Source organism: Nostoc sp. FACHB-110 (assembly GCF_014697425.1).
GTDB lineage: Bacteria > Cyanobacteriota > Cyanobacteriia > Cyanobacteriales > Nostocaceae > Nostoc_B.
The window spans coordinates 1-46833 of the sequence record NZ_JACJRU010000053.1; the positions used below are offsets into that span (position 1 = coordinate 1).

38 protein-coding genes are annotated in these 46833 nt (G+C 40.6%); 23 read left to right on the plus strand and 15 right to left on the minus strand.

All coding sequences use genetic code 11. The features are described 5' to 3' along the window. A partial coding sequence (locus H6G69_RS29840; protein WP_190692736.1) for a hypothetical protein occupies nucleotides 1–1374 on the minus strand: 1374 nt, incomplete at its 3' end. A gap of 259 nt (nucleotides 1375–1633) precedes the next feature. Next, complete coding sequence (locus H6G69_RS29845; RefSeq protein WP_190692737.1) at nucleotides 1634–1897, minus strand: hypothetical protein; 264 nt, start codon at nucleotides 1895–1897, stop codon at nucleotides 1634–1636. A 234-nt stretch (nucleotides 1898–2131) separates the two neighbouring features. Here H6G69_RS29845 and H6G69_RS29850 point away from each other — a divergent pair, with 234 nt between their 5' ends. From H6G69_RS29850 to H6G69_RS29920, 14 genes are all read left to right on the plus strand, one after another. After that, nucleotides 2132–2710, plus strand: a complete 579-nt coding sequence (locus H6G69_RS29850; protein ID WP_190692738.1) for a hypothetical protein — start codon at nucleotides 2132–2134, stop codon at nucleotides 2708–2710. 60 nt (nucleotides 2711–2770) lie between these two features. Then, the gene (locus tag H6G69_RS33680; RefSeq protein WP_206757654.1) at nucleotides 2771–3097 is read left to right on the plus strand and encodes a hypothetical protein; all 327 of its coding nucleotides are present in this window, start codon (nucleotides 2771–2773) and stop codon (nucleotides 3095–3097) included. Between the two features lie 102 nt (nucleotides 3098–3199). Then, on the plus strand, nucleotides 3200–3742 hold the full coding sequence (locus H6G69_RS33600; protein WP_199336343.1) for a hypothetical protein: 543 nt from the start codon (nucleotides 3200–3202) through the stop codon (nucleotides 3740–3742). A 119-nt stretch (nucleotides 3743–3861) separates the two neighbouring features. Beyond that, nucleotides 3862–4038 (plus strand): hypothetical protein, encoded by a 177-nt coding sequence (locus H6G69_RS29870; RefSeq protein WP_190692744.1) that lies wholly within the window; start codon nucleotides 3862–3864, stop codon nucleotides 4036–4038. Between the two features lie 167 nt (nucleotides 4039–4205). Then, nucleotides 4206–4643 (plus strand): hypothetical protein, encoded by a 438-nt coding sequence (locus H6G69_RS29875; protein ID WP_242072237.1) that lies wholly within the window; start codon nucleotides 4206–4208, stop codon nucleotides 4641–4643. Nucleotides 4644–4693: 50 nt separating this feature from the next. Continuing rightward, the gene (locus H6G69_RS29880; protein ID WP_190692746.1) at nucleotides 4694–5029 is read left to right on the plus strand and encodes a hypothetical protein; all 336 of its coding nucleotides are present in this window, start codon (nucleotides 4694–4696) and stop codon (nucleotides 5027–5029) included. A 31-nt stretch (nucleotides 5030–5060) separates the two neighbouring features. Next, nucleotides 5061–5450, plus strand: a complete 390-nt coding sequence (locus H6G69_RS29885) for a hypothetical protein (RefSeq protein ID WP_199336340.1) — start codon at nucleotides 5061–5063, stop codon at nucleotides 5448–5450. A gap of 46 nt (nucleotides 5451–5496) precedes the next feature. Then, on the plus strand, nucleotides 5497–6582 hold the full coding sequence (locus H6G69_RS29890) for an RNA-guided endonuclease TnpB family protein (RefSeq protein ID WP_190692747.1): 1086 nt from the start codon (nucleotides 5497–5499) through the stop codon (nucleotides 6580–6582). Between the two features lie 329 nt (nucleotides 6583–6911). Further along, nucleotides 6912–7262 carry a hypothetical protein gene (locus H6G69_RS34215; RefSeq protein ID WP_242072238.1) on the plus strand — a complete coding sequence of 117 codons (351 nt, stop codon included), beginning with the start codon at nucleotides 6912–6914 and terminating at the stop codon, nucleotides 7260–7262. A 360-nt stretch (nucleotides 7263–7622) separates the two neighbouring features. Continuing rightward, a complete protein-coding gene (locus H6G69_RS29900; protein WP_190692749.1) occupies nucleotides 7623–11831 on the plus strand; it encodes a DEAD/DEAH box helicase in 4209 nt (1402 codons plus the stop codon). Nucleotides 11832–11962: 131 nt separating this feature from the next. Further along, complete coding sequence (locus H6G69_RS29905) at nucleotides 11963–13165, plus strand: AIPR family protein (protein ID WP_190692751.1); 1203 nt, start codon at nucleotides 11963–11965, stop codon at nucleotides 13163–13165. A gap of 287 nt (nucleotides 13166–13452) precedes the next feature. Beyond that, complete coding sequence (locus tag H6G69_RS29910; protein WP_190692752.1) at nucleotides 13453–13743, plus strand: hypothetical protein; 291 nt, start codon at nucleotides 13453–13455, stop codon at nucleotides 13741–13743. 324 nt (nucleotides 13744–14067) lie between these two features. Next, a complete protein-coding gene (locus H6G69_RS29915; RefSeq protein ID WP_190692753.1) occupies nucleotides 14068–15933 on the plus strand; it encodes a DEAD/DEAH box helicase in 1866 nt (621 codons plus the stop codon). A gap of 66 nt (nucleotides 15934–15999) precedes the next feature. Continuing rightward, nucleotides 16000–16758 carry an MGMT family protein gene (locus H6G69_RS29920; RefSeq protein ID WP_190692755.1) on the plus strand — a complete coding sequence of 253 codons (759 nt, stop codon included), beginning with the start codon at nucleotides 16000–16002 and terminating at the stop codon, nucleotides 16756–16758. A 137-nt stretch (nucleotides 16759–16895) separates the two neighbouring features. Here H6G69_RS29920 and H6G69_RS29925 read toward each other — a convergent pair whose 3' ends face one another. Next, the gene (locus H6G69_RS29925) at nucleotides 16896–17276 is read right to left on the minus strand and encodes a hypothetical protein (protein WP_190692758.1); all 381 of its coding nucleotides are present in this window, start codon (nucleotides 17274–17276) and stop codon (nucleotides 16896–16898) included. A 175-nt stretch (nucleotides 17277–17451) separates the two neighbouring features. Here H6G69_RS29925 and H6G69_RS29930 point away from each other — a divergent pair, with 175 nt between their 5' ends. Continuing rightward, entirely contained in the window at nucleotides 17452–18504 is a 1053-nt protein-coding gene (locus H6G69_RS29930) for a J domain-containing protein (RefSeq protein ID WP_190692760.1), read from the plus strand. Nucleotides 18505–18583: 79 nt separating this feature from the next. Here the strand turns inward: H6G69_RS29930 and H6G69_RS29935 are convergent, their stop codons facing one another. After that, nucleotides 18584–19954: a hypothetical protein gene (locus tag H6G69_RS29935; protein WP_190692762.1), complete on the minus strand. Its 1371-nt coding sequence runs from the start codon at nucleotides 19952–19954 to the stop codon at nucleotides 18584–18586. A gap of 409 nt (nucleotides 19955–20363) precedes the next feature. On the opposite strand from H6G69_RS29935, the gene H6G69_RS29940 reads away from it, so the two are divergent. After that, nucleotides 20364–21785 carry a WGR domain-containing protein gene (locus H6G69_RS29940; RefSeq protein WP_190692764.1) on the plus strand — a complete coding sequence of 474 codons (1422 nt, stop codon included), beginning with the start codon at nucleotides 20364–20366 and terminating at the stop codon, nucleotides 21783–21785. Nucleotides 21786–22755: 970 nt separating this feature from the next. Next, nucleotides 22756–24765: a patatin-like phospholipase family protein gene (locus H6G69_RS29945; RefSeq protein ID WP_190692765.1), complete on the plus strand. Its 2010-nt coding sequence runs from the start codon at nucleotides 22756–22758 to the stop codon at nucleotides 24763–24765. A 367-nt stretch (nucleotides 24766–25132) separates the two neighbouring features. Here H6G69_RS29945 and H6G69_RS29950 read toward each other — a convergent pair whose 3' ends face one another. The 9 genes from H6G69_RS29950 to H6G69_RS29990 form a co-directional block, all read right to left on the minus strand. Beyond that, entirely contained in the window at nucleotides 25133–25768 is a 636-nt protein-coding gene (locus H6G69_RS29950) for a hypothetical protein (protein WP_190692767.1), read from the minus strand. A gap of 134 nt (nucleotides 25769–25902) precedes the next feature. Continuing rightward, nucleotides 25903–27390, minus strand: a complete 1488-nt coding sequence (locus H6G69_RS29955) for a hypothetical protein (protein ID WP_190692769.1) — start codon at nucleotides 27388–27390, stop codon at nucleotides 25903–25905. Between the two features lie 52 nt (nucleotides 27391–27442). After that, complete coding sequence (locus H6G69_RS29960; protein WP_199336341.1) at nucleotides 27443–27832, minus strand: hypothetical protein; 390 nt, start codon at nucleotides 27830–27832, stop codon at nucleotides 27443–27445. A gap of 84 nt (nucleotides 27833–27916) precedes the next feature. Beyond that, on the minus strand, nucleotides 27917–28672 hold the full coding sequence (locus H6G69_RS29965) for a hypothetical protein (protein WP_190692771.1): 756 nt from the start codon (nucleotides 28670–28672) through the stop codon (nucleotides 27917–27919). Between the two features lie 121 nt (nucleotides 28673–28793). After that, nucleotides 28794–29357: a hypothetical protein gene (locus tag H6G69_RS29970; protein ID WP_190692795.1), complete on the minus strand. Its 564-nt coding sequence runs from the start codon at nucleotides 29355–29357 to the stop codon at nucleotides 28794–28796. Between the two features lie 45 nt (nucleotides 29358–29402). Then, a complete protein-coding gene (locus tag H6G69_RS29975) occupies nucleotides 29403–29711 on the minus strand; it encodes a hypothetical protein (RefSeq protein WP_190692772.1) in 309 nt (102 codons plus the stop codon). Nucleotides 29712–29800: 89 nt separating this feature from the next. Beyond that, nucleotides 29801–30379, minus strand: a complete 579-nt coding sequence (locus H6G69_RS29980; protein ID WP_190692773.1) for a hypothetical protein — start codon at nucleotides 30377–30379, stop codon at nucleotides 29801–29803. A gap of 105 nt (nucleotides 30380–30484) precedes the next feature. Then, nucleotides 30485–30802 carry a hypothetical protein gene (locus H6G69_RS29985; RefSeq protein WP_190692775.1) on the minus strand — a complete coding sequence of 106 codons (318 nt, stop codon included), beginning with the start codon at nucleotides 30800–30802 and terminating at the stop codon, nucleotides 30485–30487. A gap of 55 nt (nucleotides 30803–30857) precedes the next feature. Further along, nucleotides 30858–31025: a hypothetical protein gene (locus H6G69_RS29990; RefSeq protein ID WP_190692777.1), complete on the minus strand. Its 168-nt coding sequence runs from the start codon at nucleotides 31023–31025 to the stop codon at nucleotides 30858–30860. A gap of 36 nt (nucleotides 31026–31061) precedes the next feature. On the opposite strand from H6G69_RS29990, the gene H6G69_RS29995 reads away from it, so the two are divergent. The 5 genes from H6G69_RS29995 (at nucleotide 31062) to H6G69_RS30015 (ending at nucleotide 43952) form a co-directional block, all read left to right on the plus strand. Then, nucleotides 31062–32744 (plus strand): hypothetical protein, encoded by a 1683-nt coding sequence (locus H6G69_RS29995; RefSeq protein WP_190692779.1) that lies wholly within the window; start codon nucleotides 31062–31064, stop codon nucleotides 32742–32744. Nucleotides 32745–32779: 35 nt separating this feature from the next. Then, the gene (locus H6G69_RS30000; protein WP_190692781.1) at nucleotides 32780–33613 is read left to right on the plus strand and encodes a hypothetical protein; all 834 of its coding nucleotides are present in this window, start codon (nucleotides 32780–32782) and stop codon (nucleotides 33611–33613) included. Nucleotides 33614–33628: 15 nt separating this feature from the next. Continuing rightward, nucleotides 33629–34690, plus strand: a complete 1062-nt coding sequence (locus H6G69_RS34220) for an ArsR family transcriptional regulator (protein ID WP_242072239.1) — start codon at nucleotides 33629–33631, stop codon at nucleotides 34688–34690. Between the two features lie 732 nt (nucleotides 34691–35422). Further along, nucleotides 35423–43162 carry a CHAT domain-containing protein gene (locus tag H6G69_RS30010; protein ID WP_190692782.1) on the plus strand — a complete coding sequence of 2580 codons (7740 nt, stop codon included), beginning with the start codon at nucleotides 35423–35425 and terminating at the stop codon, nucleotides 43160–43162. Nucleotides 43163–43259: 97 nt separating this feature from the next. Next, nucleotides 43260–43952: a response regulator transcription factor gene (locus tag H6G69_RS30015; RefSeq protein WP_190692784.1), complete on the plus strand. Its 693-nt coding sequence runs from the start codon at nucleotides 43260–43262 to the stop codon at nucleotides 43950–43952. 112 nt (nucleotides 43953–44064) lie between these two features. On the opposite strand, the gene H6G69_RS34890 is transcribed toward H6G69_RS30015, so the two are convergent. Next, entirely contained in the window at nucleotides 44065–44130 is a 66-nt protein-coding gene (locus tag H6G69_RS34890) for an H-X9-DG-CTERM domain-containing protein (protein WP_397327035.1), read from the minus strand. A gap of 718 nt (nucleotides 44131–44848) precedes the next feature. Here H6G69_RS34890 and H6G69_RS34895 point away from each other — a divergent pair. After that, nucleotides 44849–45916 carry a DUF4157 domain-containing protein gene (locus H6G69_RS34895; protein WP_397327037.1) on the plus strand — a complete coding sequence of 356 codons (1068 nt, stop codon included), beginning with the start codon at nucleotides 44849–44851 and terminating at the stop codon, nucleotides 45914–45916. Here H6G69_RS34895 and H6G69_RS30025 read toward each other — a convergent pair. Further along, a complete protein-coding gene (locus H6G69_RS30025) occupies nucleotides 45811–46668 on the minus strand; it encodes a reverse transcriptase/maturase family protein (protein WP_190692786.1) in 858 nt (285 codons plus the stop codon). The genes H6G69_RS34895 and H6G69_RS30025 overlap by 106 nt on opposite strands. Nucleotides 46669–46833 lie beyond the last annotated feature (165 nt).

Sequence of the window (46833 nt, forward strand, 5' to 3'; positions counted from 1 at the left end):
CACCGCCCGAATGTCACTAACTGCCTGGGGAATAAGTTGCAGTTGTTCGGCTCGATATGCGATCGCAGACGGCGTTGGTTCACTGCCCAGAATTAACGCCGCAGCTTGCAGGGCTTGGGTGTTGTTCATAGCACTGGCCAGATTACCTAATGCTATACCCATGAGCCGTAAGCACTCCTGAGCATTTTCTTTTGGTGGTTCTTGCGCCAGCGATCGCAGGTCAATAAACTCAGGGGTAAAGGGTAAGGGGGAAGGGTGAAAGGTATTTTCTTGCTCCTTTAACCTTTCCCCTTTAACCCTTTCCCTTCTGTTGGCAGGGCGTTCTTCTATAGCGTTTTCTAACTCCTGAATGCGTCGTTGTAATCGCTGGTTCTCAAGCTCTAACTGCCTCAAGCCTTCCAACTCGAAAAGCCGATGCTGTAAGTGGATGTTTTCTTCTTTCTGCTGCTGAAACAGGTTTTGTAAAGCGGTCAGTTGGTCTTGTACTTGCTGCTGTGCTTCGGCTGTGGCCTCCGTTCGCAAACCAATCCTCAAGTCTTGCTCCAGGCGTTCCAATTCCTGCTGGTGCTGTTGCTTCAGTTGGGCGATCGCTTCGGCGTATTCTTTGGGGTAAGTTCGCTCAGGGGTAAATGACTCAATTACGTCATTACTTAAAGAGGTCAAATCCGCATTGTTTACCAGTTCTCTATCACCATCAGCAAAAGTGACAATCTGCTGCCAGTTGTTCGGTGCGTCTGCTTCTATGGTTCCTTCTTCACCAAAACGGGGGTGCGCTGGTGAGATAACTTTGACTGTGTTAGTTTTAGGAACCACTGGTTCCTGAGTTTGGTGAACTATTGGTTCCTGAATTTGAGGAACCAATGGTTCCTGAGCAATAGTTTTTTGGCGGGGTAGCCGAGGAACCACCCTGTTAGCAGCTGCGGCAAAGTCTGATTCGCTGGGGGAAGGGTTTTGCTGGAGTGCGATCGCAACAGCTTGCTTTAACTTGTCTGGTTCCTTGACTAGCCGCAGCAGTGAACGGGCTTGACGCTCGTTTTTGATGTGTTCCCCCAATTCGTCAGCTGTGTCCCTAACTTTCTTAGCCCCTAAGAGTTGGTTAATTCTGCGGTATCCACCCCAGGCTGATAGTTCTTTTTGGCAGTATTCCTCAAAACTTTTATAGCCAGCTTCACGATAAAGCTGATTGTCACGCATCTGTAATATCTCTTCAACAGCTTGCCATTCAAAGCGGTCAATGGCAGTGAACGTTTCTTTGATGCTGGTGTTGAGAATGCTGTAGTTGGGTGCTGATGTTTTTGTGTCAACGTCTTGGTCAAGAACAAGATTGTCCTGTGTGCATAGGATAGAAGGATTTGATATTGTTTGATTAACCATAAACTTGGGAGTTTGTGGAACTACCCTCAGCGCGTGCCTGGAAAACAATCGCTGGGGGTTTTAATTTGTCAACATGATTGCTTTGAGTCTAGCACTAGGCTAGCCATTTTTACCAATCAGGCTAGACATTTATAAACACCCTTTAAAAGCTTCGCCCCCTAGGGTTGGTTAGGGGGCGAGTTTGTTGCTAGATTAATCAGATTTTTGGCGCTGGCTAGCATAGTTTCTAGCTGACTTTTGAGTTGTTGATTTTCTGCGGCTAGCCCGCCCTTAATTTTCCCAGTTCTGCTTTGATCTCCTCTATTTCTTGCTGTTGGCTTTCTATCAGTTGTCTAATATCTACGACATTAGTTTCATTTTCTTGTCTACCAAGTCGGCTTCTAATGTAACTTTCTATGTCTTCAGTCATGCTTGTACCTTCTTTTTCAAGCATTTCCTTGTAATCAGAGTACAAAGTCTCATCAAGCCTGACATTCAGTTGTGCGCCACGCTTCCTAGAAGGAGGCTTTCTTTCATCTGCCATCTTTGCTTTTTTGAATTTAAATAACTAACTACACTATAAAACACCGTCTAGCCACTGGCTATAACTTCTCCTAATGTCTCAAGCCTATGTAGATCAGTTAATTGGCTAGATAATGTCTTGACAGTGGCTAGCCATAATTATATACTAGAGTCATCGCTTAAAAACAAAAGACGACCGCCCCAGCCTACGAAACTTGTGCGATCGCCTTTTATCCCTAAAACGGTGAACTCTATTATGAACTATTTCCCATATACACAGCAAGCACCCAAAAGCTTTAGCTGCAACACAATAGACGAGCAAACCGCAGCACAGGCAGAGTTTTACAACCACCTCGAAGCCCAAGCTCAGACCATAGCCCCAACTACAGATCCGCTTACATCCCGTGACCGCCGCATCATTGCCGAGATTATAGAAGTAGACCCCGAATCGATCCGCACCATCTGGATAGAAGCCGGAATCACTGTATGGGTGCAATTAGTTGACAATGGACGACTACCCTTCGAGCGCAACTGGTTTTATACAAGAGTGCAAGAAGTTAAAGCAACCCTACCCGAAACCCCAAGAGAACGCAACGACCGCCTCAGCGAAGAACTTGAAACAGCTTGTCAGAAATACGGCTTAACTCATGGAGAAATAGACTGGCTCTCGTTTAGCACAACCTTATACTTCAACAACCGACGAGTAGGCTTTGTGGGATACAACCGCGCGGATCAATGGTACAGCAGACAAAGGCCATTGGGTCAGAGCCGTACAACTGACAGTATTGATGAGGCGATCGCACTGTTGGGAATTAGCCAACCAGTAGCGGCGTAGTACAGACAGTAAAAAAAGCGATCGCATCCTTCAACAGCGATCGCTCTCTCACCACGATGAATGCAAAATACAGCAAATATGTCTTTACTTCAAGATCCCGACTGGGGCGATTGCTGCGAACCAATACTTTTATCCCCAACACACCCAAACGCAGAGTTAATTGAAATCCCTGGTTATACGCTGGTCTACTGTTCCGGTGCTTGCCCCAAAATCTACCGCGTTTACAAAGGTGAATCAATGCTTGGGTTGGTTTTCCAGCACATCAGTTATTGGTCAAACGAAGTAGATGAGCAACAGTACACCCAGCCATTAAACGCAGCAGTGGCACTCGATGATTCTCTCTTGGCTGCAAGTATGACCAATGCAACGCCCGATATTGCAGCGTAAATCAGGGAAAGGGTTAAAGGGGAAAGGTTAAAGGATAGTTCTTTATTCCCTTCCCCCTTGCCCTTTCCCCCTTCCCCAATCATTCATTCACTAACTAAAACAATGGAACCTACGGTATCGATTCCTCCGGTTTGGCAATCCCCACTTTTTGGCTTTGGACAACGCACAGAACGCGGTCAAATCATCGGCATGAAGTATTACGCCGAAGATACGTATTTAGCTGAAGAATATGGTGCAGGTTGGCGTTACATTCTGCTACCAAACAAAAACACTGAAGATGATGAAACACGGATTGAGGATGACATAAAACTGCTTTCGCCACAGGAGTTAAAAACAGTTTTAGAGACAGAAATTAACAGCTACTTGCGCCAAGTTGAATCACTCAAACACGAATTAAACGCAGTTGGTGTCAGTGTTGTGTTAACTGAATCCACTGATGAAAAACTCACCCAGCCGCCTTATCCATCTCTGCAAGATTTAGTTGATGCTGGGAAGTTCATCCTCAAAGAAATTGTCAAACACCCCGATTATCTAACACTTGGATATCAACCAGATTTAACGATTGGCGATGCTGAGACTGCGCTTTCTTATCTGGAATTGGAACTTGAACCAAACCAAAGTCCTGCATTAGATATTGCTGACTAAAAATAACTACCTGAATGATATGGCCGTTCATTCAGGTAGTAGGGAGATTCTGTTGCGCCGTCATCAACATTACAACAAACACAACCACACTCTCAGTATTCATCAACACATACACGAATATGGAAACTCTGAAAATCAACAATAGCGTTTTCTTAATTCCTCCCAGCCAACCCAAGCTGCAAGCCAACTGTGCCAAGGAGTACGGGCAATTTCTTCTCGATTGTCCTCCCAAGTTAACGATTCTGGAAGCACAGCAAGGAGGATACCTCAAAGGTAACAAGGCTGATTTTGCGTAGACGCTTTGCGGCTTGTCTTTGACATCGCAATCTCACGCCCTGACCGCCCGATAACCATTAACGAGAACTTCACCAACGAGCCATTCACCGAACTGTGGGTGATTCCCGTTACTGGTGGACTCAAAGACCAATTCAAAGGGCCAGCGTCCATGCTGCTTTCTTTCCTGATGCACCGCCGCAGCAAGGATTCGTTTGCTGGACTGTACAACCATTTCGCGCATCGTGCATTCCAGCAATGGTGCGAACAGGGGATGCCAGGAAATCCAACGGAGTTCTGCTACGGTGCGATCGCTTCGGTGTTACGAAACTATATCTTTGCTGCTGAGTTCCAAAAAGTTGACGGGGCAAAGGGTACGTATTGGTTTATTCAATGGTCGTACCGCAATCCGCAGTCTGATTTTGAGAAGGATGCTCTGGAAGCAGCTGAAATGATTCGCTCTGGTGCAGAATCGGGGGCGACATTGGGCTGGGTTACAAACGAAACTTACGAAAGATGGGCGTTGAATGCAGAGATTAGACCTGCACTGCCAGCAGTCTCGGAGGCAGAAGCGAGGGCATCGTTACAGCCGCAGAATCAGGTGGTTGTGCCGAGTAGGAAACGTTAATTAAACAACAATAACGGCGGTTCAATGATGAATCGCCAACTCAAATAATTATGAAACAACTAACAGGATTTACCCCTATCGCTGCACTACCTGAATCAACTGCGGCTTCTGCTAAACAACAATTACTAGAAACAATTGATTGGTTACAGGCTGAGGGTGCAGCAAGTGAAACTAATCTCAACCTTTTAATAGCAATTGTTCAATCAATTCTTTGGTCAGAAGAATCGTACACCAGATTTTTGCAGTGCGGTTTTGATACTGCAATTGAGTTGTTTGATATCAGTTCTCAGAATTGGGATTTTGAAGAAGCAATGTTATCACGCCACAATCCTAGAAATTGGTACGAATACAAGCAATTAAGGCAAACACGGGCAGTAGAAGCATAAGCAATCAGTATTAAATATTAGGGATTTAATTATGAGTATCAAATGGACAGAACCAGAGTTAGCAACTCTCTATGAAATGGCAGAAACACACATAGTAAAGCAAATAGCCTTTCGCCTCAAAAGACGAGGTTTTCATCGTACAGAATTAGCCATTGCTAATAAACTTAATGCTTTGGGTTACTCTATCCGCCCCACTTTGGATAACTATAGTTGTCGTGAAATTGCCAAAAACCTTTCTCTAGATACTGGCACGATTATTTATTGGATAAAGCAAGGGTGGTTGAAAGCGAAAAAACGTTCTGCTAGTTGTTATCAAGTCAAAAGTCGAGATTTAAAACGCTTTTTCAATAACCCTCCTAAGTCAATGCAGAAGCGAATAGCACGAATAGATCCGCAGGTGGTCAGGTATTTAGTTGGTTAATTAACTTCGCAAATAGTATAACTCGGTAGTTATGGAGGTTGGATAAATGCTGCTAGGTTTTAAAACTGAATTGAAATTTAATAACAAGCAGCGTACAGCGTTTTTAAAACATTGCGGAGTGGCTAGGCACGCTTGGAATTGGGGGTTATCTTTAACTAAACAAATATTAGATCATAACAAAGCTAACCCGACAGACAAAATTAAGTTTCCTAGTGCTTTTGATTTGCATAAATGGTTAGTAGCATTAGTAAAACCTGAATGTTCTTGGTATTACGAATGCTCTAACTCTCCTCCGCAACAAGCATTGACAGCATTAAGAATCGCTTGGGATAGATTTTTTAAGAAAGTATCTGGAGTACCTCAGTTTAAAAAGAAGGGTCAGCATGATAGTTTTACTTTGTATGGAGTTATAAAGATTTTAGGAAATAACAAAATTCGAGTTCCCCGAATTGGTGTACTCCAAACCTATGAATGCTTACCACAGATTCAACCTAAATCAGTAACAATTAACCGTCAAGCAGACAGATGGTTTATTAGTTTCAAATTGGAAGTAGCGCAACAAATATCGACTTCAGATAGCATTGTTGGTGTAGATTTAGGAATAAAAAATTTAGCTACTTTATCAACAGGAGAAGTAATTCAGGGAGCAAAATCTTATAAAAAATATCAAGCTAAATTAAGTAGACTACAGTGGTTGAATCGTCGAAAAGTGAAAGGTTCATCTAACTGGAAAAAAGTGGTAATTAAGATTGCTAGGCTGCATAGAAAGATAGCTAATATTCGCAAAGATACGCTCCATAAATTAACTACATTGTTAGCCAAGAACCACGGTACTGTAGTAATTGAGAATTTAAATGTATCTGGAATGTTAGCTAACCGTAGACTAGCCAAAGCAGTTTCAGATATGGGTTTCTATGAATTTCGTAGACAGCTTACATACAAGTGTAAATTATATGGTTCACAACTTGTAGTAGTTGATAGATGGTATCCCAGTTCCAAAACTTGTTCTCAGTGTCGAACTAAAAAAGACGTTCTCTTGTTAAGCGAAAGAGAGTTTAAATGTGACAATTGTGGATTCACTATTGACCGCGATTTAAACGCCGCAATCAATTTGACTAAAGCTGTCAGTTAGGCAGTATTAGCCTGTGGATTGGTTGAAGCCGACTTCTCCAATATGAAGCAGGAAGTAAACGTCAAACTCTATTTAGTACAAGTTATCTTTTATAGAAAGGTCACTTAGAAATAGGTTTGAGTAAGTTTTATATAACGGAAACTCGCTTACCTGTCAAGGATTTGGAATCGTCTACTTGGCGGACTGTTTCGGCTGATACGTTTGTTGCGGCGTGGTCAAAGGAAGTGGACGCGCTACCCTCCTTTACCACTGATTACCTGCACTTGGTCACTGGCATACTGCTGCCCATTTGGAAAATCCTGCCGCAGCACAGTAGTCGAGTTTTCAGGTTGCAAACCAGCGATGGCGCGAAAGTGCTTGGTCGGGTGGTGAATGCTCAAGATATCCAAACCGTGCGTGAACAACTCGGACTGAGAAATCAGATGCTTTCTCCAGCAGAGCTTGTGAGGTTGGTACTGGACGAAAGTTATACACAACAACTCCCTGGTGGCGTAACTTTGCGACGTTCTTTCATTGCTGGTGAGCCTCGTATAGAACTAGTCGATGCCCTCTCGTTGGCTGACCGACTTGTGGCTGTGGGTTGTTTTACCGAGATCATCAACTGGCGCAAGCGGGTGTTTGTGCCAACGGGCTTGAGCGCTGCTGCTGTTCTGACGGCGGTGATTGGGATTTTGGGGTAATCAGAGCAAAGCGATGTGGTTTTTACCCGTCGCTTTGTTTTTTCTAAAATTTTGGTTTGCAGTTGCACTTTTTGTAAATCTTGTTATTAGCTGGATTTTTCCGCTTCGGGCAACGCCGTGTTGCTCAAGTTTATCTAGAGACTTTGTTTCGTCATCATTAGCTCAAAACATCTGGAATTTAGTTTGATTGAACGTACCATAACGTCACAAGTTCCTTTAAAATAGGTTCACTAGCTGCTTAAGATTGTTCAATTAATCATTAACCCAAAAGCAAACAAGCAAACATTTATATCCAAGATAGTTTGGAGTTAAATTGTCTAATTAGTATTTTTAATATATCAGAAGTGTCTTTTGCCATTGATGACTAATATTGCGTCTAAATCCATAAAACTACAAGCACAACTCACTGAAAAATACTTCGAGTTACACCCTTGTATACAAAAGATTATTCAGTTGTTCTCAGTAATTTATGCACCGATAGATAAAAATTCATTTGTGAGTTGTATTAGTAAAACGGGTGCTTTAGATGAAAATAATAAACCTTGGAGTACTAAAACCATTAGTCCCCAAATTGATAAATTGTTAAAAGTAGGTTTGCTAGTGCAGTCAGGCAGACAAAATCCTGAATGTCATCCTTTACTCACAGAAATTGCTACTCGTCATGCAGTAAAAACCGGACAGTTTGAAATTCTTGTCACAGTAGTAGAAGAAAAGTTACCTATACGGACTCATTGGAACAAAAAAGCTCGGATATTCCGCAGCTTACGCGAGTGTATTCGGGAAATCCGTATAGGTTTTTATCGCCAAGATCCTAATTTTATTAATCAGCAAATTGAAGATTACGAGAAATATGCTGATAGCGAAGAAAAAATAGTCATCCAAAATATCTTCTTTCAGATATGCAATAACCCATTTGATGCCGATTGGTTTAACACTTTACCACAAGGATTATATGAAAATGGGATATCTAGTATCCTCCTCAACTCAGCCTTAAAATTGTCTGTGTCTGAAGATGCGTTTACGTTGCTGGAAGAAGAATGTTCTACATCTGGGAAACATTGTTCAGATTATCTGCATTTGATTTTGACAGAACAAATGTTGCTTCGGGGTTGTACCCAAGAAGCACAAGAATGTCTGGAGCGGGTATCGGATGAATATCAACATAACGCTGCTGTCTTTTGGGGATGGTTAAGTTTTCTTGGAGGGGAAAACGAACAAGCGATTAAATATTATACAGATGCCCTGAAAAAACTGAGAAAAGCGACAGGCAAACGCCAAATATACTTTAATACGATGGGAGGCTTATTTTTTATCCTGGCACTGTTAAAAGATGGTTCAGTGCAGAGCCTCCAGCAAGCAGAAGATTACACCAGTGCGATGTCCCGCCAATCAGATCATTGGCTGAGGTTTATTTATGGCAGACTGAAAATGGTACTGCAAGTCCATCAAGGTGATCTTACTCAAAAACAATTAGTCCTTAGCTCTCACATTTCTTCAGTGGAAGAAGAAAACAGCTTACAAACATTGTTTTGCTCACTCTGCCTTTACTGGATGGATGCCGACGCTGCAAAAAAACGTTTACCTAATTTATTAGAGCCATTATATCGGAGAGCGCTTACTTCAGGGCATCATTGGTTGGCAATGGAAACCGCAGAACTCCTATCCCGACTCAAACCTAGTAGTAACTATCAAAAACAGGCAGAGGCACTGCGAGAAGATAGCGGTATCCAAACTATTATCGACTTAATTCGACCCCAAGAAGCTTGGGAAATGTGCCTCAATGCCCTAACCAATCTCCAGAAAGAACCACAACTGCCAGGAAAACCAGAGTCCGAATTACGTTTAGCATGGTTCATTACCTTCTATCCCAGTAGATGTGTGTTGCAACCAAAAGAACAGAAAGTAAATGCCAAAGGAGAATGGAGTAAAGGTCGCCCCATCGCCCTCAAGCGTCTGAACAGTGGATTAGCTGAGTTTGATTACATTACCCCCCAAGATATGCGGGTATGTAGTTGTATTGAGGTATATAGCGAAGGCTATTACGGCAAAGTTGATTATAACTTCAGTGAAAAAGCCATCTGTGCGTTAATTGGACACCCGTTGGTTTTTTGGGAAGATAGTCCTAATGTTCGTGTCGAAATTGTCAAGGGAGAACCAGAACTTTTAGTTAAAAAAGAGAAACTTGGTCGTCTCACCTTGGAATTTTCTCCTAAAATCATCGAATCGCAGAGTATTCTGCATATTAAAGAAACGCCAACCCGCATCAAAGTTATTGAAATCACTGCCCAACACAGACGTATTGCAGAAATTATTGGTAAAGATAATCAGTTAAATGTACCAGCAAGTGCCGAAAAACAAGTTTTAGCTGCCATTAATGCTATCTCTGGCATTGTCACCGTGCATTCGGACATTGGTGGTGGCGCAGAAGGAGCAGAAGTTGTCCCCGCCCAGACATTACCTCATATTCACCTTTTGCCTGCCAATGTCGGCTTAAAAGTTACCATGTTGTCGCGCCCATTTGCCCAAGGTGGCCCCTACTATCGTCCTGGTACAGGTGGTGAAACTGTGATTGCCGAGATTGATGGTAAACGTCTACAAACCAGACGAAATCTGTTACAAGAGAAACAACTTGCCGCAAACGCCGTAGAAGCCTGCGCCACTTTGGCTCGAAATGAAGAACAAGATGGTGAATGGACAATAGAAGACCCAGAGGACTGTTTAGAATTGCTGCTAGAACTGCAAGCTTTGGGAAGTAATGTCGTCATAGAATGGCCGCAAGGAGAAAAACTGCGTGTTAGCCACAATGCCGACTTCAAAGACTTTAATTTATCGATTCAACGTCAGCAAGACTGGTTTGCCGCCACTGGGGAATTGAAATTGAATAACGATCTAGTGCTGGATATGCAGCAACTACTAGAACTATTAGAGAAAACCCCCAGTCGTTTTATTCCGCTTGGGGATGGTCAATTTCTGGCTTTAACTCAAGCTTTTCGCAAACGCCTGGATGAATTGCGGATGTTTTCGGAAAAACATGGTACTGGGATGCGTTTTCATCCCTTGGCTACATTAGGATTAGAAGATTTTGTTGATGAAGTCGGTAAGGTAAAGGCAGATAAACACTGGAAAGAACATATCGAACGTCTCAAGGAAGTACAAAACCTCCAACCAGAACTCCCATCTACGTTTCAAGCCCAATTGCGTGACTATCAAATGGAAGGTTTTTGTTGGTTGGCGCGTCTGGCACATTGGGGTGTGGGAGCTTGCTTGGCAGACCAAATGGGATTGGGAAAGACCGTGCAGGCATTGGCTGTCATCCTCAGAAATGCACATCAGGGGCCAACCCTAATTATTGCCCCAACTTCTGTGTGCATGAATTGGGTGAGTGAAGCGCAAAAGTTTGCCCCAACTCTGAATATCATTCAATTCTCTGGTGCTAACCGCCAAAAGTTGTTAGATGAATTACAACCTTTGGATATGTTGATATGCAGCTATGGTTTATTGCAACAAGAAGAAGTAGCTCAAATGCTTGCTCAAGTGCAATGGCAAACAATTGTCCTGGATGAAGCCCAGGCGATCAAAAATATGAACACTAAACGTTCTCAGGCTGCCATGAATTTGAAATCTAATTTTAAATTGCTGACTACTGGGACTCCGATTGAAAATCATCTTGGTGAATTGTGGAATTTGTTCCGTTTTATTAATCCTGGGTTATTAGGTTCTTTTGAAAGTTTCAATCAACGCTTTGCTACCCCCATTGAAAAATATCAGGATAAACTTGCGCGTAATAAACTCAAAAAACTGATTCAACCATTCTTGTTAAGACGCACCAAAAATCAGGTATTAGAAGAATTGCCTTCCCGAACTGAAATTCTGCTTCATGTGGAGTTGAGTACTGAAGAAAAGGCGTTTTATGAAGCTTTGCGTCGTCAAGCTATATCTAAATTGACCCAAAGTAATGCGGATGCTCCCCAGAAACATTTGCAAGTTTTAGCAGAAATTATGAAACTGCGCCGCGCTTGCTGTAATCCCAGCCTCGTTATGCCTGAAACTGGCTTATCTAGTTCTAAGTTGCAACTTTTTGGTGAGGTGCTGGACGAACTTCTAGAAAATCGCCATAAGGCTTTGGTGTTTAGTCAGTTTGTTGATCATTTGCACATCATCCGCGATTTTCTGGAGAAGCAAGGTATTAAATATCAATACTTAGATGGCAGTACCCCAATGGCAGAACGGAAAAGATGTGTAGATGCGTTTCAAGCTGGGGATGGTGATGTGTTTCTCATTAGTCTCAAAGCTGGGGGTACTGGACTCAATCTTACTGCCGCTGATTATGTTATTCATACAGACCCCTGGTGGAATCCAGCAGTGGAAGATCAAGCTTCCGACCGCGCCCACCGCATTGGGCAACAACGCCCAGTCACAATTTATCGCTTGGTGGCTAAGGATACTATTGAAGACAAGATTGTGGAACTGCATCACCATAAGCGGGATTTAGCGGATAGTCTCTTGGAGGGTTCTGACATGAGTGGCAAGATATCAACAGAGGCATTGTTAGAGTTGATTCATAGTTAGTCTCACAAGCAAAGGCTTTTGTCACGGCTTTTGTCACCCTTTAAAAGTTTTGAACTTAATCCGCGTGTCATTTGCTCCTAAATGCGCGTATCCTTTTTTAATATCAGCTGCACTCCTGGGCAAATAAAACTATGCCAAAAAATTGGGCTTTGAAGGTAGACCAGTTTTTCAATGCAAACCCCCACTGCATTATCGCTACCGTTCACGTTGACAGCTTCCCTGCCGACCTGCCGCTAGAACCCAATATTCGGGAACCCAACCGCAAAAGCTCAACATACAGACAAATCTTCGACTCCTTAACCACTGAGCCGGAAAAGTTCTTCTCCAGGCATAGCGGCATCGTGCTGTGTGCCAACAAGGTCAAACCCAACAGCAAAAAGACACAGCTAGAACTAGAAATACTTGAGGGCAGTGAGGGCGGTAGCGATGGCATTATCAATGGGGGGCATACGGTTTTAGCCTTCCAGCAGGCGAGAGAATACAAGTACGATCTAAGTGAAGCCAGGGTCAAAGTCACAATTCACATTGGGCTAAGTGAGGATGATGCAAAAGACATTGCCCTAGCATCAAACACATCTGCCCCGGTGGATGCGCGGTCTAAAGTTAACGCCAGAGGGGATTATAAATTCCTGAAACAGTTTTTAGCCCAACTGGAGCGAGAAGAAAAAACTAAATTCCGCATTGCTTACTACCAAAACCAAAGCGGTGCGCCCAAAAGCCCCCAGTGCAACGTCAACCATCTCATTAAGTTGATGAATTGCCTGGACAGGAACAAATACAACCCAGACAGCAAGAGCAGAACCAAACACCCACCTGTCAGCAATACACCGTCATTGAGTGAAGCTGAAAGGCAACGGCTGTCGAAATTGTTGCCACTACTGCCCAAGGGTTTATGGATTGAGCAACGACTATTTCAGATTATTGAAGAACACATAACCAAGCCCAGACGGAAGGGAGTAGTTGACCTCGCTTCAATCGACCCGCGCAAGAATACGCTGCTGCCGGATAGCAAATATTCGTTCGGCTTTTCTGCACCTGCTGATATTGCCATGCCAATTGTTGCAGCTTATCGGGTGTTTTTGGATGAGAGCTACAACTGGATCATTCCTTTTGATGAGTTTGCTGAAGATTTTCTACAACACCTGTGGAATAACTATTACAAGAAATACTTGGTGTCGGAGAAACTCGCTGGTAATACAGTTGGCAGTAAAATCTGCCGTAATCCTGTGATTTGGGATAACCTTTACCTTTCAGCCCAGAGTTATCTGAATCAGCAGTTGATTAAGATGGTGGGGTCGAACAGCAAGCGCGAAGAGTTGAAGCTGGTGAATTAGTTAATAAAATTACTCAGGAGCTATAAAGCCTACACTGTAAGCCATATACAATTTTTATTGAGGTGATTTGTTTCTAGTTAAAATTATTATGCCTGATACACCAAGCAACCGACTAGACTGGATTGAGGCAATCTTAGACGGGGTAGCAACTCAACAACAGTTAAATACTCAGTCCAGCACCTTGGCTACGTGAGTCTTGAAGCAGGTGAGTGCCTCTGATAGCAATCTTATCCCAACATGATATTGGCAGAGAGAATTGATATGGAATTGTCTGAGTGGGTGCAGTTATGAATATTGAAGGTATTATTGTTCTTAAAGAGAGGAAAAAGCTCTACAAAGATACAGGACTACCATTCTCGGAAATCCTGATTAAAGTAAGTGAAGTGTTACCTGAGATAGAAAGTTGGTATGAGCAGAAAAAACAAGACTATCCAGACTGTTACCAATCATATCAAAAAAATCAATGGCGATTTAGATACACAAAAGCACTAGATAAACTTCAGCTTAAGCCTGGAGATAAAGTCTTGATCCAGTTTAAGTCAGTTCTAGTAGTTCACCAACCCAAAATTGCAGTGTAGGTCGAGCAGAGGGAGCGGGGGTGGCTCTTGTGGCAGGGGGAGAAAATTCTTCCCTCCCCTGCCCCCCAGCTTCCCCTGCCCCCCCTGCCCGCCACCATGCAAAGTTTCCTTGGTGGACTACTAGGTACATCAAGAGGATGTCCTTTAATCAGTGGCAAACTATTAAAAATCGTAAGCCAAGAAGAAATTTATCTTGACGATGCCTTCAGCCTATGAATTTTGATGTGAAATGAGCGATCGCATTTCTAACTAACCTCCTAAAGTAAATATGGGTAGAATGTGTAAACCAGCACGTTCATCCAAAACTGTAGCAATTAGCGAAGAATGTTCAGTCTGCGCGATTACCAACAAGATTTAGTTTCTAAAACTTTTGCTGCTTGGAATGGTGGAATTAGAAAGGTACTACTGCAACTAAGCACTGGTGGTGGTAAGACAATTATCTTTGCCGCCGTAGCATCTAAGATGACTGCTCAAAGTGAAGGTGTTTTGGTTGTTGCTCACAGAGAAGAGTTAATTCTCCAAGCCGCAGAGAAACTAGCGGCGGTGACAAAATTACCACCCGGAATCATTAAAGCTGGTTACAAACCTACTGATTCTTTAGTTCAAGTAGCTAGTATCCAAACTCTTTCACGACGAGAAACTTACCCGAAGGCGCAGCTTGTCATCATTGATGAAGCTCATCATTCTAGTGCAAATAGTTACCGTAAATTATTAGATGCTTACCCACAAGCACTGATTTTAGGGCTAACTGCCACACCCAGACGCGAAGACGGCTATGGATTGCGAGATGTTTTTGACCACCTGATTAGCTCGATTTCCACCAAGGAATTAATTGCTTTAGGCCACTTAACAGATTACAAATTGATTGCTGGCTTTAAATATTCTCGACATAAAGTTCCGCAAAAACGCGACTTTACGCGTAAAGAATTAGAAGAAGTTGCTTCTGACTACAAGCCATCTGAGGTATTGAAGCAGTGGCAGAATTTTTGCGCCCATCAAAAGACAGTAATTTTTGCCGTCAACGTCAAGCACTCTCAAGATATTACACAAGCTTTCTGTGCTAATGGAATCGCTTGTGAGCATCTTGATGGCGAAACGAGCAACATTGAACGTAAGGAAATTTTAGATAGATTTCGTAGCGGTCAAACACAGGTTATCAGTAATTGTGCAATTTTAACTGAAGGGTTTGACTGCCCTGACTCTAGTGTCGCCGTGATTGCGCGACCAACCAGCAGTGTTACTCTCTGGTTGCAAATGATTGGCCGAGTCTTGCGTCCTGCACCGGGAAAAGAATATGCCACTATCTTAGACATGACTGATAACTGGTATCGGCTAGGTCGTCCGTGTGACCACCGAAAATGGAGTCTTGACCCAGTATCTTGTGACCCTGATACCCAAGGTACGAGGTGTTGCCCTCACTGCCATCATGTCTTCAAGCCAATGTCTGCCCTGATTCGCACAAAAGAATACTTTAATTGTCAAAAAGCCGAGTTTGTCATCCAGTATGAAGCAGATTGCCCCAATTGCAGTAAATCTTTTAAATGGGTCTTAGAAGAATCCTCGGCTACAGGAAATGATGGCGAAGTGGTAATTGTTGCTGACTCTGATATTGAGTTTAAAGAAGTTCCACCCGAAGTGCGCCCATCTTTATTAACCCCAGTTATTGAGGCTAAAAAGCGTAAGTTTAGAAATCAAGAAAGAAAACTAATTTTTTATAGTGCCACAATTAGAAGCTGGTTTTTAAATTGCCAAGAAATCAATTTAACCGAGCTAATTTATGCTATTGAATTGCTTGATTGCCCACCACAAACGTTTGAATCGAGCATAGAATCTTTAGTTTATAAAATTCGCAATGCTCAAGAATGGACAGACGTAGCAAACATCATGTCTAGTCGTCCCGATAATGTAAAACAAGTTATTTGGAGTAGATTATCTAATCAGGAGAAAAACAGATTTAAAACAATGAAAGTCAACTATGAAAAGGAAATGAATGAAATTCAGGAATGGTTGACAGAAGAAAACTTAGTATTAATAGCAGAGTATTTATCAGCCTGTCAAGATGTTGAGATGATTTCTTCTTTATGCCAAATCTATAAAAAACCAGTTATTCAAGCAGCCCTTGACCGGATATCCGACGATAAACGTTACCAAATTAATCAATGGATTACACAGTTATATAAAGCTAGTTAAACAAGAGTTTAGATTCAACAAGTCACAAGTTTTACAAGCTATTGAAAATTAATTCAAACATAATTTATGTCTGTTGACACAGGTTCTATCTTAAATCTTTTCGTTAAACAGCAACATAGAGCAGCAATGAAAGAAGTTAAGGAATTCAGCTTAATAAAAGGTCATGGTATTGAAGAGGACATTAATGCTAACCCAATTAGTCCTAGGCAAATATTAGTTGTTAGATACGAAGATATTTCCGAATTGGGAATTCCACCTGGAGAACTACGAGAGAATATTGTCATAGCCGGAATACAACCTGAAAACTTCGCTCCTGGTTCTCTCATAAGTTTTGATAATGGGGCTGCTATTCGTTTAACTTTCCATTGTGAGCCATGCAAACGGATAGTTCATTTAGTTGGTTCTTTAAAAATTCTTCAGGCTAAAAGAGGCATTTTAGGTGTAGTTATCAATTCAGGTAAAATTAATGTTAGAAATAATGTTCACATTGAAACTGATAAATTTCCAGCATTATCTGAAAGTCCTTATGAACGATTTCTCGACTTTATCCTTAAAGTACCAGCAGGTAAAGTAGTCACTTACCAACAAATAATTCAAGGTATTGGGGTAGATAACAGCTACCTTAGAGCTATTCCTATTTATCTGAAAAAGACATCCGCCGATGATTATCCAATTCACCGCATTTTAGACTCTAAAGGCTATTTAATAAAGTATGTTGATAACCAGTTACATAAATTAGAGTCAGAAGGAATAAAGATTTTAACTAATTCTAATTTATCCAACAGTGAAAATGGCTTTTTTGTAGATTATCTCAAATACTCATAAATTAACCTTTAGTAATAATTTATGATACATCTATCAAAATAGATATCATTCACAGAAGTTGACTTAATCACTTAATAATAGTTTGATTATCGTCTAAATATTTTATTATATATTATTCAATAATAATTGAAATTAATTTATTCAAAAACTGCGGCTCTTTCAATAATAAACCACTCATGATAAAGAATGGCCAAGAAAAAGTCTTCCCCTTTAATGCGATCGCACACTGCCATAAATCCTGAAAAGAACGGATCATCGTCATACGTGGTATCAGATAAAAAGAGCGTTGCAGAATTCTGGTCTACACTCCAAATACAACGCAATATACTGATGTTCGGGTGATGTGATTTATCTACAGGTAATAATACAAAACATCCTTCTACTTCAATAAACTCTGGCTCAGAATATCTGAAAACCAATTCCCAATCTTCTGGGCCTTCATGTTTTTCTATAATTCTGTCCCATCTAACAGACTTAATTTTTTCTCTAGTCTCGGCTGATAAATCCGTAATCTTCATTCTTTTGACTACACTAAATATTGGCTAATAATTACTGAATAGTTGTTCGTCTGGCAATTTATTCTAATACTATATTGCTGAAATTTTAATTATTACTAGTAGACTTTCATGTATCATCATTTAGGTATCTTAATAATTTTATCTTCCTTTTAGCTGAAAAAATTATAAAACTTCTATGCCTCGACGAACTGCTAAATCTTCAACTGAGTCTACTGCTGCAACCGGACTGGCTCTTTCCGAATTACATTTGCGCTTGGAGTATTTAGAAAAACAACACCAATCTATTCTCAAGCAGATTAAAAGGAAGCGGACTGAACTAAATAACTTTGTCGAAAGGACGCGTTCTTTAGCTACAGAGGTAGTACATCGAACTACTAATAGCTTCCAAAAAATGGCTCAACTCGACCAAGAAATTCATGATTTGTTTGAAACTATTTTTACTACAAGAAAATTTGGTAAACAAACTCTTAAGAAGATACAAGCAGTTTATCATCAACTACAGTTTGCTGGAGTCATCAGTGTAAAACCTGATACAAGCCAATTACGGGCAGAGCCAAACGATGAGTTTGCCCCAAATGAAGAAGATTTCTCCACTCAATCTCCCGAAAATTTTCATCAAAATCAACAGTGGCAAGCACAAGAAACTACTTCATTTGGGGCTGGAGCTAGAACCGAGACACAACAGAAAATTCGCTCCACATTTTTGCGATTAGCTGAAATTTTTCACCCTGATAAAGCACCTGATAGCAAAACACAAAAATATCATACCGAAATCATGCAGGAGATAAATATTGCTTACCAAGAAGGAGATTTAGCACGGCTGCTAGAAATTGAATCTCGCCAGCAAGTTGGGGAAAAGATTAACCCTAATAGTGAAAATGATTTAACTCGAAAATGTCGCCATCTAGAACAGCAAAATCAAATTCTTCAAGCTCAATATGAGAATTTGAAACGAGAACTCCGTCAAGCCAAAAATACCCCCGAAGGAGCAATGGTTTCTAGCTCTCGCAAAGCTGCAAAACAAGGTATTGATGCTGTAGCCGGGATGGTTGAAGCCATTGAATCTCAAATTGGGGCTGTTTCTCAAATTCGAGATTTTGTCAAAGATTTTCAACAGCAGAAACTGACTATTCAAGAATTTCTTGCTGGGCCAGTTTCTCTGTATTCCTCTGAGGAAGAATTACTGCAAGATATTCTCGAACAGATGTTATCAGAATTAACTCGATAAGAACCTTTTAGTTAACAACCACCTTGTACAACTTGGCTTTATCAATTGCGATCTTGCAGTTGCGAATTGCGAATTGTTGTTAGTCCGGCAGCAATTTAGCATCCCAAATATACAGTCCTTTTTCTTGAGGTACTCTAGAGAATCTGCCTGTACGAAAACCCCGTGACAATTCATTGAGTACTGCTGATCTCACTTTGGGTAATTGCTCAGAAGAAAGTTCTCCATATAGTTTGTTGATTATTTCATTTGCATCAAACACTTTTCTTTTATTCTTTTCTAGTAACAAACTAATCGCATCAATCAAAAACTTACCTTCAAATTCTCCTTTCATCGGTATGGCATTAGTTTTCGCCTGTGGATTTGGTTTTTGGGATTTTGTTTGACTGGGCTTTGTCGAATCATCAGGGCTGATATAGGCTTGTGCTTGCGGTGAGGATTTTTCGGTTGGAGTTTGACTTGGTACAGAAGAACTAAGCGTGCTGATATCTGCTTGCGCCTGAGTCTGGGGTTTTTCGTTTTTTGTTTGGCTTTTCTTAGAAGAACTGCCTTTATTTTTGGAGTTGAGTAATTTCAAATCTACAGTGTAGTAACCGGGTTTACCAGGAACCAGCGACCACTTCAGGCTTTCTTTGCCATAAGTCAGCGTTGATTGAACTCGACCTTTGACTACTTTCCATGCCTTTGGCTCTAATTCCCCATACAGTGAGCGCACAATAAAATCTATATGGCAGACATTACCTTTGTGTTCTTGTAACAACTTCTCTACCGCTTCAGTGCGATTGAGCGACCCGTAATCACTCAGCATCGGAATCTCTTTTCCAAATAATGATTTATCTGGTGAAGCGAGTGCTTGTTCTTTGCTGCTGGACTTGGTAACTAGGGGTTTGTCTTCTTCAAGGGTTGACTCATTAATGATGGGTTGGGCTAATTCGCTTCCGACTTCTGGTGTTTTACCTGTGCCGTCTTTAATGTCGCTTTCTTGGGTAGCAATAACATCTTCGGTTGTGGCGTTTGGTTCTTTAACATTCGCCGCTTCATCAGAAGAAGTTTCATCCGGCGAAACATCGAGGCGACCACTACCATTTGACAAGTTTTCTTCTGCCAGAGTTACTTGATTGGTGGAAAATATACTTTCTGCTTTTATATTATTTACTTTTGGCAGTTCAGTATTATTTGCTACTACTTCCGGCTCAGTTTTTGCGGTTGATGCAAGAGTGCCATTAGTGGTTTCTTGATCCGGTGAAGTTCTAATTTCTTCCGTTATCTGCACAGAGCCATTACTGTTTGTTGACTCTTGCAAACCCCAGTTCAATAACAGTGCTTCTACATGAGTTAAGTTGTCTAATGCTTCTCGATATAGTTTTCCGTACTTTTCTACTAGTGGCGCGTAATGATTTCTGATTTCTAATAGTGTTGAGATAAATTTTTCTGGGGGCGGCTTTATTTGCATCTAGGTATTTATCGAGTTTTAATCAGAGTGTTAAGCCTATCACGGGCGTATTTGTTGCCAGTTTGTTATTGATGCGATTGATATTTGCACACTGATCTCTTGTATAACTTGAGCGCATCTAGAATATTTAACTCACAATTGAAAACGCGTGATAGTTCTTTACTGTTCTAGCTTATCTTTTTTGCCTTCGCTCTATCTACTATCTTGCTGGCTCTACAAAGCAATTTTGGGTTGGTACACTACTAGAATTTGCTGCTGGCATAAAAGCAAAGTTATCGACACACAACCTTGGTAGTAGTTAAAACCGATTAAGGATGATCAAGGTAATATTAAACCTCAGAATAAAATTGCTGTTTTCTTGTCCTTGATCCTCCTGACTCCTTAAATTTACTCCTCAGCAGGAAAGATCATGACCAAAGAAACGACATACTTAGAATTATCCGAAGCTAGCGGAAGTTCCCACAAGTTTTATGAGGTTATCGTTGAAGATACCCAAGTCAGCATCCGCTTCGGTCGCATCGGTGATGCAGGACAGACCCAGACCAAAACTTACCCGACACCAGATAAAGCAAAAGCTGAAGCTGCGAAAAAAATTAACGAAAAACTCAAAAAAGGCTATGAACCTGCTGTTATCGGTGTGCGTCAAAAGCGTCCTGTCACCCGCCGCGAAGTTACCAGTACCGCTTCGACAGCCAAAAAAGCCCCAATTTTGTGGAAATTTGCTTCTAATTCAGCCGCATTTGGGATTTTTGTTGATGCTAACCGTTGCTGGGTAGGAAATCAAGCAGGTCAAGTTTTTGCGGTGAACCATGAAGGTAAAGTGAGTAACCAATTTAAGTTACCGGATGGTGTCAAATGTTTAGTTGCTGATGATATCTGGATTTATGCTGGCTGTGATGATGGTAATGTCTACGACTTGACTGGCAAGTTACCCCGCGTCGCCTACAACATTGATGAGAATGTCGATATTTTTTGGCTAGATATTAAAGATGGCTTACTGGGAGTTTCTGATGCCAACGGCGGTGTAACAACCATAGATCATAATGATGAATCACAATGGACGCGGTTGAGTCAAGGTAGTTCTGGCTGGATGGTACGCTGTGATGAAGTTGGTATTTATCATGGTCATAGCGGAGGCGTGACGATGTACGATAACCAAGCAGGACGAATGGTTTGGCATCAAAAAACTGGCGGTAGTGTGCTATTCGGTTGGCAAGAAAAAACAGCAGTTTACGCAGGGACGAGCGACACGAAAGTTTACAGTTTTAGTAAGAAAGGTGAGCCGCTTTCTATATATAAATGTGACGCAGGAGTTTATTCTTGCGCTACTGCACAAGATGGCAAATACGTGTTTTCTGGTGACAATAATTCTTCTATTTACTGCTTTAATCAAGCTGGGGAACGTTTGTGGAAGTTGGGGACTGGTTGCGGTTCGGCTTTATCGATGCAATTTTTCGACGAGCGCATTTATATTGTGACTACAGATGGTGCTTTAGCTTGTATCGATGCCAGTGAAAGTGCGATCGCATCTGCTCAAGCAGGTACAATTCCCGAAGCTACTGTCATTAAAGCACCAAAAACCGAGGGAGCCACACCTTCAGAAGTTATCGAAACCACAACTAATACTACTGCTGGTGTAATTGTTGAGTGTTTTCCAGACGGTAGTAAATTGAGAGTGAGAGTTATTTCCCCAGGCTACAATCCCAAATGGAACGTACAGTTTCCGCAAGATATTCGTAAAGCCGGCGATCGCTATCTCGTCCAAGAAGTAAGAGAATCAGCTAGAGGTGGCTTTTACCGTGCTTATGGCGATATCAAAAAATTGATTTAAAATCCTAGACGCGCTCAGTCGTGTCTACCAAACTTACACTATATATATTGAAGATAATAAACGAGAAATAATCATTAGCGACACACCAATTCGTAATTGGAGTAGAAATTAGTCTTCGACTTTATAAGAGTCGGGCTTGCCCAACTGAATCATGCTGAAATGCTGTCGTAACAATCTTTTGTGTCATAGCCACCATATTAGAAAGCTTGTACTTTGCACCTTTGATATGGTGTTACTAGTATAACTAAGTGCGTTAGCTTTTGTAACAATATTCAACATTTCTGATAAAAATTGTATAAGACGTCCAAAATTAATTGACAAGCATCTATCTTAGGATATAAATGTTATGGAAATCAAAAATAGGGATAATAAATGGTAAAAATTATGTTGTTAGTTAGCAATCTCTTTAATTGCTATTTAGCTTACTAAAACATTATTTTGTGTTTGTAAAGCATAGTGCAAATTACAAGACAAAAGTTCACAAGTTTAGTAATTAGGAAAGTCAAGATGTCAAACAAATAAAAAGGCATTTTGAATATGAATTAGATTTTCAAATATTTATTGATTCAAAACAAAGCTTTCTCATTTTTACATATACGGGAATTTTTGTAGCAGCCAGCAAGATTATCTTTATCTTTGCTGCGACACATGGATTGGCAAAAACCCAAATGATATTGAGAATGTATTCCAATGGGTGATGCTAAAAGCTTTGGAAAAGGCACAAAAATATGTGAGGAAAATTGTTAATCTTCAGGCTTGATTGACGAGGTTGACTCATGATTTTAGGTGGATATTCATCAGTAGAATTAGTAAATTATAGAACATAAAAAATTAATTTACTGATAAAAATTAAAGGCTGCTTTTATTTTAAAATAAGCCAATATTGCCGTGAAAATAAATAAATAAAAAAGAATGAATTTGCCTGATAAATAACTTACTGATGAACAGTAAATATTAAGGATATCTGGTGATGATAAAAATATCTAAATTGTCTAGTCCTTCGGCAATTGAATATCAGGATAAACTTTACTGCTTTTACCAGAAGGAGGGTAGTAATGGAGAGCTTTGGTACAAAGTCTTTGATGGGAGTAAGTGGGAGAAGGACGAGCGGGTAGATATTATCGGAATGTCATGTAGTCCTTCAGTGGTAGTATTTAAAGGAAAGCTCTACTGTTTTAATCAAGGCAGAGGCAATAACGGAGAGCTTTGGTACAGTGTCTTTGATGGGAGTAAGTGGCAGCAAGATAAGCAAGTAAACGGTGTAGGGATGTCATGTAGTCCTTCACTAGTAGTATTTAAAGAAAAGCTCTACTGTTTCCATCAAGGCAGAGGCAATAACGGAGAACTTTGGTTCAGCATCTTTGATGGGAGTAAATGGCAGCAGGACAAGCATATAGAAACTGTAGGGATGTCGTTTAGTCCTTCAGTGGTAGTATTTAAAGAAAAGCTCTACTGTTTCCATCAAGGCAAAGGCAATAACGGAGAACTTTGGTTCAGCGTCTTGGATGGGAGTAAATGGCAGCAGGATAAGCATATAGAAACTGTAGGGATGTCATGTAGTCCTTCACTAGTAGTATTTAAAGAAAAGCTCTACTGTTTTCATCAAGGTAAAGGCAATAACAGACAGCTTCGATACAGTGTATTTAATGGAAGCAAGTGGGAATCAACGAATCTCAAGGTAAATAATGTCGGGATGTCGTCTAGTCCTTCAGCAATAGTGTTTAAAGATCATCTCTGCTGTTTCCATAAGGGAATAGGCGATGACGAAAAACTTTGGTTCAGCGTCTATGATCACGGTAAATGGATATTAGACGAGAAGGCTGTTTTCGGGATATCGTTCAGATTCCGCCAGAAAAATCCTCGACCCCAGGATACCAAAGCTTATCCAATACGGATTTTATCAATTGATGGCGGTGGTATTCGGGGTATTATTCCGTTAAAAGTTCTAGAGTATATCGAAAAGGAAACACGAAAACCAATTTGTGAACTATTCAATTATATTGGTGGCACTTCAACGGGTGGCATAATTGCGCTGGGATTAAACACCATTAAACCAAAAGAACCTAAAGAGACAATAGAAAAAGTTTACAAAGCCGAAGAATTGATGAAGTTTTATACGGAAGATGCTAATAAAATCTTTCAGCTTAATCCTGTTCCAATATTAGCGCAATTGGAAAATTTACCTTTTGTAAACTTTGTGGCAACAGGTTTTAAAGGACTTTTTGTATCCAAATACACTTCTGAAGGCATTGAAAACTATCTTAAAGATAAATTTGGTGAAAAGAGATTGTTAGATTTACCAACAGTACGAGATTGCGATGTAACAGTATACAGCTACGATCTCCCAGAAAATCAGCCATTCTATTTCAACAATCGTGATTACCAAAATGGTCGCTATTTTGTTTGGCAAGCAGCGAGGGCAACATCGGCAGCACCAACTTTTTTCCCAGCTTTTGAGTTAAAAAACGGCGAGGACAGTTCATTATTATTAATTGATGGGGGAGTTTATATTAATAATCCAGCATTAAATCTTCTCCTCAAAGCCAGAAAAGAGCTTCCACATATCAAGAAAAAGAATCAATTGTTAGTTTCCCTTGGCACTGGTCAATTTAGCCAACCTAAAAATGATTTAGAAGGCAAAGGGCAATTAAACTGGGCAGGAAATATTTTTGATGTTACATCAATGGGAACTTCTGCTGAAATCGAAAACCAAATAAGGGATTTGCTAGAATACGTAGACCCTAAAATAAATCATGATGAAAAAGACTATCAGACGCGATATTACCGTTTTCAACAGCGGTTTAAAGAAGACATACCTATGGATGGGATTTCCTATGAGCAAATTAAACGTATCGAAGAACTAGGAGAAGAACTTGTGGAAGACAACCAAGAGCAACTTAATGAGTTGTGCGAGATTTTAGTTGAACCTATCGAAATAACTCCAGATTCTATTAAGGAAGGAGTAGATTACGATAACTGAAATCTGTCAACTCAGATATTCACTGGTAGTCTGCTAAGACAACGAGCGCATTGTGGAGTATAGAGGGTCAAAACAATTCAAAATTCCAAATTATCAATTCAAAATTACAATCAGTGGGGGCTTGAAACCCGCCACCTAGAAGCACCACTGATTTGAAAAATCAGTGGGGGCTTGTACCCAGAATTAATCAATTAACATTAAGCAGAATCGAAAGCTTGCGCTAAAAACTTGCTGTGTCTGTGATGCGGCTTAGATTTCAGCGTTAGCGAATTATTACGGAGATTTGTGAAAAAACAGAAACGTATAATTACACTTGTACACAATTAGACTTAGCGATTACGCTCAACGAAGAAAGGCTTGCGCTATCTCACCTCTGCATTCCTGCTGTCTGTTTTTGACTTCTCTCTAAAAGTTCATCAAGTTTACTACTGGCAGCTTCAAAATCCCTTAACACCTCTGGCGTTAAATTATTAACTTGCACCTGCTGTGATTGCACACGCAGAATTTCATCACCGTTTTTGTGTGCGATCGCCAAGTCTTTGGTCTGAGAGTTCAACACCAAATTGTAAATTTTACCTTGGACACGAGTAGTACCATCTTCTTCACACTGACCCAAGTTTGATGCTAATTTCTGAGAAATTTGGGCAACTCTGCTTCTAGTGTCTTGTTCCATTGCAGCTTTGGCTTTGTCTGATATTTGACCATTCGCCTTAAACTCGTTGGCGATTTCGACAATGCGATTTTTGTATTCTTCGGGTTTACCCAGGTTGTTAGCCGCAATGTACCACGAGCGCAGGTGGTCGATGGTTACGGTTTGAGATTCTTGGTTAGGGAAAGCTAAGTTTTGCTGCTGCGGCTGTGGCGTTTGGGGTAATGCCGTAACCTTTGGTGTGCTAACGATTGGCTGTGGTGGTTTCAAATGCTTTGGTCTATCTGGCAGACTACGCACTTTCTCTTGATACTGTTGTTGGGATTCAATAACTTCTCCAAACTTCAGGGTCATCGTTGCCAATACTGACTCAGGGATAGAAGAATTCACTAAATTAAAAACCGCCAACCGCTTCTAAAAGTTTGGACAAAGTTACCCACAAGTGGATAATTTAGACAAACCCAACTACGCGGTATAAGTTTGCTCAACTAGAAGTGCGTTGCGCGCTTGCTCTGGCCAAATTTCTCCGACCATCGCTTGACCACTAGTTCCCAGTTAGAGATACTGAAATAATCATGACGAAATGATATTTCAGCACAAGACTTAAGAATGTTATTCAGTTGATTCCACAGGCTCCATACGTGCTTTCCATCCTTCACGGAGAGATAGGCGGTTATGGAGCCGGGAATATTTTCAGTCAATCGCATCCCCCGACGGGCAATAGCTAGAGCCGCAGCACAGTCCGAAGGCAATCCATACTGCCGGGCATACTTTACCATACCAATGAGACTGGTATAGGCTGGATTGACTTTCATCAAGTAAATGCCACGATTGCTAGAAATACTGTCTAGTAATTTATAAAAACGACTATACGCCCAACCAGAAAGCATCCGGGCGTACTTTTTCCCAAGTTCTCTTAGTTGCTCTTTCTTGGCAGAAAAGTCTAATTTTTCACAAACAATCGGGCAAGCAAATGTTGTAGCTAATTGCGCCAATTGTAAGCAAGCTTCAACAATCTGCGCGTCTTGTTTGCCTGATGGTAGTCCTATCTGTAGCGGGATTTGACCATGAGATTTGAGATTACCATCTTTATCAATGTATGCCCAACCAATGGAGCCAGGATTGAGATCAATCCCAATGCAGCCATAAGCAGAATGCCGGGAAACTCGATTGACTGGTACTGGTGTAAATTGTACTGCCGCGTTCCATTTGTTGTGCTTGCGAAAGAAATGCCATGTTTTAGCTCCATCCTTGGGCAATCTGTTGATATTACGCTCAAAGTTGCCTAACTTAGTTATGACTTGTTTACCGAACCGTGATTCTAGACAAGCAGGGACACGGAATTTGATGGTATTACCGTCCCATTGGCAAACTTGATTACCAAAGCTTTCATCTTTGGAACCAACTACAAATATTTGATTTTTAGGAATAACAGTTTGAATGGGGGCTGTCTTTAAGTGTTCAATTTGTTGAGATAATTTGTAAGCCCGACGTTTTTTATGGTGAATCTGAAAGCGTAAGTTATTCCAATTAGTGTTACGAAATTTTAGAGAACAAGCTAGTGGAAAGCGGCATCCTGTTTTAGAATTATGCCAGTTCTTTTTAGCGTAGAACTTAGCCGACTCAGATAATTTCTTCTCTGATTTTGTAATCCAGGAATTGAGCGATTTTAGTTTACCTTCCAGTGTTTTAATGTGGAGCTTACGACTTTCTTTAGAAGCATTAACAGCACCTTCAGTAAATCTGATTACACCCGTAGCGTGTCGCCTTGATATGCCATAAGTCTTCTGTAAATGAGTGTTCCACTTTGATTTATTAAATGAGCGAGTAGATAAAAGATGATTAGCTGTTTCACACGCTGCTTTATGGAATACCGAGCTATAAGCAGTCAAGAACATCTCAAACTTTGTAAGTCCTAAACTATTCAATTCTTCTCTTGGAGTCGGCAATCCTTTAACATACGTGAGAAATGGCATCTATTTCACCTCGTCAATTATCTTTAGAAACCCTTATTTTTACTACGAAAAGCTACCCCACTAAATACCGAACAACCTGCGGATCTATCGCTGCAATTCGATGCTTAATTGGCTGTGGAGGATGTTTAAAAAACTGTTTTAAATCTCGGCTTTTGACTTGATAACGATTAGCACAACGCTTTTTGGCTTTCAACCAACCTTGCCTCACCCAATTAATAACTGTGCTTGGAGGCACACAAAGGTTGTTGGCAATTTCACGACAACTGTAATTATCAAGAACTGGGCGTGTAGAGTAACCTGAAGAATATAATTTATTCTTAACTGCTGATACTGTGCGATGATAACCGCGTCTTTTGAGCCGAAAAGCTATTTGTTTTGGAGTGTACATCTCGGCCATTTCGTCGAGGGTTGCTAATTCATTGTCATCCCATTTAATACCCATAATTTAATCTCCAAATTTTCAGCTAAATAAGCTTGATATTTTGGTACGGCAACTCAATCATGAATCGCCGTTATTACTTGTTAATTACCGTCTCTTACTCGGTACAACTACCTGATTCTGCGGCTGTAACGATGTCCGTGCTTCCGCTTCCGAAACTGCTGGCAGTGCAGGTCTAAACTCTGCATTTAAAGCCCATCTTTCGTAAGTCTCGTTAGTCACCCAGCCCAATGTCGCCCCAGACTCCGCACCGCTACGAATCATCTCGGCAGCTTCCAGTGCGTCCTTCTCAAAATCAGACTGCGGATTGCGATACGACCACTGAATGAACCAATACGTACCCAGCGCACCTTCCACCTTCTGGAACTCGGCACAGAAAATGTAGTTTTTGAGGACAGAAGCGATTGCCGCATAACAATACTCTTTCGGATCTCCCGGCATCCCTTCCTCGCACCACTGCTGGAAAGCACGATGCGCGAAATGGTTGTACAGTCCAGCGAAACTGTCTTTACTGCGGCGGTGCATCAAAAATGAAAGCAGCATGGATGCTGGCCCTTTAAACTGAGTTTTGAGTTCACCAGCAACAGGAATCACCCACAGTTCGGTGAATGGCTCGTTGGTGAAGTTTTCGTTAATGGTCATTGGGCGATCAGGGCGTGAGATTGCGATTGCAAAATCAGCCTTGTTTCCCTTGAGGTATCCACCCTGCTGTGCTTCTAAAATTGTTAGCTTTGGTGGACAATCGAGAAGAAACTGTCCATATTCCTTGGCACAGTTGGCTTGCAGCTTGGGTTGGCTGGGAGGAATTAAGAAAACGCTGTTGTTGATTTTTAGAGTTTCCATATTCGTGTTTGTGTTGATGAATACTGAGAGTGTGGTTGTATTTGTTGTAATGTGGTGTCTTCACCGTCGCGTGCTTTCTCCTAAACCGCCTGGAGTGACTTTCAGGCGATTATTTTTTGGATTAGTCAGCAATATCTAATGCAGGACTTTGATTCGGTTCGAGTTCTAATTCCAGATAAGAAAGCGCAGTTTCAGCATCACCAATAGTTAAATCGGGCTGATAATTTAGTGCTAAATATTCAGGATGTTTGGCAATCACTTTGAGGATAAATTTTCCAGCATCAACTAAACCATGCAGAGATGGTAATGGTGGTTCCTGGGGCTGTTGGGTAGTTTCTTCAACCGTATAGTTTGTTGCTACAACACTTACACCAACTGCGTTTAATTCGTGCTTCAGCATTTGAATTTGGCGTAAACAGGTATTAATTTCTGTCTCTAAAGCTGTTTTTAATTCCTGTGGAGAAAGCAGTTTTATGTCATCCTCAATCCGTGTTTCATCGTCTTCTGTATTCTTATTTGGCAGCAAAATGTAACGCCACCCCGCACCGTACTCGTCAGCTAAGTATGTGTCCTCGGCGTAATACTTGAGTCCGATTATTTGACCGCGTTCTGTACGTTGTCCAAAGCCAAATCGAGGGTATTGCCAAACTGGAGGAATCGATACTGTTGATACTGTTGGTTCCATTGTTTTAGTTAGTGAAAGGTTATTTGTTGAGATTGAAAAACTGAGTTAAGCTGCAATGTTGTTAGTTGCTTTAGCCATACTTGCAACGAGGAGAAAATTATCGAGTGCTACTGCTGCGTTTAAAGGTTTGGCGTACTGGTTTGCATCTACTTCATTTGTCCAATACGTGATGTGTTGAAACACCAAACCCAGCATTGATTCACCTTTGTAGACACGGTAGATTTTGGGGCAAACTCCATTACAGTAAACCAGCGTGTAGCCTGGAATTTCGACTAACTCTGCGTTTGGGTGTGTTGGTGACAGAAGTATCGGTTCGCAGCAATCACCCCAGTCAGGATCTTGAACGAATGACATAGTTGCTGTACCTTGTAGCGTAGTTCAGTCATTTATTGTGGTGGCTGGGCGATTGCTGTTAGTTGCAATCGCCTTTTCTACTTGCGGTACTATGCGGCTACAGGTTGGCTAATTCCCAACAGTGCGATCGCTGCATCAATATCGATAGCTGTGCGACTGCCCCCCAATGGCCTTTGTCTGCTGTACCATTGATCCGCACGGTTGTATCCTACAAACCCCACTCGTCGGTTGTTGAAATAAAGGGTAGTGCTAAACGAGAGCCAGTCAATCTCTCCGTGAGTTAAGCCGTATCTGTGGCAAGCTGCTTCAAGTTCGTCGCTGAGGCGGTCGTTGCGTTCTCTTGGGGTTTCTCTTAGTGTTGCTTTAACTTCTGCAACTCTTTTGGCGAACCAGTTGCGCTCGAAGGGTAGCCTTCCTCCGTCTACTAATTGCACCCATACCGTAATTCCGGCTTCAAGCCAGATCGTGCGGATTGATTCTGGCTCTACTTCGATAATCTCGGCAATGATGCGGCGGTCATGGGATGTAAGCGGATCTGTAGCTTGAGTTGTTTCTTTGGCTTGTGCTTCGAGGTGGTTGTAAAATTCTGCCTGTGCTAAATCTTTCTCATCTATGGTGTTGCAATTAAAGCTTTTAGGTGCTTGCTGCGAATATGCGAATTGGTTCATAATAGAGTTCACCTTTTTAGGGACATAAGGCGATCGCTGTTTTCTCAGGACGGGCGGTCGTCTTTTGTTTTGCTAACTCTATTGTCTACTGATACCAGACAAATGTCAAGGGGTAATAGACACAATTGTGACTGCTGTACTAAAAAATTCTTCGATGCTACTACCTAAAACTTTGAGAAGAACAGAAATTTTAGGAAAAGATACCGTAGAAGCTGAATTATCATACCTTTCAGGGTCTTCAAGCATATGAATGTATTGATGAGAAATCCGTTCACCAAGAAGGGCAGTTTTCTCAGAGATTGAACGAACAGAGTTATTTCCACGCAATGTTTTCAGGCGTTCACCTAGTTCCTTGTCCCAATAAATAGAAGCAACGTATCTTGTATCCAACATAATGATTTTTTGTCTACCAGCACTTGCCATAATCTAACAGATTTTATATTCTATAGGTACTAGACAACAAAAGCGACCGCCTCCACTAATCTTTATCGAAGCGATCGCCCTTATTGTTTACATTGCCAGGCGCGTCAAAGATTTTTAAATCATGATGCGTAATTTTATGATGCCATACAACCGCTAGTAACAGTAGACAAACAATCTTGGTAAATAAGAGTGCTGGCAAGCGTTTTGACGATTTTGTTAACAAAATTGATCAATGCTTAATTCTTAGTGGGCAATAATTATGCTGACACTGGAAGCAGAAAAAATATCTGCCACCTCTTATGGCATTCTCAACACCAGCATCAAAGAAACCTTTACTGCTATCGACCGATTTGAATGGCAAGGTATTGAAGAAATATTACAGATGAGGGAAAAACATCTGTACCGAGAAGCTGGCTACAAGACTTTTGAGGAATACTGCCAAGCTGAGTTATCCGCTTGGGGTGGTTATCGCAGAATCAACCAACTGCTGGGAGCCAAGAAGGTTAAGGACACGGCTGATGAATTGGGCGAACACATCAAAAATGAGCGTCAAGCCCGTTCGTTAGTGCGATTGGTCAAGGAACCAGAAAAACTAAAACAGGCTGTTGCGATCGCACTGCAAGAGAATTCCTCCCCCAGTGAATCAGACTTTGCAGCTGCAGCGAACATTGTGGTTCCTCGTCTACCCCGCCAGAAAGTTCAGGAACCATTGGTTCCTAAAATTGAAGAACCAGTATTTCACCAAACTCAGGAACCAGTGGTTCCTCAACCTGCCACCGTCACGGTTACATCACCAACTCATCCAAGACACGGGCAATCAGGAACCATCTCAGCAGACGCACCCAATCAAAGACAGCAGATTGTTACCTTTGAAGATGGTAGCAGGGAACTGGTGAACAATGCGGATTTGAGTAATGACGCTGTTGAGCCATTTATCCCTGAGCGAACTTACCCCAAAGAATACGCCGAAGCGATCGCTCAACTGAAACAGCAGCACCAGCAAGAACTTGAACACCTGGAGGAAGAATTGAGGGTTGGCTTGCGCTCAGAAGCCAATGCCAGAGCAGAAGAACAAGTACAAGAACAACTGACCGCTTTACAAAACCTATTTCAGCAACAGAAACAAGAAAACATTCAGTTACAGCATCGGCTTTTTGAGTTAGAGGGACTCAGAAAGTTAGAACTTGAAAATCGACGACTCAAACAGCGCATTGAGGAATTAGAAAACGCTGTACAAGAACGCCCTGCTCAGGAATGGAAAAATACTTTTACCAAGCAAGCAGCCAAGGCATTAAACAAAGAAGTTAAGCGATCGCTAGACCAAACAATTGATCTGCGATCGCTGGCTGTTGAACCACCTAAAGAAAATGCTCAGGAATGTCTCAGGTTGATGGGCATTGCTTTAGGGAATTTGGCCACAGCTATGAATAACACCCAAGCCCTGCAAGCTGCGGCTTTAATCCTGGGGAGTGAACCAACCCCAAGTGCGATCGCATATCGGGCAGAGCAACTACAACTTATTCCCCAGGCAGTTAGTGACATTCGATCTGTACTGTCAAAGCCTGAGTGTAGCTGGTGGGATTATTTAGAAGTAGCACAGGAATACGAGGTTATCAAAAACGACTACTGGGCGGAGTTGACCCCACAAGAAGCGGAGTTAATCACTGCCCTTGAGAAAGCCGCATCCTCGCAAATTACGGAACCAATGGTTCCTGAAGAAGCCCCTGCCGAATCTGGTTCCTTTGATGGCGAAGTGATTGGGCTTGGTTCTATCGTTGCCCATGCGGATATCTACTGCGCTTTGTACAACGCCAAAGGTGAAGTCATCGAAGACATGGGTGATGAGGTTTGGGTGGCTTGGGAGCATTGGAAAGACAAACCGAAAAAGACTGACCGTTACTTTAAGGATGAGTTGCGGTTCTGGCAAGAAACAAAGCAGTAAATACCAACTCGCGCTCACATCTTTAAAACGACTGGATGCAGTACGGCTCAAGTGCTGCTGATACTGTCATGCGCCAAATATTAACCTTTACCACGAATAATTTTATGACACCAGAATTTACGCTTGAAATTGCTCAACAGTTGCACAACAGCAACCAAATTATAGATTTTGACTGGGCTTGGTCAGTGTTGGGATATAGCCGAAAGGATAATGCCAAGAGAATGCTGACTGGTTACTTTGAACGAAACTTCGATTATTTCGTACAACCAGAAGACGAATCGCCAGAAGCTTTACCATACGAAGTTTTCCTCACTTCGGAGGAAAATTCAAAAGCAGGTAGACCAACCGAAAAAATTTATTTGACTATCGAATGCTTCAAAGAAATGGGGATGCTCTCAAAGAGCGAAAAAGGCAGACAAATCCGCAAATACTTTCTGCAATGCGAAACCATTGCCAAAGAATCAGTCAAGTTAATTCCCCAACTGCAACAACAAATTCAGGAGCTACAACAAAATTTCGCCCAGTTGCAAGCTCAAATTCAAAATCTGTTGCCTCCCTCGGCTGACTTTATACCTCCTGGTTGGGATGAGGACGTATGGCGATCGCTACCTCCACAGGACAAAAAACATTTCCGCTTTTTATACCGCCGTCGCAACTTCCGACCATCCCCATCCCAAGAAAATCAACCATTAGCCCTAAGCGCGTCCACTGTTGAGCAGATGAAGGAACGGCAAAGGGCTGAGGTTGCACGATTGGTGGGTGAAGTGTCGCCCGAAGAGAAACAGCAATTTCAAGCCGCTAAACGCCAAAAGCTCAGAGAATTTTGGTCGCAAGCGTCAGAAGAAGAACAGAAAGAGATGCCATTTTAGATAGTGGGTGAAAGTATGAGCAAACTTCTAATTGATGGTCAGCACGCACTATATTCTCCTGCACTTGCATCTCAAATCGGACGTAGTGCGGCCACTGTTTTACAGCAAGCCCATTACTGGATGAGTATCAGAGGCGGTAAAACAATTGATGGCGTGAAATGGTTTTGGAAAACCTATCCACAATGGGCAGCAGAATTGTCTTTATCTGTTAGCACCGTGAGACGAGCGATCGCACTGCTGAAATCACTGGGATTAATAGCGATAGAAAAACTGTCTGCCAAGACTTACTATCAAGCGAATTGGTACACCGTTAACACCCAAGCTGTTCAGCTATTCCTCAATGAACACATGGATCTGTCTATAATGCCAGCATCTATGTGTTCACAACAAGCAGATGATATCAAAGAGTTCACCCCTAAAGAGTTCTCTTCACAACAACACGTTGCTGCTGGGGAAGAAAAAAATGAAGGGGAAGAAAGCGAAATCTCGGACAAAAAACCCGAACCAGTTTGTTTAACTCCCGAACCAGAGCAACCCCAAACTCTTCACTTCGTTGATGAACAAGAACAAGATTACTCAACTAACGAGGAAGACCATCATGAGGACGAGCTTTCCGGGGCGGGGTTTAAAGCTGATTTAAATGTGCCTAAGCAGGAAATTGCGGAGGTCTGTAACGAGTTGAGGCGGTTGCGGATTAATCCTCAACCTTGCTTGGGGGTGATCAAGAAGCATTGGGAGAATGTTCAGGGGGCGATCGCTAGGGTCAAAGATGCTGTTGCTGAGGGATGGTGTACGAACCCGACTGGCCTGTTTATTAACTCGTGCAAGAGTGGGGCTAAGGGAAAGAACACCGTTACCGCAGATGTTAGCGCTTGGTTTGAGTGGGCGCGGCGGCAACGGATTGTGTTGGCGATGTCTGGTGGGGTGGTGTATACGGTTGATGGGGAAGCTGTGGCATTGGCGGAGATGATGCGGCGGTTTCCGGTGGGGAATTATAGAAGAGATCACACAGCTTTGCAAACGCAAAGCAGCTTCCAACCCGCAAGGGTCAAGAATAGATTGCAAGTATGTAGTTAATAAAAATTTATAATTCATTGAAGCTGAACTACTATCGCAAATCTGATGAGGCTGTTAATATTCATCTATAAGCTGTTCTGTAACTTTTAAGTTTTATACCAAATTATTGTGAAGCTGCATAAAATCATAGAAAGCAAGAATGCTTACTAGGTAAGCTTTTGTCCTGTTCATTCTATGCAACTTCATGCAAAATTGGTATTCGTGTAACTTGTTTAACCTAAACAAGTATCAACAATCAAAGATAAGGTTCATTAAAACTAAATATTTGTGTAAATAGTGAGTCATTAAGACATCTCTCAAAAGTTTAGACTCTGAAATTGCAAGCAGTATAGCGATTTTTTTAAATGGATATAAGTTCATAGTTAAAGTTCAAGACATTAACAAAGTCAACTACCCAGCACGGGCTAGAAAGTGGATAAAGTCGAGTAAAGCTGTTGGTAAACGCAATCGAGTAGGTATTTTTTATGTTCAATTGTTAGGCAAACTATCTGGATATTAGATACAGAGAATAGTGGTTGGTACTGATAGAGGCAAAGCTTTCAGAGGTATTGCTTTGCAGTCAAAATTAGCGACAATTGCTTTATTTCATGTCTGTATTCCTGGTTTTTATAAATCAAAAAGAATCAGCAAAAACAGGCAATCTGTAACAGGCAAAATGTCCCTCAGTGTCGAAAAACATGAGTTTTATTTCTCGATCAACCGAGAAATACTATAAAACCAAGAGGGTCTATTATGTATAAGACTAAAACTTTTATATTAGCTATTCTATTTTGGCTATTACCTACTATTGCCAAAGCTCAAATTACGGCTGCACCTGATGGAACAGGTACAGTTATCAATACAGTTGGTAATAATATTAATATTAATGGTGGGAGTTTAAGTCGAGATCAAGCGAACTTATTTCACAGTTTTTCAGAGTTTAATGTAAATAAAAATCAAACAGCTAACTTTCTTTCTCAGCCGTCGATTCAAAACATTTTGGGACGTGTTACAGGTGGGAACGCCTCTTTAATTGATGGACTGATTAGAATTACTGGTGGTAATTCCAATTTATATTTAATGAATCCTGCGGGGATTGTATTTGGTTCCAATGCTAGTTTAAATGTGCCTGCTTCATTTACAGCAACTACAGCCACTAAAATTATCTTTGATAATGGTTTTGGTTTTGATAGCTATAGTGCAAATAATTATGCAGAATTAGTAGGAAATCCCGCAAATTTTGTTTTTGATGTTAGTCAACCAGGAAGCATTATCAACGCAGGTTCAATAGCCGTCCCTCAAGGGCAAAATCTGTTTTTACTAGGCGGTAACGTTGTCAATACAGGAACATTAACGGCATCAGAGGGAAAAATTACGATTGTAGCTGTTCCCGGCTCAAGTTTAGTTCGGATTTCTCAACCAGGGCATATATTGAGTTTGGAAATTGATCCAAAAGCAATTACAGATTCTGGAATTAACCCATTGAGTTTACCAGATTTGTTAACAGGCGCAGGTCACAACTTGGCCACAAGAATTACAGTTGATAATTCTGGTGCTGTTAGGTTAACGAATTCTCAGGTAATTTTACCCCAAAAGGATACAGTAGCTATTGCTTCTGGCGTAATTGATGTTTCTGGTAAGACTGGGGGCCAAGTAAATGTATTGGGAAGCAAAGTAGGACTTATTAATGGTAACGTTAATGCTTCTGGTGCAAATATAGGCGGAAAAGTATTAATAGGCGGGGATTATCAAGGTCAGGGAACAGTACCTTATGCTTTACAAACATTTATTGATAATAAATCTACGATTAATGCAGATTCTTTGTTTAATGGAGACGGTGGACGGGTAATTGTTTGGGCAGATAAAATAACGCGTTTCGATGGCAGTATTAGTGCAAGAGGAGGAAAAAATTCTGGTGATGGTGGATTTGTAGAAGTATCAGGAAAAGATAAATTAATTTTTTCTGGTAATGTTGATCTGACCGCTTCTAAGGGCAATTTAGGAACGCTACTTTTAGACCCATTTGATATCAATATTGTAGATAGTAGTGGTACAAATGATTCTGAAGTTATTAATGATAATCAAATTCTAGTAAATGATAGTCCTAATGCCACATTCACTATTAATAATATTACTCTCGCAAGTTTAGGGGCTAATATTCAGCTACAAGCAGCTAATAATATAAATGTTCAAGATGGTATATCGCTAAATTTTGTTAGTGGTGGTTCTATTATATTTACCGCAGATAGTGATAAGAATGGTATAGGGTCTTTTTTGATGGATAAAACACAATCCATTACTGCCCCTGGTAGAGATATCTTTATTTCAGGATCTGACATCATAACAGGTAATATTAGTACTCATGTTGTTGATGGGCGTGGTGGCAATGTTAGTTTGTTAGCACAAAACTCAATACTAACCGGAGCAATTGATACTTGGGTTAATCACGGAAATGGAGGTAATGTTGACCTGAGTACAGGTAGTAATATTGTCACTGGCGGAATTAATGATAATGGTCTAGGTGGCTTTGGTAGCTCAGATGCCCCAGGTGGAATTATTTCTTTTAATGCGGCTAATAGTATTAGTACTGGAAATATATTTAACAAAAATAATACTATTGCTTTTAATGGAGCATTCGTTCTAAATAATGACGTATCTATTAATAGTTTTGGCGGCGATGTCAGATTTGCCAGTAGTATTAACGGTGCTAATAATCTCACAATTAATGCAGACACAGGAAATATTATATTTAATGGTGCAATAGGTAATACTAGTCCTTTAGCTAGTTTAAATGTTAATAGCACTGGTACAACTCAAATTAATAGTGATGTAACCACGACATCATCACAGAATTATGCTAGTCAGTTAGAAATCCTAAATAATCCTAGCTTGACAGGAAACGAGATTAATTTTGCAAATAATGTATCTGGTTCAGGTAACTTAAAATTACAGCCCTTTGATTCTAATCAGAAAATTGCATTAGGCGGATTAGAAGATACAGGAACTGATACATTAAATTTACTCCAAGCAGACCTGAATAATTTACAAAATGGCTTTAGCTCAATCACTATTGGTAGAGAAAATAGTAGTGGTCAAATTAACCTAGCAAACAATCTAACATTTAGCAATCCAATAATAATTCAATCACCATTACTTTCTGGTTATATTAATACGAACGGTTTTGATATTACTAGTAATAAGTTAATTACTCTTTTAGCCAATCAAAATGTTACTGCTGGTAATATAAATACTTTAGCAGGAAATATTAATATTATTAGTCGTAATGGTGAGATTAAAACTAAAAACTTAATTTCTAATGGCGGTAATATTAGCCTTAATTCTAATAATTTGACTATAGGTGATATTAATACTCATGTTATTGATGGGCGTGGTGGCAATGTTAGTTTGTCAGCACAAAACTCAATTTCAACTGGAGCAATTGATACTTGGGTTAATCGCGGAAGTGGAGGTAATATTGATCTGAATATAGGTAGTAATGGTGTAATTAACACAGGTAATTTAACTTCGCTAACCTCCGAAGCTGGTTTTGGAGGAGATGTAAATATTAATGCAAATGGCGGTAACGTAAGAACAGGAAGCATTAATAGTTATGCAAACCGCAGCAGCGATCAAGGTGGTGATATTATCATTAGTGGCAGTAATATTGTTACTGGCGGAATTAATGATAATGGTCTAGGTGGCTTTGGTAGCTCAGATGCCCCAGGTGGAATTATTTTTTTTAATGCGACTAATAGTATTAGTACTGGAAATATATTTAACAAAAATAATACTATTACTTTTAATGGAGCATTCGCTCTAAATAATGACGTATCTATTAATAGTTTTGGCGGCAATGTCGAATTTGCTAGTAGTATTAATGGTGCTAATAATCTCACAATTAATGCAGGTGAAGGAAATATTACCTTTAAAAATATATTAGGAACTCCTACAGTAAATGTCGGCAATATTCAAGCTAATTCTACTAGAAGTGTTGACTTTCAAAAACCTGTTTATGCTACTAGTTTAACTACAGATGGAGGTGGGACAACACAACTCAATGGTGACGTTACCACCACTGGCAACCAAACTTATAACGATGCCGTTACTCTTGCTAACAATCCTCATCTTTCAGCGAATGAGATTACCTTCAATAGTACAGTAAATGGTGATACTGATTTAAGCTTGAATGTAAGTAATATAACTTTCAACCAAGCAGTCGGTAGTATAACTTCTTTAAAAGATTTAACTGTTAATAGTGCAGGAGTAACTCAATTTAGAGATGTTCATGCTGCTAGCTTAAATACAGATGTAGGTGGGACAACAAAACTCAACGGTAACGTTACTACCACTGGCAATCAAACCTACAATGATGCGGTTATTCTTGCGAATAGTCCTCACCTTTCAGGCAAAGAGATAACTTTCGATAATACAGTTGATGGTGATGGTAATACTGATTTAAATCTGAATGCTAGCAATATAACCTTTAATCAAGCAGTAGGCGGTAATACTCCTTTAAATAATTTGTCTATAGATAGTGAAGACGTATCTAAACTAGCGCGATTTAATGCTCTGAATTTAGATGATGATACAGCTACAGGCACTCAAATTAATGCTGACATTATCACCAATGGCAACCAAACCTATAATGATGCCGTTACTATTGCTAACAATTCCAAGATTATCGGTCATGATATTACGTTTAATAGAGGAGTAAATAGCAACCAAGACCTCACCATTAATGCAACTAACATCACCTTTGCTAATCAGACTACAGTTGGTCAAGCTTTCAATGTTAAACACTCTGGTCTATTTACTCTGAGTAAAGATGCTGTAATTAATCTCGCATCTGACAATTTTACACCCATTGGTGGTGCTTACTTCCTCGGTGGCACTATTAATACTGTAGGCAAAGATATCACATTCAATCAGCCCGTAACACTAATAGGTTCAGTACAGTTAAATAGTGCTGGTGGGAATATTCATGCGAATGCAACTATTCAAGGCAATCATGCTCTTAATGTTGATGCAGGTGAAGGAAATATTACCTTTACAGGTACACTAGGAACTCCTACAACCAAGGTCGGTGATATCAGTGCTAATTCTACTGGAACTACTCAGTTCCAACAAAATGTTTATGCTACTAGTTTAACTACTGATACAGGTGGTACAACACAACTCAATGGTGACGTTACCACCACTGGCAACCAAACTTATAATGATGCCGTTATTCTTGCTAACAATCCTCATCTTTCAGCGAATGAGATTACCTTCAATAGTACAGTTGATGGTGTTGGTAATACTGATTTAAGCTTGAATGCAAGTAACATAATCTTCAATCAAGCAGTAGGCGGTAATACTCCTTTAAATAATTTGTCTATAGATAGTGAAGACGTATCTAAACTAGCGCGATTTAATGCTCTGAATTTAAATGATGATACAGCTACAGGCACTCAAATTAATGCTGACATTATCACCAATGGCAACCAAACCTATAATGATGCCGTTACTCTTGCTAACAATTCCAAGATTACAGGTCAAGATATTACGTTTAATAGAGGAGTAAACACTGAAAAAGACCTCACCATTAATACAACTAACATCACCTTTGCTAATCAGACTACAGTTGGTCAAGCTTTCAATGTTAAACACTCTGGTCTATTTACTCTGAGTAAAGATGCTGTAATTAATCTCGCATCTGACAATTTTACACCCATTGGTGGTGCTTACTTCCTTGGTGGCACTATTAATACTGTAGGCAAAGATATCACATTCAATCAGCCTGTAACACTAATAGGTTCAGTACAGTTAAATAGTGCTGGCGGAAATATTCATACTAATGCAACTATTCAGGGCAATCATGCTCTCAGCGTTGATGCAGGTCATGGAGATATTACCTTTACAGGTACACTAGGAACTCCTACAACCAAGGTCGGTGATATCAGTGCTAATTCTACTGGAACTACTCAGTTCCAACAAAATGTTTATGCTACTAGTTTAACTACAGATGCAGGTGGGACAACACAACTCAATGGTGACGTTACCACCACTGGCAACCAAACTTATAACGATGCCGTTACTCTTGCTAACAATCCTCTGCTTTTAGGAAGTAAAATTACATTTAATAACACAGTTGATGGCTATACTAATTTAAACTTAAATGCAGATAATATAATCTTCGCTCAATCAGTAGGCAATACAACTCCTTTAAAAGATGTAATTGCTAATAGTGCAGGGTTAACTCAATTTGCTCAAGTTAGTGCTGATAGCCTAAATACTGATGCAGGTGGTATAACTCAACTCAATGGGAATATCTATACTACAGGCAATCAAACCTATGGTGATAATGTAATTATTGCCAATAATCCAAATCTCATTAGCAATCAGATTATATTTAAAAGCACAGTAAACGGATTCAGCAATTTAATAATCAATAGCAATCAAGAATTAATCTTTAACGATGCTATTGGAAATATTACAAATTTAAACAATTTAACGGTAAATACATCTGGCTCTACTGATTTTTTGCAAAAGGTTAATGTAGGTTCTTTAAATACTAATGTTGCTTTCAAGACAACATTTTTAGGAGATATCCTGACTCAATCTGGTGCTGTGAATCTTATAGGTAATGATGACATTATCACTCAAAATATTATTACTAGAGGTGGCGATATTACAATAAAAAATCAAAATGGTTTGATTAGTACAAAAAAAATTGACTCTAGTAATTTTTTAGGTAATGGGGGTGATGTATTTATTCAGAATCGACCTGATAATAACGCTCTAAGTTTCAAACCTAATCAAGATATTACAGTTACATATATCAATGCTCAAGGTGGCTTCAAAGGTTCAGGAGGCGATGTCAGGATTATCACTGATGGTTTCTTTAGAGCAAATGAGACTTTTATAGATAGTAATCTAATCAACGCTAGCATTTCTACAAATGCAGGAATTTTACCGGGAAGCATTATTATTGATCACGGTGGTAATGGTGTGATTCCTTTCTTTGTCGGTCGAAACACAATTAATGGCACTGTTGGTTCTATAACTGCCTACTTTAGTAACACTTTGTTTCCCACTCAGTTTTTCCCTGATAGATATAGTTCAGGGAACATTCAGATTACTACTCAAGGAAGATATGTACCCCTAAAGGGTGAGAGAAACTCATTTGCTACTGTTTACCAATTACCATCTGGTAGTGTTCTAGGTTTAGATCCTAGTTCTTATATTGAAAATTTTGAATTAAATACAGTCAAAAAATATTCCCAATTGCTAGGAAGTAATCTGAATGTTAATACTGTCAACACTATTGAAAAGGCACGTCAGGCATTTAAGCAAAGTCAGCAGAAAACTGGAGTAAAATCGGCTCTGATTTATGTAAGCTTTACCCCAACTACTTACTTTGATAATAATACTAATAAATCTTCCGAATTAAAAAATCAATATCAGCTAGAATTGCTGATGGTTACATCACAAAAGACACCTATTAGATTGACGATACCAGGAGCAACTAAAGCTAAAGTTATCGAAGCTGTAAGAATTTTAAGAACTAAAGTTTCTGACCGTGATCAAATTGGTAGTTTGAGCTATTTAAAACCAGCGCAACAGCTTTATGATTGGCTAATTTCTCCTTTAGAGTCTGACTTAAAAAGCCAAGGTATCAATAATTTAATGTTTGTGATGGATGATGGATTACGCTTAATTCCTATAGCAGCATTACATGATGGTCAACAGTTTTTGATTGAAAAGTATAGTTTAGCTTTACTTCCAAGTTTTAGTTTAACTGATACAACTTATGCAGGACTCAAAGATAAACAAATTTTGGCAATGGGAGCCGAAAGATTCCCCCCAGACCAAGAAGAAACCACCTTAGAAGCTGTACCTATAGAACTCTCAACAATTACTCAAAAATTTAGGAAAGGTAAATATTTCTTAAATCAAGATTTTAATTTGGAGAATCTCAAATCTCAAAGTGTGAATAGGAAATATCAAATTATTCATTTAGCTACTCATGCTGATTTTCCTACTGATGAGCGAGGAGGACATAATCAATCTTATATTCAACTTTATGATCGCAAGATACATTTTAATCAAATCCGCCAATTAGGTTGGAATAAACAACCACCAGTTGAGTTATTAGTGTTGAGCGCTTGTAGAACAGCCGTAGGCGATGAAGAAGCGGAGTTAGGATTTGCCGGATTAGCCTATCAAACTGGGGTAAAATCTGCACTCGCTAGTTTATGGTATGTGTCTGATGTAGGTACATTAGGATTAATGACCGAATTCTACGAGCATTTGAATACTTCACCTATCAAAGCCGATGCTCTTAGACAATCACAAATAGCCATGCTATCTGGACAATTACGGCTTCAAGATGGTCAACTTAAAACTTCTTTTGGTGAATTGACTTTACCTAGTAATCTCGGCATGAATAACCGAGTATTAAAGCATCCTTATTATTGGGCTGCTTTCACTTTAATTGGTAGTCCTTGGTAAGAATTATCAATTGCCCATTCTCATACCTAAATCAGTTGACCAAATACTAGCTTAATTTGATTTGATTGAATACCTCTTGAATTTTATTTTAAATATTATGCCTACTATAACTGATATCAAAAAAGAAGCTGTTTCAATATTATTGGTTGATGATGAACCGCGATTTCGTCAAGGAATTCGTACTCTATTAGGCTTTTACAATACTAGTGGAGCATATAATTTTCAGGTTGTAGGTGAAGCGGCTACTGTTGAACAAGCTATTAAGTTAAGTATTGAACAGCATCCGACATTAATACTACTTGATTTGGATTTGCATCCAGAGGATGGAATTGCAGTTTTACAACACCTTAAAAGGTCATATTACACTGGCAAAAGCTTAATTTTGTCAGCACATCAGGAAGACGAATATGTATATCGTGCTATGCAAGCAGGTGCATGGGGCTACATAGTAAAAGACAAATTAGCCACACAATTATGTGAAGGAATCATGACTATTATTAATAATAAAGTTTATTTACCACCAGAAGTTGCAACTGTTTTCTTTCGATTATTTCAATATTATTCAGGTAATTCATTAAATTCCAATAGCAAAATTGATTTAACCAAACAAGAACAGGAAATATTGAACTGGCTGGTACAAGGTGAACCCAATGAACAAATTGCTAAACGCCTTTACATTACTGTTGCAACGGTCAAGGCTCACCTAACTAATATTTTTAAAAAACTAGGAGTAACCAGCCGTACCCAAGCAATTGTACAAGCTCTAAAGTCTGGTTTGGTTTGCCCTTGAATAACTTCAGTTGTTATTTCCAATCAAACAAAATCTATCACCAGCTTGCATTATTTCTGTAATTTACTTAACACAATACCTATAGCAGGAAAAACATCATGTACAAGAGAGTTCAAAGAAACGGTAAAAATTCGACTGATTCATCTGCAAATAACCAATTTGCACCACGTCCATTCAAAGTAGAAGAATCTCTGCCACAACAGAGCTTGAATGAAACTGAGCTGATTCAAAATAAAGAATTAGTTACAAACCGTGATAGTAATTCTGTGTTGTCTCGCTTATTAGTATCAACAGCCAATGACGCACCGCCACTTCCACCCCTTGGCATCCAAATGAAGTTGGGCAGAGGTGAAGCAAACGAAAGCTATCAACCAGAATATCAACCAATTCCATCTCCCCCACGCCTGCAAATGAAGCTGACGTTTGGACAAGAGGGAGACAAGCGCGAATCAGAAGCAGAACAGGGGATATCAGATGTTGAGCAAGTGCAGACTTACGAAAGTCCGAATATATTGTCGAGGATGTCCATAGAGCGACTGCCACTTCAACCGATTCCAGCACCCCCACGTCTGCAAATGAAATTGACGATAGGGCAACCAGGGGACAAATACGAGCAAGAGGCTGATCGGGTTGCCAAAGATGTCGTCCAAAGAATTCACTCAACGGACAATCAGGTTCAGCAGGAGAAAGATTCGACAATTGAAACAGCAGGGCAAGGACAGAATTTCTTGTCGAGAATGTCCATAGAGCGACTGTCACTACAGCCCATTCCAGAACCCCCTCGTCTGCAAATGAAGCTCAGTTTACGAGAACCGGGAGAAGAAAGAGAACCCACATTAGACCAACAAACGAACACCCCAGTCCAACCATTAATTCAGCGTGTGAATATCGGAGGCATGGCAGCATCACCCGATGTGGAATCAGGGATACAAAGTGCAAGAGGAGGTGGGCAACCGTTAGCAGACAGCATTAGAGAACCGATGGAGCAGGCGTTTGGGGCAGACTTTAGTGGCGTGCGTGTGCATACGGATTCTCAGGCTGACCAGTTAAATCAGTCGATACAGGCGAAGGCGTTTACCACGGGGCAGGATGTGTTCTTTCGGCAGGGAGCGTATGAGCCGGGGAGTCGAGGGGGGCAGGAGTTGTTGGCGCATGAGTTGACCCATGTGGTGCAGCAGAAAAAGGGTGTATCGAAAAGAAAGAGAAAAGAGAAGGCAACAAACCACAGTACGCAACGGAGCGAAGTAAATGAAGAGGAACCAAAAATCCATAGGAAGGTCTCAGTTGAATACAATGACCAAATAGTAACTTATCAGATCAAAGGGAGACCGGAGTTTACAGACAAGTTAAAAAGAGAAGTATATGATAATGCCTTTCAAGATGGAGAGTATTATATGACGAATTTATCGGACAATAATGGTAAATCATTCAAACTGCCGACGATACATAGGAGGCATAGAATAGCCTGGTCACTTTGGCGAGAAACAGTAAATGAGATATTGAGGTATGGTGATGCGAGGGGGTTAGAGAGCTTCATGAAGAGGTGCTTCGTGTCGGACTTTTGGAAAAGATGGAGCAAGACGGAGTACGAGGAGGCAAAAACGGAGGGAAAATATCTTGTCGATATGTCCAAAGACTTTTTTAATCACCCGCATAACATATGGCTGGGACCGGGAGACGAGAACATAGAAAAAGGAGCGGGATTGGATAAGTTGATCGAAAAATACAGAAGGAAGGGAAAGGGGAATCCTAAACTTGCCGAAAAATTGAAGAAAAAGGCATTTGATCCCAGGGTAATGTCTAATTATGAATATAGAATGCGGAATGAAGACATGGGAGAAGAAGGGGGATGGTACAGTCAGGATCTGAAGAATTTGACACCGAAAAGTGAAAAAATGTTGACGCTAACGGAGTGGGCGATCAAATACTTAGGAAAGAGTGTCTCATCAAGAAGCAAAGTGTGAACGCCTGATCTAGAAGGTAGTGAAGAGGAAAGAAACGCAACAGAAAAAAACGCATGAAATTTATAATTTGAATTGTTGGGTTTCACTATCGTTATAGCCCAAGTAGGGTGCGTTACTTCGTTAACGCACCGAACCTCCCCACCCCAGCAATCCAAAAACACCCCACCCTTCACCCACAACCACCACCGCCGAATATAAGTCTCAATGCGTTCTACATCCGCACCTTGCTCGTAAAGCCGAGACACCTTATCCAGCATCCGTGTCATTGTCCTTTCCGCCACCCCCAACCCCGTGGGAGTAAACCAATACCCCAAAAAATCAAACCCCCTCGTTATCCTGCCTATAAACGTCTTATCTGGGTATTGCTCCACCTCTAACTGATTCATCACCTGATTCACCGCGCTAATCGCCGCCCTCAACTTCCAGCGAGTAGGCGCAAGCACCACCCAGTCATCCATGAAGCGCACATAAAAACAGCCCAATTCAGCCATGCGGTCATCCAAAGGTTTCAGGTATAAAGCCCCCATCAGGGGAGAAAGCGGACAACCCAAGGAGATCCCCTGCTCGATATCGGTATATTCACCCCCATCCGAAACAAACCGTTGTAAATACTGCTGCACCAAATCCAACACAAAGCTGTCATCCACATAACGCCGCACCAAATTCAATAATATGTCGTGATTGATACTGGCATAATATCCCTTAACATCCGTGCGAAATACAAACTCATTCGCCTCCAAATGCGCCGCCACCTCCCGCACCGCCGCCTTCGCGCCACCAGTCCCAGCTAAGTGAAAGCAACGCGTTGACCTTAAGGGGATACAAAAAGGGCTATAATGCAGACAAAATAAGCTTCATAGCCCTTTGACCTTGTTGGTAGTAAGGACGCTTATTAGGACTTAATATCAATAATTCAG

What these genes read in the sequence shown, in the direction of transcription:
- H6G69_RS29845 (WP_190692737.1), bottom strand. Translation starts at nt 1,897, where the DNA reads ATGGCAGATGAAAGAAAGCCTCCTTCTAGGAAGCGTGGCGCACAACTG.
- H6G69_RS29850 (WP_190692738.1), top strand. Translation starts at nt 2,132, where the DNA reads ATGAACTATTTCCCATATACACAGCAAGCACCCAAAAGCTTTAGCTGC.
- H6G69_RS33680 (WP_206757654.1), top strand. Translation starts at nt 2,771, where the DNA reads ATGCAAAATACAGCAAATATGTCTTTACTTCAAGATCCCGACTGGGGC.
- H6G69_RS33600 (WP_199336343.1), top strand. Translation starts at nt 3,200, where the DNA reads ATGGAACCTACGGTATCGATTCCTCCGGTTTGGCAATCCCCACTTTTT.
- H6G69_RS29870 (WP_190692744.1), top strand. Translation starts at nt 3,862, where the DNA reads ATGGAAACTCTGAAAATCAACAATAGCGTTTTCTTAATTCCTCCCAGC.
- H6G69_RS29875 (WP_242072237.1), top strand. Translation starts at nt 4,206, where the DNA reads ATGCACCGCCGCAGCAAGGATTCGTTTGCTGGACTGTACAACCATTTC.
- H6G69_RS29880 (WP_190692746.1), top strand. Translation starts at nt 4,694, where the DNA reads ATGAAACAACTAACAGGATTTACCCCTATCGCTGCACTACCTGAATCA.
- H6G69_RS29885 (WP_199336340.1), top strand. Translation starts at nt 5,061, where the DNA reads ATGAGTATCAAATGGACAGAACCAGAGTTAGCAACTCTCTATGAAATG.
- H6G69_RS29890 (WP_190692747.1), top strand. Translation starts at nt 5,497, where the DNA reads ATGCTGCTAGGTTTTAAAACTGAATTGAAATTTAATAACAAGCAGCGT.
- H6G69_RS29900 (WP_190692749.1), top strand. Translation starts at nt 7,623, where the DNA reads ATGACTAATATTGCGTCTAAATCCATAAAACTACAAGCACAACTCACT.
- H6G69_RS29905 (WP_190692751.1), top strand. Translation starts at nt 11,963, where the DNA reads ATGCCAAAAAATTGGGCTTTGAAGGTAGACCAGTTTTTCAATGCAAAC.
- H6G69_RS29910 (WP_190692752.1), top strand. Translation starts at nt 13,453, where the DNA reads ATGAATATTGAAGGTATTATTGTTCTTAAAGAGAGGAAAAAGCTCTAC.
- H6G69_RS29915 (WP_190692753.1), top strand. Translation starts at nt 14,068, where the DNA reads ATGTTCAGTCTGCGCGATTACCAACAAGATTTAGTTTCTAAAACTTTT.
- H6G69_RS29920 (WP_190692755.1), top strand. Translation starts at nt 16,000, where the DNA reads ATGTCTGTTGACACAGGTTCTATCTTAAATCTTTTCGTTAAACAGCAA.
- H6G69_RS29925 (WP_190692758.1), bottom strand. Translation starts at nt 17,276, where the DNA reads ATGAAGATTACGGATTTATCAGCCGAGACTAGAGAAAAAATTAAGTCT.
- H6G69_RS29930 (WP_190692760.1), top strand. Translation starts at nt 17,452, where the DNA reads ATGCCTCGACGAACTGCTAAATCTTCAACTGAGTCTACTGCTGCAACC.
- H6G69_RS29935 (WP_190692762.1), bottom strand. Translation starts at nt 19,954, where the DNA reads ATGCAAATAAAGCCGCCCCCAGAAAAATTTATCTCAACACTATTAGAA.
- H6G69_RS29940 (WP_190692764.1), top strand. Translation starts at nt 20,364, where the DNA reads ATGACCAAAGAAACGACATACTTAGAATTATCCGAAGCTAGCGGAAGT.
- H6G69_RS29945 (WP_190692765.1), top strand. Translation starts at nt 22,756, where the DNA reads ATGATAAAAATATCTAAATTGTCTAGTCCTTCGGCAATTGAATATCAG.
- H6G69_RS29950 (WP_190692767.1), bottom strand. Translation starts at nt 25,768, where the DNA reads ATGACCCTGAAGTTTGGAGAAGTTATTGAATCCCAACAACAGTATCAA.
- H6G69_RS29955 (WP_190692769.1), bottom strand. Translation starts at nt 27,390, where the DNA reads ATGCCATTTCTCACGTATGTTAAAGGATTGCCGACTCCAAGAGAAGAA.
- H6G69_RS29960 (WP_199336341.1), bottom strand. Translation starts at nt 27,832, where the DNA reads ATGGGTATTAAATGGGATGACAATGAATTAGCAACCCTCGACGAAATG.
- H6G69_RS29965 (WP_190692771.1), bottom strand. Translation starts at nt 28,672, where the DNA reads ATGGAAACTCTAAAAATCAACAACAGCGTTTTCTTAATTCCTCCCAGC.
- H6G69_RS29970 (WP_190692795.1), bottom strand. Translation starts at nt 29,357, where the DNA reads ATGGAACCAACAGTATCAACAGTATCGATTCCTCCAGTTTGGCAATAC.
- H6G69_RS29975 (WP_190692772.1), bottom strand. Translation starts at nt 29,711, where the DNA reads ATGTCATTCGTTCAAGATCCTGACTGGGGTGATTGCTGCGAACCGATA.
- H6G69_RS29980 (WP_190692773.1), bottom strand. Translation starts at nt 30,379, where the DNA reads ATGAACCAATTCGCATATTCGCAGCAAGCACCTAAAAGCTTTAATTGC.
- H6G69_RS29985 (WP_190692775.1), bottom strand. Translation starts at nt 30,802, where the DNA reads ATGGCAAGTGCTGGTAGACAAAAAATCATTATGTTGGATACAAGATAC.
- H6G69_RS29995 (WP_190692779.1), top strand. Translation starts at nt 31,062, where the DNA reads ATGCTGACACTGGAAGCAGAAAAAATATCTGCCACCTCTTATGGCATT.
- H6G69_RS30000 (WP_190692781.1), top strand. Translation starts at nt 32,780, where the DNA reads ATGCAGTACGGCTCAAGTGCTGCTGATACTGTCATGCGCCAAATATTA.
- H6G69_RS34220 (WP_242072239.1), top strand. Translation starts at nt 33,629, where the DNA reads ATGAGCAAACTTCTAATTGATGGTCAGCACGCACTATATTCTCCTGCA.
- H6G69_RS30010 (WP_190692782.1), top strand. Translation starts at nt 35,423, where the DNA reads ATGTATAAGACTAAAACTTTTATATTAGCTATTCTATTTTGGCTATTA.
- H6G69_RS30015 (WP_190692784.1), top strand. Translation starts at nt 43,260, where the DNA reads ATGCCTACTATAACTGATATCAAAAAAGAAGCTGTTTCAATATTATTG.
- H6G69_RS34895 (WP_397327037.1), top strand. Translation starts at nt 44,849, where the DNA reads ATGGCAGCATCACCCGATGTGGAATCAGGGATACAAAGTGCAAGAGGA.